Source organism: Bradyrhizobium ingae (assembly GCF_055791185.1).
Genome location: NZ_JBVUBB010000020.1, coordinates 54827 through 109688, shown reverse-complemented (window position 1 = coordinate 109688; position 54862 = coordinate 54827). Strand labels below are relative to the sequence as shown.

55 protein-coding genes (2 of these 55 cut by a window edge) are annotated in these 54862 nt (G+C 64.1%); 29 read left to right on the top strand and 26 right to left on the bottom strand.

Annotation, left to right across the window (positions count from 1 at the left end):
* A protein-coding gene (locus ACV1FX_RS25850) for a GMC family oxidoreductase (RefSeq protein ID WP_473120390.1) crosses the window boundary here: on the top strand, positions 1-1189 show its 3' portion. It extends 479 nt beyond the left edge of the window; the window shows 1189 of its 1668 coding nt (coding positions 480-1668); its start codon lies beyond the left edge, outside the window; it ends in the stop codon at positions 1187-1189.
* A gap of 12 nt (positions 1190-1201) precedes the next feature.
* Here ACV1FX_RS25850 and ACV1FX_RS25845 read toward each other — a convergent pair whose 3' ends face one another.
* From ACV1FX_RS25845 to ACV1FX_RS25820, 6 genes are all read right to left on the bottom strand, one after another.
* Complete coding sequence (locus ACV1FX_RS25845) at positions 1202-2431, bottom strand: hydantoinase/carbamoylase family amidase (RefSeq protein ID WP_473120389.1); 1230 nt, start codon at positions 2429-2431, stop codon at positions 1202-1204.
* Complete coding sequence (locus tag ACV1FX_RS25840) at positions 2424-3209, bottom strand: ABC transporter ATP-binding protein (RefSeq protein WP_473120388.1); 786 nt, start codon at positions 3207-3209, stop codon at positions 2424-2426. Before ACV1FX_RS25840 ends, ACV1FX_RS25845 begins: the two co-directional genes overlap by 8 nt.
* On the bottom strand, positions 3206-3979 hold the full coding sequence (locus ACV1FX_RS25835; RefSeq protein ID WP_027525944.1) for an ABC transporter permease: 774 nt from the start codon (positions 3977-3979) through the stop codon (positions 3206-3208). Before ACV1FX_RS25835 ends, ACV1FX_RS25840 begins: the two co-directional genes overlap by 4 nt.
* Positions 3980-4061: 82 nt before the next feature.
* Positions 4062-5006 carry an ABC transporter substrate-binding protein gene (locus ACV1FX_RS25830; protein WP_473120387.1) on the bottom strand — a complete coding sequence of 315 codons (945 nt, stop codon included), beginning with the start codon at positions 5004-5006 and terminating at the stop codon, positions 4062-4064.
* Positions 5007-5091: 85 nt separating this feature from the next.
* Complete coding sequence (hutC, locus tag ACV1FX_RS25825; protein WP_473120386.1) at positions 5092-5823, bottom strand: histidine utilization repressor; 732 nt, start codon at positions 5821-5823, stop codon at positions 5092-5094.
* Positions 5820-7178, bottom strand: coding sequence for a formimidoylglutamate deiminase (locus ACV1FX_RS25820; RefSeq protein WP_473120385.1), 1359 nt, complete (start codon positions 7176-7178; stop codon positions 5820-5822). The genes hutC and ACV1FX_RS25820 overlap by 4 nt, the downstream gene beginning before the upstream one ends.
* Before the next feature lie 84 nt (positions 7179-7262).
* Here ACV1FX_RS25820 and hutI point away from each other — a divergent pair, with 84 nt between their 5' ends.
* The 5 genes from hutI to ACV1FX_RS25795 all read left to right on the top strand — a co-directional run bounded on the left by hutI (position 7263) and on the right by ACV1FX_RS25795 (position 12746).
* Complete coding sequence (hutI, locus tag ACV1FX_RS25815; RefSeq protein WP_473120384.1) at positions 7263-8477, top strand: imidazolonepropionase; 1215 nt, start codon at positions 7263-7265, stop codon at positions 8475-8477.
* Positions 8474-10048, top strand: coding sequence for a histidine ammonia-lyase (gene hutH / locus ACV1FX_RS25810; protein ID WP_473120383.1), 1575 nt, complete (start codon positions 8474-8476; stop codon positions 10046-10048). The genes hutI and hutH overlap by 4 nt, the downstream gene beginning before the upstream one ends.
* Positions 10045-11712 (top strand): urocanate hydratase, encoded by a 1668-nt coding sequence (gene hutU, locus ACV1FX_RS25805; RefSeq protein ID WP_473120382.1) that lies wholly within the window; start codon positions 10045-10047, stop codon positions 11710-11712. The genes hutH and hutU overlap by 4 nt, the downstream gene beginning before the upstream one ends.
* A gap of 252 nt (positions 11713-11964) precedes the next feature.
* Entirely contained in the window at positions 11965-12312 is a 348-nt protein-coding gene (locus ACV1FX_RS25800; protein ID WP_473120381.1) for a hypothetical protein, read from the top strand.
* 80 nt (positions 12313-12392) lie between these two features.
* Positions 12393-12746 carry a hypothetical protein gene (locus ACV1FX_RS25795; protein ID WP_473120380.1) on the top strand — a complete coding sequence of 118 codons (354 nt, stop codon included), beginning with the start codon at positions 12393-12395 and terminating at the stop codon, positions 12744-12746.
* A gap of 24 nt (positions 12747-12770) precedes the next feature.
* Here the strand turns inward: ACV1FX_RS25795 and ACV1FX_RS25790 are convergent, their stop codons facing one another.
* The 4 genes from ACV1FX_RS25790 to ACV1FX_RS25775 all read right to left on the bottom strand — a co-directional run bounded on the left by ACV1FX_RS25790 (position 12771) and on the right by ACV1FX_RS25775 (position 14431).
* Positions 12771-12986: a hypothetical protein gene (locus ACV1FX_RS25790; RefSeq protein WP_473120379.1), complete on the bottom strand. Its 216-nt coding sequence runs from the start codon at positions 12984-12986 to the stop codon at positions 12771-12773.
* Positions 12987-13208: 222 nt separating this feature from the next.
* A complete protein-coding gene (locus ACV1FX_RS25785; RefSeq protein WP_284262685.1) occupies positions 13209-13382 on the bottom strand; it encodes a hypothetical protein in 174 nt (57 codons plus the stop codon).
* A gap of 118 nt (positions 13383-13500) precedes the next feature.
* Complete coding sequence (locus ACV1FX_RS25780; RefSeq protein WP_473120378.1) at positions 13501-13761, bottom strand: hypothetical protein; 261 nt, start codon at positions 13759-13761, stop codon at positions 13501-13503.
* A 406-nt stretch (positions 13762-14167) separates the two neighbouring features.
* Positions 14168-14431, bottom strand: a complete 264-nt coding sequence (locus ACV1FX_RS25775; RefSeq protein ID WP_473120377.1) for a hypothetical protein — start codon at positions 14429-14431, stop codon at positions 14168-14170.
* A gap of 288 nt (positions 14432-14719) precedes the next feature.
* Between ACV1FX_RS25775 and ACV1FX_RS25770 the strand changes: the two genes are divergently transcribed.
* On the top strand, positions 14720-15166 hold the full coding sequence (locus ACV1FX_RS25770) for a hypothetical protein (RefSeq protein ID WP_473120376.1): 447 nt from the start codon (positions 14720-14722) through the stop codon (positions 15164-15166).
* 107 nt (positions 15167-15273) lie between these two features.
* The gene (locus tag ACV1FX_RS25765; RefSeq protein WP_473120375.1) at positions 15274-15579 is read left to right on the top strand and encodes a hypothetical protein; all 306 of its coding nucleotides are present in this window, start codon (positions 15274-15276) and stop codon (positions 15577-15579) included.
* A 47-nt stretch (positions 15580-15626) separates the two neighbouring features.
* Here the strand turns inward: ACV1FX_RS25765 and ACV1FX_RS25760 are convergent, their stop codons facing one another.
* The gene (locus tag ACV1FX_RS25760; RefSeq protein WP_473120411.1) at positions 15627-17021 is read right to left on the bottom strand and encodes a cryptochrome/photolyase family protein; all 1395 of its coding nucleotides are present in this window, start codon (positions 17019-17021) and stop codon (positions 15627-15629) included.
* Positions 17022-17172: 151 nt separating this feature from the next.
* On the opposite strand from ACV1FX_RS25760, the gene ACV1FX_RS25755 reads away from it, so the two are divergent.
* A complete protein-coding gene (locus tag ACV1FX_RS25755; RefSeq protein WP_473120374.1) occupies positions 17173-18909 on the top strand; it encodes a methyl-accepting chemotaxis protein in 1737 nt (578 codons plus the stop codon).
* 158 nt (positions 18910-19067) lie between these two features.
* On the opposite strand, the gene ACV1FX_RS25750 is transcribed toward ACV1FX_RS25755, so the two are convergent.
* Entirely contained in the window at positions 19068-19727 is a 660-nt protein-coding gene (locus ACV1FX_RS25750) for a peroxiredoxin (protein WP_473120373.1), read from the bottom strand.
* Positions 19728-20109: 382 nt separating this feature from the next.
* Here ACV1FX_RS25750 and ACV1FX_RS25745 point away from each other — a divergent pair, with 382 nt between their 5' ends.
* Positions 20110-20679, top strand: coding sequence for a hypothetical protein (locus tag ACV1FX_RS25745; RefSeq protein ID WP_473120372.1), 570 nt, complete (start codon positions 20110-20112; stop codon positions 20677-20679).
* A 52-nt stretch (positions 20680-20731) separates the two neighbouring features.
* Here the strand turns inward: ACV1FX_RS25745 and ACV1FX_RS25740 are convergent, their stop codons facing one another.
* Positions 20732-22585 carry an alkaline phosphatase family protein gene (locus tag ACV1FX_RS25740; protein ID WP_473120371.1) on the bottom strand — a complete coding sequence of 618 codons (1854 nt, stop codon included), beginning with the start codon at positions 22583-22585 and terminating at the stop codon, positions 20732-20734.
* A 694-nt stretch (positions 22586-23279) separates the two neighbouring features.
* Here ACV1FX_RS25740 and ACV1FX_RS25735 point away from each other — a divergent pair.
* The 3 genes from ACV1FX_RS25735 (at position 23280) to ACV1FX_RS25725 (ending at position 24490) form a co-directional block, all read left to right on the top strand.
* The gene (locus tag ACV1FX_RS25735) at positions 23280-23741 is read left to right on the top strand and encodes a phasin family protein (protein ID WP_473120370.1); all 462 of its coding nucleotides are present in this window, start codon (positions 23280-23282) and stop codon (positions 23739-23741) included.
* A gap of 194 nt (positions 23742-23935) precedes the next feature.
* Positions 23936-24148: a hypothetical protein gene (locus ACV1FX_RS25730; RefSeq protein ID WP_473120369.1), complete on the top strand. Its 213-nt coding sequence runs from the start codon at positions 23936-23938 to the stop codon at positions 24146-24148.
* A 36-nt stretch (positions 24149-24184) separates the two neighbouring features.
* A complete protein-coding gene (locus ACV1FX_RS25725) occupies positions 24185-24490 on the top strand; it encodes a hypothetical protein (protein WP_473120368.1) in 306 nt (101 codons plus the stop codon).
* 58 nt (positions 24491-24548) lie between these two features.
* On the opposite strand, the gene ACV1FX_RS25720 is transcribed toward ACV1FX_RS25725, so the two are convergent.
* On the bottom strand, positions 24549-25298 hold the full coding sequence (locus ACV1FX_RS25720; RefSeq protein WP_473120410.1) for a Crp/Fnr family transcriptional regulator: 750 nt from the start codon (positions 25296-25298) through the stop codon (positions 24549-24551).
* A gap of 645 nt (positions 25299-25943) precedes the next feature.
* Here ACV1FX_RS25720 and ACV1FX_RS25715 point away from each other — a divergent pair.
* The gene (locus ACV1FX_RS25715; protein WP_473120367.1) at positions 25944-26381 is read left to right on the top strand and encodes a hypothetical protein; all 438 of its coding nucleotides are present in this window, start codon (positions 25944-25946) and stop codon (positions 26379-26381) included.
* 35 nt (positions 26382-26416) lie between these two features.
* On the opposite strand, the gene ACV1FX_RS25710 is transcribed toward ACV1FX_RS25715, so the two are convergent.
* Entirely contained in the window at positions 26417-27256 is an 840-nt protein-coding gene (locus ACV1FX_RS25710) for a GNAT family N-acetyltransferase (protein WP_473120366.1), read from the bottom strand.
* A 98-nt stretch (positions 27257-27354) separates the two neighbouring features.
* Between ACV1FX_RS25710 and ACV1FX_RS25705 the strand changes: the two genes are divergently transcribed.
* Together ACV1FX_RS25705 and ACV1FX_RS25700 are read left to right on the top strand one after the other, a co-directional pair.
* Positions 27355-28059: an SDR family oxidoreductase gene (locus ACV1FX_RS25705; protein WP_473120365.1), complete on the top strand. Its 705-nt coding sequence runs from the start codon at positions 27355-27357 to the stop codon at positions 28057-28059.
* Between the two features lie 266 nt (positions 28060-28325).
* Entirely contained in the window at positions 28326-29138 is an 813-nt protein-coding gene (locus tag ACV1FX_RS25700; protein WP_473120364.1) for an outer membrane protein, read from the top strand.
* A gap of 68 nt (positions 29139-29206) precedes the next feature.
* Here the strand turns inward: ACV1FX_RS25700 and ACV1FX_RS25695 are convergent, their stop codons facing one another.
* Positions 29207-30262, bottom strand: coding sequence for a serine hydrolase (locus ACV1FX_RS25695; protein WP_473120363.1), 1056 nt, complete (start codon positions 30260-30262; stop codon positions 29207-29209).
* A 286-nt stretch (positions 30263-30548) separates the two neighbouring features.
* Between ACV1FX_RS25695 and ACV1FX_RS25690 the strand changes: the two genes are divergently transcribed.
* From ACV1FX_RS25690 to ACV1FX_RS25680, 3 genes are all read left to right on the top strand, one after another.
* Entirely contained in the window at positions 30549-30938 is a 390-nt protein-coding gene (locus ACV1FX_RS25690; RefSeq protein WP_473120362.1) for an ArsR/SmtB family transcription factor, read from the top strand.
* Positions 30938-31426, top strand: a complete 489-nt coding sequence (locus ACV1FX_RS25685) for an SRPBCC family protein (protein ID WP_473120361.1) — start codon at positions 30938-30940, stop codon at positions 31424-31426. Before ACV1FX_RS25690 ends, ACV1FX_RS25685 begins: the two co-directional genes overlap by 1 nt.
* A 182-nt stretch (positions 31427-31608) precedes the next feature.
* Entirely contained in the window at positions 31609-32451 is an 843-nt protein-coding gene (locus ACV1FX_RS25680; RefSeq protein ID WP_473120360.1) for a hypothetical protein, read from the top strand.
* A gap of 11 nt (positions 32452-32462) precedes the next feature.
* Here the strand turns inward: ACV1FX_RS25680 and ACV1FX_RS25675 are convergent, their stop codons facing one another.
* Both ACV1FX_RS25675 and ACV1FX_RS25670 read right to left on the bottom strand, forming a co-directional pair.
* Complete coding sequence (locus ACV1FX_RS25675) at positions 32463-33125, bottom strand: response regulator (protein WP_449378074.1); 663 nt, start codon at positions 33123-33125, stop codon at positions 32463-32465.
* Positions 33122-34513: a sensor histidine kinase gene (locus ACV1FX_RS25670; protein WP_473120359.1), complete on the bottom strand. Its 1392-nt coding sequence runs from the start codon at positions 34511-34513 to the stop codon at positions 33122-33124. Before ACV1FX_RS25670 ends, ACV1FX_RS25675 begins: the two co-directional genes overlap by 4 nt.
* A 193-nt stretch (positions 34514-34706) precedes the next feature.
* Here ACV1FX_RS25670 and ACV1FX_RS25665 point away from each other — a divergent pair, with 193 nt between their 5' ends.
* A complete protein-coding gene (locus ACV1FX_RS25665; protein WP_473120358.1) occupies positions 34707-35597 on the top strand; it encodes a DUF3280 domain-containing protein in 891 nt (296 codons plus the stop codon).
* A gap of 3 nt (positions 35598-35600) precedes the next feature.
* Here the strand turns inward: ACV1FX_RS25665 and ACV1FX_RS25660 are convergent, their stop codons facing one another.
* Genes ACV1FX_RS25660 through ACV1FX_RS25650 form a run of 3 tightly spaced genes read right to left on the bottom strand, consistent with a single transcriptional unit; the run spans position 35601 to position 38649 of the window.
* Positions 35601-36632, bottom strand: coding sequence for an L-idonate 5-dehydrogenase (locus ACV1FX_RS25660; RefSeq protein WP_473120357.1), 1032 nt, complete (start codon positions 36630-36632; stop codon positions 35601-35603).
* A gap of 39 nt (positions 36633-36671) precedes the next feature.
* Positions 36672-37439 carry an SDR family oxidoreductase gene (locus ACV1FX_RS25655; RefSeq protein WP_473120356.1) on the bottom strand — a complete coding sequence of 256 codons (768 nt, stop codon included), beginning with the start codon at positions 37437-37439 and terminating at the stop codon, positions 36672-36674.
* 10 nt (positions 37440-37449) lie between these two features.
* On the bottom strand, positions 37450-38649 hold the full coding sequence (locus ACV1FX_RS25650) for a mandelate racemase/muconate lactonizing enzyme family protein (RefSeq protein ID WP_473120355.1): 1200 nt from the start codon (positions 38647-38649) through the stop codon (positions 37450-37452).
* Positions 38650-38844: 195 nt separating this feature from the next.
* Here ACV1FX_RS25650 and ACV1FX_RS25645 point away from each other — a divergent pair, with 195 nt between their 5' ends.
* Both ACV1FX_RS25645 and ACV1FX_RS25640 read left to right on the top strand, forming a co-directional pair.
* Positions 38845-39606, top strand: coding sequence for a GntR family transcriptional regulator (locus tag ACV1FX_RS25645; protein ID WP_473120354.1), 762 nt, complete (start codon positions 38845-38847; stop codon positions 39604-39606).
* A gap of 24 nt (positions 39607-39630) precedes the next feature.
* A complete protein-coding gene (locus ACV1FX_RS25640) occupies positions 39631-40995 on the top strand; it encodes an MFS transporter (RefSeq protein WP_473120353.1) in 1365 nt (454 codons plus the stop codon).
* Positions 40996-41017: 22 nt separating this feature from the next.
* Here ACV1FX_RS25640 and ACV1FX_RS25635 read toward each other — a convergent pair whose 3' ends face one another.
* From ACV1FX_RS25635 to ACV1FX_RS25620, 4 genes are all read right to left on the bottom strand, one after another.
* On the bottom strand, positions 41018-42271 hold the full coding sequence (locus ACV1FX_RS25635; protein ID WP_473120409.1) for an arsenic transporter: 1254 nt from the start codon (positions 42269-42271) through the stop codon (positions 41018-41020).
* 25 nt (positions 42272-42296) lie between these two features.
* Positions 42297-43571, bottom strand: a complete 1275-nt coding sequence (locus ACV1FX_RS25630) for an MFS transporter (protein WP_473120352.1) — start codon at positions 43569-43571, stop codon at positions 42297-42299.
* Positions 43572-43658: 87 nt separating this feature from the next.
* Positions 43659-44099 carry an EamA family transporter gene (locus tag ACV1FX_RS25625; RefSeq protein ID WP_473120351.1) on the bottom strand — a complete coding sequence of 147 codons (441 nt, stop codon included), beginning with the start codon at positions 44097-44099 and terminating at the stop codon, positions 43659-43661.
* Between the two features lie 253 nt (positions 44100-44352).
* Complete coding sequence (locus tag ACV1FX_RS25620; protein ID WP_473120350.1) at positions 44353-46800, bottom strand: PAS domain S-box protein; 2448 nt, start codon at positions 46798-46800, stop codon at positions 44353-44355.
* 238 nt (positions 46801-47038) lie between these two features.
* Between ACV1FX_RS25620 and ACV1FX_RS25615 the strand changes: the two genes are divergently transcribed.
* The 4 genes from ACV1FX_RS25615 (at position 47039) to ACV1FX_RS25600 (ending at position 51655) form a co-directional block, all read left to right on the top strand.
* On the top strand, positions 47039-48121 hold the full coding sequence (locus tag ACV1FX_RS25615; protein WP_473120349.1) for a zinc-binding metallopeptidase family protein: 1083 nt from the start codon (positions 47039-47041) through the stop codon (positions 48119-48121).
* 190 nt (positions 48122-48311) lie between these two features.
* Complete coding sequence (locus ACV1FX_RS25610) at positions 48312-50327, top strand: acetyl-CoA carboxylase biotin carboxylase subunit (RefSeq protein WP_473120348.1); 2016 nt, start codon at positions 48312-48314, stop codon at positions 50325-50327.
* Between the two features lie 165 nt (positions 50328-50492).
* Positions 50493-51359, top strand: coding sequence for an isocitrate lyase/PEP mutase family protein (locus tag ACV1FX_RS25605; protein WP_473120347.1), 867 nt, complete (start codon positions 50493-50495; stop codon positions 51357-51359).
* Positions 51356-51655 carry an acylphosphatase gene (locus ACV1FX_RS25600; RefSeq protein WP_473120346.1) on the top strand — a complete coding sequence of 100 codons (300 nt, stop codon included), beginning with the start codon at positions 51356-51358 and terminating at the stop codon, positions 51653-51655. Before ACV1FX_RS25605 ends, ACV1FX_RS25600 begins: the two co-directional genes overlap by 4 nt.
* 2 nt (positions 51656-51657) lie before the next feature.
* Here the strand turns inward: ACV1FX_RS25600 and ACV1FX_RS25595 are convergent, their stop codons facing one another.
* On the bottom strand, positions 51658-53175 hold the full coding sequence (locus ACV1FX_RS25595; RefSeq protein WP_473120345.1) for an ATP-binding protein: 1518 nt from the start codon (positions 53173-53175) through the stop codon (positions 51658-51660).
* Between the two features lie 148 nt (positions 53176-53323).
* Between ACV1FX_RS25595 and ACV1FX_RS25590 the strand changes: the two genes are divergently transcribed.
* The 3 genes in view from ACV1FX_RS25590 to ACV1FX_RS25580 are tightly spaced (at most 17 nt apart) and all read left to right on the top strand, a layout consistent with a single transcriptional unit that may run on beyond the window.
* Complete coding sequence (locus ACV1FX_RS25590; protein WP_473120344.1) at positions 53324-53881, top strand: GbsR/MarR family transcriptional regulator; 558 nt, start codon at positions 53324-53326, stop codon at positions 53879-53881.
* 17 nt (positions 53882-53898) lie between these two features.
* Entirely contained in the window at positions 53899-54564 is a 666-nt protein-coding gene (locus ACV1FX_RS25585; protein WP_473120343.1) for a DUF4166 domain-containing protein, read from the top strand.
* Positions 54561-54862: the 5' end (the start) of a TIGR01777 family oxidoreductase gene (locus ACV1FX_RS25580; RefSeq protein ID WP_473120342.1), read on the top strand. It continues 1135 nt past the right edge of the window; the window shows 302 of its 1437 coding nt (coding positions 1-302); it begins with the start codon at positions 54561-54563; the stop codon falls past the right edge of the window. Before ACV1FX_RS25585 ends, ACV1FX_RS25580 begins: the two co-directional genes overlap by 4 nt.

Genomic DNA, 54862 nt, shown 5'->3' with positions numbered 1-54862 from the left:
CGGGCAGGAATACGGACTTCCCTACAATCCCGATTTCAACGGTGCGCGGCAGGAGGGCGTCGGTCACTATCAGGTGACGGTGCGAGATGCGCGGCGCTGCTCGACCGCCACCGGCTATCTGAAGCCGGTCCGTGGCCGACCGAATCTCACCGTCCTGACCGGCGCCTACAGCACGCGGATCGTGATCGAGAACGGGCGTGCAGTGGGCGTCGAGTCGGTGCGCGGAGAACTGCGGGAGATCGTTCGTGCCGAGCGCGAGATCATCCTTGCGTCCGGCGCCATCGGATCGCCTCGTCTTCTGCTGCTATCGGGCATCGGTCCGGCCGACCACCTGAATTCAGTTGGTGTCAAGCCGGTCCATGATTTGCCAGGCGTTGGCGAAAATCTTCAGGACCACCTCGACCTCTATGCGATTGCGGAGTGCAGGGGCGACTTCACCTACGACGGCTATGTGAAGCTACACCGCACGATCTGGGCGGGACTGGAATATCTGCTGTTCAAGCGCGGACCGGTCGCGTCGACCCTGTTTGAGACCGGGGGCTTCTGGTACGCCGACCCGGCGGCGAGGGCGCAGGAATGGCCGGACGTGCAATTCCATCTCGGGCTCGGCTCGGGAATCGAGGCGGGCGTGGAGAAGCTTGAGCATGCTGGCGTCACGCTCAATTCGGCGTTCTTGCGGCCCCACTCGCGCGGCACCGTGCGGCTCGCAAGCGGCGATACTTCCGCGACGCCCTTGATTGATCCGAACTACTGGTCTGATGAGCGTGATCGCCGGGCGGCGATCGAGGGCCTGAAGATGGCCCGCGAGATTCTCCGCCAACCCGCGCTCGAGCCGTTCGTCATGGTCGAGCGGATGCCCGGTGCGGGGGCCGCAAGCGAAGCGACTCTCGCCGACTATGCGTATCGGACCTGCAAGACTGACCACCATCCGGTGGGCACCTGCCGGATGGGGGCCGACCATCTCGCGGTGGTCGATCCGTCGCTGAAACTCCGCGGGCTCGATGGCTTGCGGATTTGCGACGCATCCGTGATGCCGCGCATCACGTCATCCAACACGAACGCGCCCACCATCATGATAGCGGAAAAGGCGGCAGATCTGATTCTCGGGAAGACGGCGCTCTCTGCGCCGCACGCCGCGAACCCGGAACGAAGCGCGGTGAAGGGGCCGCTCAGTTGCTCTGCGAAATGAGAAGGACCGCGCTCATCCTGCGAGAATGCGCCGGCAGGCGTCCACGAACACCTGGGCGCCGGTGACGATATCAGCATCAGCCGTGTTCTCGGTCCAGTGATGGCTGATGCCGCCGATCGAGGGCACGAACAGCATCGCGGCGGGCATGATCGTGGCGAGAACCTGGGCGTCGTGGCCGGCGCCGCTGGGAATGCGGACGGAGCGTCCGTTCGCAAACGTCTTGCTCGCAGCTTCAATAGCCTCCTGGAACGGCGGATGCATTTTGGCAGGCACGCCGGTGCGCAGCCGCTCCAGCGTCGCGTGACAGGGGCCGTTCGCGTTGGCCTCATCGACCAGCGACCGTAGCAACGCCTCGAGCCGCGCGATCACGGCCGGATCGTCGTCGCGGATCTGGAACAGCATTTCGGCTCCACCGGGAATGATGCTCGGCGCACCCGGATCGAGCGTGATGCGGCCAGTCGTCCAGACGGTGCGAGGCCCGGCCTCAGCCGGAAAACGTGCGTCGATCGCCACGCAGAATCTGGCCAGCGCCAGGCCCGCGTCCTTGCGCGCAGCCATGCGGGTCGTGCCCGCGTGGTTCTGCTCGCCGACGAAGTTGATGCGGTACTGCCAGATGCCGACGATGGAGGTGACCACGCCGATCGCCAGGCCGTTCGTTTCGAGTGTGTCACCTTGCTCGATATGAGCCTCCAGATATCCGATGTGGCGTCCCGGTTCAGCCGTGATACGAGGGCGGCCGGCAAGGCCCGCATCGGATAGCGCTTCGCGCATGCTCTGCCCTGTGGTGCGGTCGCGCGCGGTGTCGATATCGGCTTCGCTGACGCCCCCGACATAGGAACGTGAGCCGAGGAAGTGACCGAAATGCCCTTCCTCGTCGCACCAGGCCGCGACCTCGACGGCGCCGGGCAGCGACGGATCGGAATTGATGACCCGGGCGGCCTCCAGCGCATAGACGACACCAAGCGGACCATCGAGCCAGCCGGCATAGTTCTGGCTTTCGAGATGAGAGCCGGCGAGCAGTTTCGGTCCTGGGCGCGTACTCGTGCCGAGAATGTTGCCGATGCCGTCGATCGTACCGGTGAGCCCCGCCTCGGGAAGCTTTTCGACAAGCCATGCGAGCGAGCGGCGATGCGGCTCGGATAGGGTCGGCTTGTGCACGCCGGTCTTGTAGGTGCCGATTGCGCGGAGCGCATTGAGGTCGGCGAGCACGCGCTCGCCGTTAGCAGTGGGATGGTCAGGCATGTTCGGCAACCTTCAACGCCTCGGTGCGGATCTCCTCGACGAGACGCTCCTTGAGACGGACGAACTCCGGCGTGGTCTTGATCTTGTAGGAGCGCGGATGCGGCAGATCGACGCCAATCTCGGCCTTGATGCGGCCGGGCCGTGCGCTCATGACGATGACGCGGTTGCCGAGGAAGATCGCTTCCTCGATGTCGTGTGTCACGAACAGCACAGTCTTCTGGTCGCGCTCCCAGATCCCGAGCAGCATCTCCTGCATCAGCGCGCGGGTCTGGTTGTCGAGCGCGCCGAAGGGCTCGTCGAGCAGCAGGATCTTTGGATCATTGGCGAGCGCGCGCGCGATCGCGGTGCGCTGCTGCATGCCGCCCGACAATTGCTTCGGCCAATGGTTTTCAAAGCCGGACAGCCCCACCTGGCGAATGAAGTCATCGGCGATCTTGCTGCGTTCGCTTTGTGAAATGCCACGCTCGCGCAGGCCGAAGGCGATGTTCTCCCGCACAGTCAGCCAGGGGAATAGCGTGTAGGACTGAAACACCATGCCGCGATCCGCGCCGGGACCGCTCACCTCGCGCCCGTCGAGCAGGACGCGGCCGCTGGTCGGCCGGTCGAGACCGGCGACGATGCGGAGCAGGGTGGATTTGCCGCAGCCGGACGGACCGAGAATGGTGACGAAGTCGTTGTCGCCGACGTCCAGGCTGGTCGGCTCGAGCGCCTTGGTCGGGGCGTGGCCGGCGCGTGCAGGAAAGGTTCGTGAAACCTGATCGATCCTGAGCTTGGTCATGCGAGCTTCCACGGAAACAGCCACGCATTGAACGCCTTGAACAGGAAGTCGGAGACGAGGCCGATCAAGCCGATGACGATGATGCCGAAGATGATCTGCCCGGTGTTGAGCAGCGCCTGGCTGTCGGTGATCATATGGCCGATGCCTGAGGATGAGCCGATCAGTTCGGCGACGATGACATAGGTCCACGCCCAACCCAGCACCAGCCGCAGGATTTCAGCGATCTCGGGCGCGGAGGAGGGCAGCAGCACGCGGCGGATGATGCCGCGGTCACTGGCGCCCAGCGTATAGGCGGCCTCGACCAGATCGCGCCGCGTGGCGCCGACGGTCACGGCCACCATAAGGATGACCTGAAACACCGAGCCGATGAAGATCACGAGCAGCTTTTGCAGTTCGCCGATTCCGGCCCACAGGATCAGGAGCGGGATGAAGGCAGAGGCGGGTAGATATCGCGCAAAGGACACGAACGGCTCAAGGAAAGCTTCGATCGGCTTGTAGGCGCCCATGAGCACGCCGAGCGGTACGGCAATGACGGCGGCAAGCGCAAAGCCGCCGACCACGCGCCAGACCGTCATGCCAATGTCGAACAGGAAGCCGTGCCGGGTCAGGAGCTCAAAGCCTTCCTGCACCATGGTCAGCGGGTTCGCGAGGAAGGTCTTCGACACATGGCCGCCGAAGGTCGCCCAGGACCACAAGGCAACGAACAGCACGAAGAACGCGAGGCCGTAAGCCGTACGTTGCTTGGCGGTCACGGGATCGAGGGGACGCATCACGGGCGAGGTTTCCAGACCGGGCGAGATCATGCGCCGGTTCGCTTCGCGTGAAGCGAACCGGCTTGGCGGATAGCGCTGACTACTTGATGAAGCTCGCGTCGAAGAGATCCTCGACCTTCGGCGCGGCCTTGATGATGCCGATCTCGAGCAGCAAGTCCGCGGCGTCCTTGTTGAAGGCCAGGAACTCGCCGCCGAAGAACTTCTGGTTCGCGGCCTTGTCCTGCCAGCGCAGGTATTTTGCCGAGTTGCCGAACTGCTCGCCGGTCTGCTTCACGTCTGCACCCATGATCTCATAGGCCTTGGCCTGATCTTTCGCGATCATGTCGAGCGCCTCGAAATAGCTGTCGGCCAGCGCCTGGGCCGCCTTGGGATTCTCGCTCAGGAATTTCGGCGTGCAACCGAACGTGTCCATCACCATCGGATAGTCGAGCGTGGTGGCGATGATCTTGCCCTTGTCGGGTGCGGCGCGCACCGTCGAAAGGTAGGGCTCATAGGTCATCGCGGCATCGTTCTGGCCGGAGACGAAGGCCTGCGCGGCCGCGGCCGGCTCCAGGTTCACGACCGTGACGTCCTTTACCGACAGGCCGTTCTTCTTGAGCATCCATGCGAGTGCGAAGTAGGGCGAGGTGCCCGGCGCGGAAGCCGCGACCGTCTTGCCCTTCAGATCCTTGATGGTGGCGAGATCGTTGCGGACGGCCATGCCGTCGGCACCATAGCTCTTGTCGAGCTGGAAGATCTGCTTGGTCGCAACGCCATTGGCGTTCCAGGAGATCCAGGTCTCGACCGTCGTCGCGGCGCACTGGACGTCGCCCGATGCGATGGCGAGGTGGCGATCCTTCTGCGGAATTTTCTTGATCGTCACATCGAGGCCGTTCTTCTTGAAAATGCCGGCCTCCTTGGCGAGCGTCAGGGGAGCAAAGCCGGTCCATCCGGAAATGCCGACGCCGATCTTGACGTCATCGGCGAGCGCCGGCGTCGCTACTGCGAGAGCAATGATGGCTGCGAATGCTTTTGTACTACGCATGATTGTTGTCCTCTTGCCGATCGATGTACTGAACCAAGGTGATCTCATCACGGTGCATGAATTGTGCCGCTTGCGACATTGTTGCTCAACCTCCCTTGAAGCGGGCGACGAGACGGTGGGACTCACCGGGATAGAGCAGCCGCACCGCAGTCAGCGTCCGCGCGCTGCGCCAGGTGTAGCGGTCGATCACGAGACATGGCGCGCCGACGGCGATGCCGAGCGCGTCTGCGGTGCGATCATCCGCAACGACCGCGCTGATCGTGTGCTCGGCTTCCGTCCATGGGACATGATGAAGCAGCCACGAGCCGGGCGGCTCGGCCGCAAAGTCGGCGTGTGCCGCCTCCGGCACGGCCTCGAGATCGATCAGCCTGTCCTCGAGTGCAAACGGCACGCTGTCGGCGCTGTGGCGGCAGGTGATCGCGATCACCTTTCCCGTCTTCCGCACCCCGAGGCGAGCACGATCTGCGGCGCTTGCAGCGCGACGCGTGCATTGGACGAGCTGGTAGCCATAGTCGCGGCCGAGCGCGGTGATCTCCGCGCGAATGTCGGCGATCTTGAGCACCGCGGACAGATGCTGGGGACGGCGAACGAACGTGCCGGCGCGCCGGCGCCGCTCGATCAGGTCGGCCTGCGCGAGCTCCGACAGCGCCTTGTTCACAGTCATGCGCGAACAGCCATAGCGCGCCATCAATTGATGCTCGAACGGGATGCGATGACCTGGTGGCCACTCGCCGGTCAAAATCCTGCTCTCGATGTCGCGCCTGATCTGCTTGTAGAGCGTCGGCTTGTCGTCGAGCTTGTCGGTGGCAAGGCTCATGCGATGAGCCTCCGCACCGCCGTGTTGAAGCGTTCCCGCGCCGTACGCCGGAGCGCATGCTGTCCGCCCTCGACGACCTTCCTGCCGCCGGCCCAGACGCAATCGATCGCACCTTGGCCCGCCGCAAAGATCCAACCATCGAGGATGGCGTCACCACGGCGTCCGGCGAGCGATGGATGCGTGGCGTCGAGGGTGACGATGTCGGCGCGCGCGCCGGCTTTGAGACCCACCACTGCTTGCGCGAGCGCCCGGCCGCCCCCGGCCAATGCACCGTCGAGCAAGGCGCGTCCGGTCGAGACGCCGGGTCCGTTCGACAGCACGTTGCGCTCACGGTGCTTGAGCCGCTGGCCATATTCGAGCTGACGCAATTCGTCGGCAATGCCGACCAGCACATTGGAATCTGTGCCAATGCCGAACCGGCCTTGCGCATCGAGGAATTCGCGTGCCGGAAAGATGCCGTCGCCGAGGCTTGCTTCGGTGACGGGGCAGAGACCCGCGACTGCACCGGTCCTGGCAAGCGAGGCGACTTCCGCCGGCGTCGCGTGGGTCGCGTGAATGAGGCACCAGCGCTGATCGACCGGCGCATGTTCGAGCAGCCATTCCACGGGGCGTTTGCCGGACCAGGCAAGGCAATCCTCGACTTCCCTGGTTTGCTCCGCGGCGTGGATATGCACCGGACCGCCGTCGGCAAGCGGAATGATCGCGGCCAGCTCGTCCGGCGTCACAGCGCGCAGGCTGTGCGGCGCGATGCCGAGATTGGCGCCGGGCAGCTTGCTGACGGCCTCGCGCGAAGCGGCAAGCAATTTCGCAAACTGATCGACCGAGCAAATGAAACGGCGCTGGCCGGCATGTGGCGCGGCTCCGCCGAACGTGCCGTGGGCATAAAAGCTCGGCAGCAAGGTGAGTCCGATGCCAGCAGTCTCGGACGCCTGTGCGATGCGCGTCGCCATCTCCGCAAGATTGGAGTAGGGCGCCCCGTCATGATCATGGTGCAGATAGTGGAATTCGCCGACGCGCGTAAAACCCTGCTCGAGCATCTCGACATTGAGCAGCGTGGCGACGCTCTCGACGTCGTCGGGCGTCATCGTGAGCGCGAAGCGATACATCGTCTCGCGCCAGGTCCAGAACGTATCTGAAGTGTTGCCGCGCTTCTCGGCGAGCCCCGCCATGCCGCGCTGGAAGGCGTGGCTGTGCAGGCTCGCCAGCCCGGGAATGGCGAGTTGATGGCGTTCGTCGCCGGCTGCCGGTGCGACGCCGGCTGTGACTTCGGCGATCGTGCCGTCGGTGACGACGATTTGCACGTCGTCGGCCCAGCCCGACGGCAGCAGCGCGGATGCGAAATGCAGTCGTGTCATGTTTCCTGCCGGCTGGACAGAACCGCGCCACGATTATATGTCTAGACATATAAGTCAAGCGTCCGGCAGCGAAGGAACACCTGCATGGCAGAGCGCTTCGATCGGATCTGGCACAATGCCAGCCTCGCCACGATGCGGGACGATCTGCCCGATCTCGGCGAGATCACGCACGGCCTGGTCGCGGCGCGCGATGGCCGCATCGTCTTTGCAGGCGCCCACTCCGACTTTCCTGCGGATGCCGACGCGGTGGAGCGGATCGATTGCGCGGGGCGGTGGATCACGCCTGGCCTCGTCGACTGCCACACGCATCTGGTCTATGGCGGCAACCGCGCGCAGGAATTCGAGCTGCGGCTCAAGGGTGCCAGCTACGAGGAGATCGCGCGCGCCGGCGGCGGCATCGTATCGACGGTTGCGGCGACACGAGCTGCGAGCGAGGCGGAGCTCGTTGCGAGTGCGCTCCCGAGGTTAGATGCGCTGATCGGCGAGGGCGTGACCACGCTCGAGATCAAGTCCGGCTATGGCCTCGATACGGACACCGAGCTGCGGCAGCTCAGTGCTGCGCGTGCGCTCGCGCGCGTCCGGCCGGTTGCGATCCGCACCAGTTTCCTCGGCGCGCATGCGCTTCCCGTTGAAGCCGGCGGCGACAAGGATCGCTACATCGATCTGGTGTGCCACGAGATGCTGCCCGCGGTAGTCAAGGCCGGGCTTGCCGACGCCGTCGATGCGTTCATGGAAGGCATCGCGTTTTCGGCAGAGCAGACCGCGCGCGTGTTCACGATGGCGAGGGAACTCGGCCTGCCGGTGAAGCTGCACGCGGATCAGCTCTCCAATCTCGGCGGTGCGGCGCTGGCCGCGAAGTTCTCTGCGCTGTCCGCGGATCATCTCGAGCACACCGATGAGCGAGGTGCGACAGCGATGGCGCAAGCCGGGACGGTGGCGGTCCTGCTGCCCGGCGCCTACTACTTCATCCGCGAAACACAGAAGCCGCCCCTTGAGCTATTCCGGAGGCATAGCGTCAGGATCGCGCTCGCGACCGACTGCAATCCCGGCAGCTCGCCGCTGACCTCGCTGCTGCTCACCATGAACATGGGCGCGACATTGTTCCGGATGACGGTCGTCGAATGCCTCGCTGGCGTGACGCGCGAGGGGGCGCGAGCATTGGGCATGCTTTCGGAAGTCGGCACGTTGGAGGCCGGCAAGTGGTGCGACCTTGCGATCTGGGATGTCGAGCGGCCGGCCGAGCTCGTCTACCGGATCGGCTTCAATCCATTGCATCGCCGCATCTGGAGGGGCCAGTGAACGGCGCGGCGACACCGATTGTGGTCACGCCCGGCCGCGTCAGCCTCGACGATCTCACGCAGGTGCTGTCGGGCGCGAGCGTGGTGCTCGATCCTTCGTTCTGGCCGGCAGTCGAGGCGGCCTCGGCGATCGTGAGCGCTGCCGCGCAGGCGCCTGCACCGGCCTACGGCATCAATACCGGGTTTGGAAAGCTCGCCTCGAAGCGCATCTCGCCCGACCAGACTGCAACCCTTCAGCACAATCTGATCGTGTCGCATTGCTGTGGCGTGGGCCCGCCGACACCGGAGCCGGTAGTGCGGCTGATGATGGCGCTGAAGATCATCTCGCTGGGGCGTGGTGCGTCCGGCATGCGGCGCGAGGTCATCGCGCAGCTCGAAGCGATGCTGGCCGGTGGCATTTGCCCGCTGGTGCCGCAGCAGGGCTCGGTCGGCGCCTCCGGCGATCTGGCGCCGCTCGCGCACATGGCCGCGGTCATGATCGGCGAAGGGCAGGCGCTGGTTGGCGGGACGATCTTGCCGGGCCGAGAGGCCCTGGCCCGCGCTGGTCTCGCGCCGTTGACGCTTGGTCCCAAGGAAGGTCTCGCACTTATCAACGGCACGCAGTTCTCCACGGCCTATGCGATCTCCGGCCTGTTGCGCGCGCATGCGCTGGCCTGCGCGTCGCTGGTGACGGGTGCGCTGTCCGTCGATGCGGCGATGGCCTCGACGGTGCCGTTTCGCCCCGAGATCCACGCGCTACGCGGCCATTCTGGACAGATCGCCGCCGGCGCGACGCTAATGGCCTTGCTCGACGCCAGCGATATCCGTCAGTCGCATTTGGAAGGCGACGAGCGGGTGCAGGATCCTTATTGCCTGCGCTGCCAGCCGCAAGTCGCCGGCGCCGCGCTCGACGTGCTGGCGCAGGCGGCACGCACCTTGATGATCGAGGCCAATTCCGTCACGGACAATCCGCTGGTGCTGGTCGAGACCGGCGAGATCGTGTCGGGCGGCAATTTTCACGCCGAGCCGGTCGCCTTTGCCGCCGACGGAATCGCGCTCGCGCTATCTGAAATCGGCGCCATCAGCGAACGTCGTATCGCAACGCTGGTCGATCCCGCGCTGAATTTCGGCTTGCCGCCGTTTCTCACGCCTGATCCCGGCCTGAACTCCGGCTTCATGATCGCCGAGGTCACGGCGGCGGCGCTGTATGCCGAGAACAAGCAGCGCGCCGCGCCGTGCTCGATCGACTCGACGCCGACCAGCGCCAACCAGGAAGATCACGTCTCGATGGCCGCGCACGCCGCACGGCGGCTCTCCGACATGGCGGATAATCTCGCCTCCATCCTCGGCATCGAGCTTCTGGTCGCGGCGCAAGGCATTACGCTGCGCCTGCCGCATTTGACCAGCCCCGCGCTCGCGGCCGTCATTGCCGCCTTGCGCGAGCAGGTGCCGGCGCTCGGGCCCGACCGCTACATGGCGGATGACCTCGCCAGGGCCAAGGCGATGGTCGAGGCCGGCGCGCTGCCGCGCATTGCGAGCGCGGTGCTCGCGAAAGATCCGTTTCCATTGCTTGCCTCAGAGGTTGCTTCATGAACCGCCGACTGGACAATGAACGCACGATCCGCGCGCCCCACGGTTCCGACATCAGCGCCAAAAGCTGGCTGACGGAAGCGCCACTGCGCATGCTCATGAACAATCTCGATCCGGATGTGGCCGAGCGGCCGGGCGAGCTCGTCGTCTATGGCGGCATCGGCCGCGCGGCGCGCGACTGGGAGAGTTTTGACCGCATCGTCGCCTCGCTGCGCAAGCTCGAAGGCGACCAGACGTTGCTCGTGCAGTCCGGCAAGCCGGTCGGCATCTTCCGCACCCATGCCGATGCGCCGCGGGTGCTGATTGCGAACTCCAATCTCGTACCGCACTGGGCGACGCTCGATCACTTCAATGCGCTCGACAAGGCCGGCTTGATGATGTTCGGCCAGATGACGGCCGGCTCCTGGATCTATATCGGCAGCCAGGGCATCGTGCAGGGGACCTACGAGACCTTCGTCGAGGTCGGGCGGCGCCATTACGGCGGCAGCCTTGCAGGCAAATGGATTTTGACCGCGGGCCTCGGCGGCATGGGCGGCGCGCAGCCGCTGGCGGCGACGATGGCTGGTGCTTCGCTGCTCGCGATCGAGTGCCAGCCGAGCCGCATCGAGATGCGCCTGCGCACTGGCTACCTCGATCGTCAGGCGAGCTCGCTGGATGAAGCGCTCGCGATCATGGCGGACACCGTGCAAACCAAGAAGCCGGTGTCTGTCGGCCTGCTCGGTAACGCCGCCGACATCTTTCCCGAGCTCGTCCGCCGCGGCGTCAAGCCCGACATCGTCACCGACCAGACGAGCGCCCACGATCCGATCAACGGGTACCTGCCGAAGGGATGGACTCTCGCGGAGTGGGAGGCGAGGCGCAAGGACGATCCCAAGGCGGTCGAGCTCGCGGCGAAGTCCTCCATGGTCGATCACGTCAAAGCGATGCTGGATTTCCACGCGCAGGGCATTCCGACTCTCGACTATGGCAACAACATTCGCCAGATGGCGAAGGACATGGGGCTGAACAACGCGTTCGATTTCCCGGGCTTCGTGCCGGCCTATATCCGTCCGCTGTTCTGCCGCGGCGTCGGGCCGTTCCGCTGGGCGGCGTTGTCTGGCGACCCAGAGGACATCTTCCGCACCGACGCGCGGGTGAAGGAGCTGATGCCGCACGACAAGCACCTGCACAACTGGCTCGACATGGCAAAGGCGCGCATCAAGTTCCAGGGACTGCCGGCGCGGATCTGCTGGGTCGGTCTTGGCGACCGCCATCGGCTTGGGCTCGCCTTCAACGAGATGGTGGCGCGCGGCGAAGTGAAGGCGCCGATCGTGATCGGCCGCGACCATCTCGACAGCGGCTCGGTGGCAAGCCCGAACCGCGAGACCGAGGCGATGCGCGACGGTTCGGACGCGGTGTCGGACTGGCCGCTGCTCAATGCGCTCCTCAATTGCGCCAGCGGAGCCACCTGGGTGTCGCTGCATCACGGCGGCGGCGTCGGCATCGGCTATTCGCAGCATGCCGGGATGGTGATCGTCGCCGATGGCACGGCGGAGGCCGCCCGCCGCCTGGAGCGCGTGCTGTGGAACGATCCGGCGAGCGGCGTCATGCGTCACGCAGATGCAGGCTATGAGAGCGCGATCGACTGCGCCCGCGCGAACGGTCTCGATCTGCCGAGCCTGGGCTAGGCCGTGTACCCCCACGGTGTGCTGGATATTCCTGTGGCCGAGATAGCCTCGCAAGACCGTGGGGTTGGGTACCAGCGCAAGGGCTGCTGCGCTGCAGAACACCCGCTTGTTTCCTTGCGGAACCAAACGACGCCTGCTGAGTTGTCGCGCATCACCGGCCAAGGCTCTGTCCGTAGGCGTCGGTGGCTGAGAGACCAATCGCGCTCCCGCCTGCAACAGGTTGGAGAAGCGCGATGCCCCCCGGGCCAGAACATGCGTCGAGTAGCTGACGCATACCGCGAACTTGCCGCCAAATTGGCACCCAGCCGCGAGCGCGACGAACTGTTTCAGAAAGCTCGCGAGGCCGAAGTCGTTTCTGAGGAAAGCGACAAACCGAGCCCGGCCGATGAACTGCTCCGACGTGCAGACCGCGCAATCGGTCAAGCCCGTCGCCTGATGGCCGTAAATCAGAATTGGCAAGACGAGATTTGTCGCCAGATTCGGCGGATGCAGTTTCGAGCGGCCTTTTTGCCGCACAGCTCGAAGTTCTACTCACCTCTCGACTTTCCTGAGCGTCGTCTTGCGCATGCGCCGTTTCCGGCTGAAGATCGCGAGGACTAACTCTTTCTGCTCGGACGAGAAGGGCCTTGGCGGTTCAAGGTGGGGTGCGCGGGTTACAGTAGTTCTTAGGAGAGCGAGGCGTGTTTCATAGTCCGCAACACTGGCACGAGAGAGCGGAAGAGGCCCGCACTAAAGCGGACGGCTTTCGGTCGGACGAACGAGAAAGACAGAACTTACTGCGCGATGCGCATGAATACGACCGGCGGGCCACGAGAGCCGAACAGGTGTTGCGGCATCTGGCTCAAGCAGAGCGCCACGTTGAGCAAGGCGCTGCACATCTTGCACGCCAACAAATGCTGGTGTCTGAACTCGTAAAGGACGGCCACGACACAGCGGAAGCGGAGAAGTTGCTGGCAAACTTTGAGGTACTTCTAGCCATGCACCGGGCTGACCGGGATCGCCTACTGACGGAATTGCAGCTTTTCACCAGATAGAGCAGCTTTTGCGCGTGAGCGGCCTTACTGCTCAAGCTCTTTGCGGATGGTGTCGCGGTGGTTGAGGTATGTGGCGTGGACGGCGAGATAGGTGGCCAGCACCTCTAGAGCCAGAGTGGTTGGGTGGCCGTCGCGCTCCAGCTGATCGACGATCTCGATTTGCCGCGCAATGTGCCGATCACTCAGCGCAAGGTGACGCTCTGCCTCAGCTAGGTGTTCCCGAACGATGCGTAGGTCCATAAATCAAGTTTGCCATGATCATTGGACTTCATATTGACCTAAATCATAGGACGGCAAGCGAACAGGTTTTGCTGGATGCGCTACGACAGGCTGGCCGCGAACCATCTTGCCTTCGCTCAACTTGCGTCGATTAAGCTGTGGCTGCGCGTTAAATGAGTCCACCATCCTAAATGGCGGCCTTTGGGATGTACGTTGAGTGCGGGACGTCGAGCGCGGAGCTGCTCAGCGATTCCGGCTCATCGGCTGTCCGGATACCAGATCGATGAAATGGACGCGCGCGCAGGCGGGGCAGGTGAAGGCCTCAAAACTCCGCCCCTCGGCACCCTGCTGCTTTTCCAAATGAGTTTGCACATTCATGCCCGTCTGAGGGCAACGAAACACGATCAAATCGGCCATCGTCGCATCTTGGCGGCGTGACCTCTCTCGTCCTTGATCTGGATCAGTTTTGGAATCGTCTTGGCTCGCGTCGCGTCATCTCGCATATGCGAAGGGGGCCCCGAAGGGCCCCCGAATTTCACCAACGGCGGTAGCCATAACGATAGCGTGGCCCATAGACGCGTGGGCCGTAATATCTCGGGCCGTAATAGGGCGCATAGCCGTAGCCATAATAGTTCGGTTGCACCCAGCAGCGTCCCCAGGCGTTACAGACCAAGCGAACCTGCTCAGCATTCGACGTCACCTGTGGGGTAGGTGCGACAGGCATGGCCGAAGCGGCCGGCGATGCTGCGACAGCAGCGAACAACGACGCGGCAACGAGGCCAATTCCAAGCTTCATGATGTATTCCTCCGATTACGGGAGCCAAGATATCGAACAGGTTCTGATGAAATTGTGGCAGAGCCGAAATGTAATGCTGATGAATAGATCTTCAGCCGGGCGTTTACAGCCCAATTCCATTCGGCTCACGACACGCCGTCGAGCCGAGATCACGGCATTTGTCATGCGCTGCTTTGATGCTTGAACTTGCGCAGTTCATGCGCGCTCGGCGCTGCGGGGTGTGAGCGGCGATGCGCCGGTCCCTCGAAAGGGTGGGACCGGCTGCATCCGTCACCTCAATGTCGACGAACAAATTGATCTTATGCGCTGACATTGCTCAGCACGCTGCCGATCCATGAGATCGAGAAGCAGTCTTTGGCGTCCTGCGCGCCACGATAGGCTTGCGCCGACAGCGCGCCAGCGTCCCTCAGTAGCAGGGGTGCCGGCGCCTATCCTGGCCGATATAGGCGGCCGCACTCTGGTAGCAGCTATTGGTCGACGGTCCGTCGTAATAGGCGAAGCTGCCTGGCGTGACCCCCGGACCGTAATTGTGGATGTAGCTGATCGGGTAAGGTAGCGGATTGGTGTAGTAGTGGTGGTACCGGTGATGGACCCGCGCCTCGGACAGGCTCGGGGCGAGCGTCACCACCGACAGGGCGGCGACCGCCGCAAGGCACTTCAACTTGCTCATCTTGATTCTCCGGAACCCGACCTAACGGACAACGACGTTATATCGATTTATGGCACGCAGGGCACCCGCTTTGGGGCCGCAAACCAGGTGAAATTCCACAGATTCACGCCTTGGTGCGGCCGCCGGACCGCGGGAGAGTCCCAAGCCTGCCCATTTTTGGCCTTTTCCGGATGCTTAACGAATTCCCAACACACTTTGGCCAAGAGTTCGTTCGCATCCGGTGACCGGCCCCTTGGGGGTCTCTTCGAGGTCGGCTCACTTCAAACAAGGCTTCAGCCGTTACCCTGCATGCGCATCACGCCCATCAGCCTGCTGTTGCTGTCCTGCATCGCCGCGGCGCCTGCGCGGGCGGATTTGCACATCACGCGCGACCACGGCGGTTACGTCGAGGAATACAAGGCCAAGTACAAGCGTGTCCGCGACAAGGGCGAGCGGGTCATCATCGACGGCATTTGCAATTCGGCCTGCACCCTGGTCCTGGGCATCGTGCCCATGAACAAGATCTGCGTGACGCCGCGCGCCAGCCTCGGCTTCCATCAGGCCTATTACGACAAGGCGTTCACCTTCGGCATCAAGGTGACCAGCGCCGAGGGCACGTCCGACCTGATGTCCTATTACCCCGGCACGGTGAAGGACTGGATCCAGCGCAATGGTGGGCTCACCACCGAGATGAAGAAGATCAAGAACGGCGTCGATCTCTGGAAGATCGTCGATCCCTGTCCCGACGAATGGTGAGCGGCCGAGCCGGCTGACGTCGTCCCCGATGCAGGCGGGCGAGAAGCATACGCAGGCCGCCGGACGCTGAACGCCCGGAGGCCTGGTTCTGGGGCCGCGATCAGCGCTTGGCTTTCTTCTTTTTCTTTGCGGCCTTCTTCACGGCCTTCTTGGGAGCCTTCTTCGCGGCTTTCTTCCTGGAGGCCTGTTTCTTGGAAGCCTTCTTCTTAGAGGCCTTCTTCTTGGAAGCCTTCTTGGTTTTCTTCGCCGCCTTCTTCTTCGAAGCTACTTTCTTTGCGATCTTCTTGGCGGCTTTTCGGGCCTTCTTCGGCGCGGGCTTTGCAGCTTCTTTCGGCGGCTCGGCAACGGGCGTCGCTTCGATCGCGGGCTGGATGACGGGTGTGTCGTCGTTCATATCGTCCCCCGAGGTTTGAACGGAGCGAAGACGATAGCTGGATTCGACAACCTGTCAAAGCGATGCTCAACCTCTGCGGATCTTTGCGTAAGCTGCGAGCGCGCGCTCGCGCCCCCTGGCATGATCGACGAACGGATGCGGATAGTTGTGGCCGAGTTCGACGCCAGCGCTCGCAAGCTCGATCGGCGTCGCCTTCCAGGGTTGATGGATCAACTTCGCCGGCAGATGCTTCAGTTCGGGCACCCAGCGCCGCACATAGGCGCCATCAGGATCGAATTTCTCGCCCTGAAGCACCGGATTGAAGACTCGGAAATAGGGCGCGGCATCGGCCCCGCAACCGGCAACCCATTGCCAGTTGGCGGGGTTGCTGCCGGCATCGGCATCGACCAGCGTGTCCCAGAACCACTTCTCGCCCGGTCGCCAGTCGATCAAGAGATGCTTGACCAGGAAGGACGCCACGACCATCCGCACCCGGTTATGCATTACGCCGGTGTGCCAAAGCTCGCGCAGGCCGGCATCGACGATCGGGTAGCCGGTCCGGCCGCGCTGCCAGGCGGCAAGCGCGGACTCATCACGCTTCCAGGGGAAGGCATCGAAGCCGGACTGCAGATTTTCCCTCGCAAGATCGGGGTGGTCGAACAGGAGATGATGGCAGAACTCCCGCCAGCCGAGTTCGCTGAGGAATTTCTCGACGCCGCCCGCAAGAGCAGGGTCTTCGGCGGCGGCGAAGCGCGCGGCATGCCAGACTTGGCGCGGGCTGATCTCGCCGAAGCGCAGATGCGGTGACAGCCGTGAGGTGGCGGGCAGGTCGGGCCGGTCGCGATCGCTGGCATAGCCGGCGGCAGTCTTGAGGAAATCGCGCAGTCGGCCACGGGCGTGGGTCTCGCCGGGCTGCCAGCTCTCGCGCAAGCCGCCGGCCCAATCGGGCCGGGTCGGTTCGAGCCCGTAACTTTCGAGGGCATCGCTCACAAGCGCCGGGCCAGCCCGCAGTGCCTTCGGTGCAGGTAGAGGCTTTGGCGGATCGCCCAGTGCCAGCACGCGCCGCCAGAATGGGGTGAACACACGCAAGCCTCGGCCGTCCTTGTTGCGGACCATGCCGGGCGAAGCCAGGAGATCGTCGGGAAAGCTTTGTGAGCCCACGCCGAGCTTTGCAAGGCTTCCCTTGAGTTTTGTCTCAAGTGCTTGATGCGGCACCTGCGCGGTCTCGTTCCAGTAGACGGCGGCCGCTTCGCTTTCGCGCGCCACCTCGGGGATCACCTTGACGGCCGGTCCACGGCGTAGCGTGAGCGCGCCGCCGGTCGCGGCAAGGCCTGCGGCAAGCGACCGCAGCGACTGCGCCAGCCACCAACGCGCCGCGGCACCGAGCGGCCGTCCCACGGTGTCGTCGAGGACATAGAGGCAGATCAGCGGTGCGCCGGCGCGTGCGGCGGCGTGGAGGGCCGGGTGGTCGGAGAGTCGCAGGTCATCGCGGAACCAGACGATGATCGGCGGTGAGCTGGGCCTGGTCAGGACTGTCCTCGTTTACGATTTCGAAAGTACGCCGCGGTGTGAACCATCGTTAATGCGATCGTAAGCGGCTCTCAAATATACGGTACTTTTTTCGGGGAGTTTCATGTCCGATCCTTCGACTGGGAAGTTCCTGCCGCAATTCCGGTTCAAGCTCGGCACCAAGGCGGTGCTGTGCGCGGTGCTCCTGATTGCGGTGAATACGGCACTCGTGGTCGGTGCGGGCTATTGGTCTCTCACGTCCGAGTTCAACGATCGCGCGCTGCGCGACATCGAGGTCAATCTGCGTACGCTGGCGCTCGCCTTCGCCGAGATCGTCCCCGACGCCAGGATCACGATGAAGGACGGCATGGTCGTCCGCGCCGAGATCCCGAAAATGCCCGACTTCAAGGACCACGCGATTGTCGATCGCGCCGTGTCCTATGTCGGCGGCAATGCCACGCTGTTCGTGTTCGACGAGGCCAGCGGGCAGTTCGTCCGCCGCTCGACCAACGTGAAGAAGGAGAATGGCGACCGCGCCGTCGGCACCCAGCTTGCCGCCGATCACCCCGGCCAGGGCGCCCTGCGCAAGGGCGAGGCCTACAAGGGCCCGGCCACGCTGTTCGGCAAGTCCTTCATGACCGCCTATTTCCCGGTCTCGGATACGGCCGGCAAGGTCGTCGGCATCCTCTATGTCGGCATTCCGATGGCGCAGTTCGAGAGCATGATGGCGGAGGCGATCCGCAACATGGCAATTGCCGCCGGCATCGCAGCGCTGCTGGTGCTTGCTCTGACCATGCTGGTCGTGCGCCGTGTGACCGGGCCGCTGAGCTCGGTGACGAATTCGCTGACGGCGCTGGCCAATGGCCAGAACGATATCACCATCGAATGCGAGGACCGGGCGGACGAGATCGGTGAGATCGCGCGCACGGTCGCGGTGTTCAAGAGCAATTCGCTGGAGCGGGCACGCCTGCGCAGCGAGCAGGCCGCGACCACGGCGGCGGCTGCCGAGCAGCGCAAATCCGAGCTGCGCAACTTCGTCGACGAGTTCCGCGGCAGCGTCGGCGGGATCCTCAACAACGTGCTGGACTCCTCGAGCGAGTTCGAGCGCGTGGCGCGGCAACTGACCGATGCCGCGCGTTCGACCGCCGAACTGTCGGCACAGTCCGCCGGCGCTTCCGAGACGGCCTCCGATCACGTGAAGTCGGCGGCTGCGGCCTCCGACGAGCTCTCCAAGTCGATCACCGAGATCACCCGCAGGGTGCAGGAATCGAACGAGATATCAGCCGAAGCGGTGCGGCAGGCGGAGGCCACCGACCAGCGCATCGCGCAGCTTTCGGATGCCGGCGCCCGCATCGGCGACGTCGTCAAGCTGATCACCTCGATCGCCGAGCAGACCAATCTGCTGGCGCTCAACGCCACCATCGAGGCCGCGCGCGCAGGCGATGCGGGACGCGGCTTTGCGGTGGTGGCGCAGGAGGTCAAGACGCTCGCCGGCCAGACCGCCAAGGCGACCGATGAGATCTCGAGCCAGATCGCCAGCATGCAGCTCGCGACCGAAGAATCGGTCGCCGCCATCAAGGCGATCGGTCAGACCATTGAGCGGATCAGCGGCATCGCCACGTCGATCTCGGCGGCGGTCGAACAGCAGAGGAGCGCCACCCACAACATCGCCGGTAGCGTTCGGGCCGCAGCAAGCGGCACGGCGGATGTCGCCGCCAATGTCCGTCATGCAGCCAAGGGCGCGAATGAGACCGGCGAGACTTCGAGCCGGATGTTCGCCTCGGCTCAGGCGCTGTCCGGCGAGAGCCTCAATCTGAAGGCAGAGGTCGAGAAATTCCTCGACCGTGTGCGGGCGGCTTGATCGCCGCGGCGGACCGGATGGGCCGCCTAACTCCACTGGTCATTCCGGGGCGGTGCTCAGCACCGACCCCCAATGCGCAACTGCGCATTGGGCAATCTCGAGATCCCCGAAGCCCAATTGCGCTCGGAGGTCTGGCGCAGACGCGCAACCGCTAACCGTCACTTCGGCTGCGGCACGATCCGGATGTAGGGCTTCGGCTCCTTCCAGCCCTGCGGATAGATCGTCTTGGCCTCGTCGTTGGAAACCGAGCCTGCGATGATGACGTCCTCGCCCTGCTTCCAGTCGGCAGGCGTCGCGACGCGATGCTTGGCGGTCATCTGGAGCGAGTCGATGGCGCGCAGGATTTCCTGGAAGTTGCGGCCGGTGGTCATCGGATAGACCAGCACCAGCTTGATCTTCTTGTCCGGGCCGATGACGAAGACGTTGCGGACGGTCTGGTTGTCGGCCGGGGTCCGGGTGAGGGGATCGCCCGAGGTCGAGGCCGGCAGCATCTCGTAGAGTTTCGAGACGTTGAAGTCGGTGTCGCCGATCAGCGGATAGTTCGGGGCGGCACCCTGCGTTTCCTTGATGTCCTCGGCCCATTTGGAATGGCGGTCGACCGGATCGACCGAAAGGCCGATCAGCTTGACGCCGCGCTTGTCGAATTCGGGCTTCAGCTTGGCGAGCGCGCCGAGCTCGGTGGTGCAGACCGGGGTAAAATCCTTGGGATGCGAGAACAGGAGGGCCCAGCTATTGCCGATCCAGTCGTGGAATTTAATTTTCCCCTCGGTGGTTTCGGCTTCGAAGTCCGGGGCGGTGGCGCCGATCGGGAGTGGCATGGTTATACCTCATCTTATTGAAGTTGCTGATGAATTAAGTCTGGCGGCGTTCCATGGAGTATAAGGCGGCGAAGGCCTGAAGTGAACCCGTTCAAGTAAAATGTGAAATAATTCTCTCAAGACGCCGATCTTCTAGCACCTTCTTGCCGCATGCGCCGCTGCGGCGAAATATACCCATCGGCGGGAAGGGGCTGGATTGCCCCGATAATGCCCTTTATGACCCGCACCACGTCGCCCGACGTTGGATAGAACCGAAATGGTCCTGACAGCGACCAATCGGCAACCATGTAGAAAAGTCGCATCCCCCCTATCGAATCGTTAACCACTCGTTCAGGCCGAGCATGGAAATGCTGGTCGATCAGAAGAAATCTGGAAGTGAACTATGTCTGCCGCTGCCAAGTCCCTTAAGTCGCCGTCTCTCGAACCGTCCTGCCGCGATACCGCGGCCCATGCACTCACCATCGTGCGCGACGGCGTGATCACCGGCGAGGGGCCAACCACCAAGGGCCGGGTGCATTTCTCCCGCGCGCTGGATGCCGATGACGCCGCCTGGTGCACGCGTATCCTGACGGCGGTCGCCGTCAACGACCAGCCCGTCAGCCGCTCCGAGGCCGAGGCGCTGTTCGAGATCAACGAAGCCGCGACCGAGCGCACTGATGGTGGCCGGTTCGACGACCTCCTGGCTAAGGCCGTCGCACACCACGCCGCAAGTGCCTCGGGTCTGCCGGTGCCGCCGCGCAACGTCGCGCTGTCGCCCGAAACCGAGATCGAGAGCTGGGCGCCCGGCTACGCCTCGCGCGTCAACCGCGACATGCTGGAATGGATCGCCGGCCAGATGCGCGGCAAGCGCCAGGGCAACCGTCGCCTGATGGCGATGGTGGCAACCTTCCTGGGTGCCACCGCGCTGCCGCTGGCGGGCCAATTGCCGAACGTATTCGACATCGGCATGTAACTGACATGTAGTTTCGCGCACGTCCTCACGATGCGCCAACGAACGGCGGGGGTTATTTCCCCGCCGTTTTCTGTTTGCCGCTTTCGGGCTCGAGTCCAAGCGTGCGCCCCGGGAAGCCGGCCGCGTCGAAATAGCGCTGGCTCTCGACGCGCTGGAAGTTGAGCACCGTGCGCAGGCCGCTCTCCGCGGGCTTGGACTTGACGTTGCCGACATAGCCCTTCGGCACATTGCCGTTCGGCAAGGCTTCCGACATCACACGGCCGACGAGGCCACCGTTCTGTGAGGTGCGCAGCCCCATGATCTTGGCCGCCGTCACTCCGACGTCGGCATTGCTGACGGGCAGCTCGTCGACATAGCCCGCCTTGAAGTCAGGACCGATCGCCGCCATGAAGTTCATGGTGTCGCCGCGGCTGAAGCTGCCATGCATGCCCTGGCCCTGGCGCAGCACGGTGTCTGCGACCTGCACCGAGCAGTTGGTCGGCGCCTCACCGCACTCGCTGGCATAGGAGCGGAAATTGACCACGATCGCCGGTGTCGGCGTTGCGGCCTTGCCGCGCAGGTTGATCAGTGACAGCGGCAATGTGCCGGGGAAGCGGCCGAGGGAGTCGTCGACGAACAGGCCGGAGACGTAGTCCTGATCGAGCAGCGCCTTGATCGTCTTGGCCGCCAGCTTCTTGTCCTTGTTCGGCAGATAGATCAGGTCTGATCCGCCGTTGGTCGCGACGACGAGATCGGGCTTGGCGGGGTCCTTGCCGAGCACGCCATTGCCGGCCTTCGGATGCGCGTTGCCGGTGATTGCGGCGTTCTTGTCATTCGGGTCGAACAGCGGCAGGTCCAGCGCCTTGGCGAGGTCGAGCGCCAGAAAGCCCATCGGCAGGAAGTCCTTCGGGGTGTCGTCGTAGCTGACCTTGGCCGAGGGGCTTGTCTTGCTCTCCTTGGAGATGGTCGAGAAGCCGTGGTCGGCCTGAATCATGATGTTGGTCGAGGCCGCCAGCCCAAGCTCGTCGAGAGCCTTGCGGAGTTGGGCGAGATTGTCGTCGGCGTTCTTGATGCTCGCCATCGTGCTCGGGCCGTTGATGCCGGGCAGGATCTGATTGAGGCTGTCGCCCTGGTTATGCTGGGTGCCGTCCGGGTCGCGCGACCAGAACACCAGCACGAACGGCTTGTTGCGAGCCTTGAACATCGGCAGCACGACCTTGCTGGCGACGTCTGCGAAATAGGCCTGCTGCGCGACGTTGGCGACGGTGGTGCCGGGAGTCTTGGCATCGCCTGCCTTGGCGTTGTCGCCGCGCGAGGGGGCGGTGAGGGGCAGGCCGGCCTTGGTCAGCGCATCCTTCATCTCGTCTGAGAGTGCCACGCCGGCCTTGCCGCCGGTAGCATCGTCGATCACGATCGAATGCTGGCCCGACTTCTCGGGATGATCGGTGTGGTCGAACTGGTAGGTCGGCCCGAGCTTGCCGATCGCGGCCGTCGAGAGACCCTTGTCGCGGGCCATCTTCAAAATGGTCTCCTCGTTGAGATAGTCGCCTTTGAAATGCTCGTCGATGTCGCCGAGCACGGCATCGTTCTCGATGAAGGGGACCACGGTGTCGCCGGCGGGGGCGGAGGTGTAGCCGGTCCAGATCGTGTTGGAGAACACGCCGGTGTCGCCGAGATAGTGTCCGGTCGACATCGCCGAGCCATTCGCCATGGTGAAGGTCGGAAACAGCGAATGCGAATTCTTGAAGTTGACGCCCTTGTCGCGGACCGCCGCCATGGCCGGCGCGGTCTCGGGGGTGACCTTCAGCGCGCGCAGACCATCCGGGATGAACAGGATCAGGTTACGGGGCGTGTTGTTCTGCGCAGACGCAAGTCCGGTGGACAGTATCGTCAGTCCGGCGGACAGCAACAACAGTGAAGGGCGCATCAAATCTCTCCCAGCGGTGAGGCGGCTTGCGGCCGATCGCGGCCGCCGCCTTCGTTTAGTTTTGCTGTGTGACGGTTTTGTTACAAGGGGCGTGTTTGTGCAGGGAATGATGGGGCTGTTGTCTTCCGCCAAGGAAATGTTGGGGAGAGTCATCCGTGCTGTCTCAATGCCGTCATTGCCGACAGCCCCTGCGACGAAGCAATGACGAGTTTGACGTGCGATAATTTAGAAGTTTAGAAAAACGCGAAGTGCTCCGCCTCTGCGGTCATTAGTTTCGTCAGGCCGCGCCAGGGAGACTGCTTCGCCCCGTTAATCGGGCGCAGCACCTGCTACTGCGATACCATGCCGCTGCGAACTTTGCGGACGGCGCCCGTTTCGCTGTGGTGGGGCCATTGTGGGAATTCAGCCGGCCGTCACGCAGATATCCCCAGTTTGCACTGCGTCGTCTCTCCGACATACTAGAGTTTGTATTGACATTCGCGAAAAAAATCCAAGCTGAGAGTCGCAAATCGAACGGACGGCCCCGCCTTCGTCAGGCATAGTTATCGCGCGGGCTGGGTTTGAAGCTCATCAAGATGGCTGATCGATAGGGAACGGGCGAAGGCTCGGTCCCGTGAGCTCTTGTGGTGCAATTCATGCGTCGCGGGAAATGATTTCGCTTGAGTAGAGGGTAGGTGCCGTGAGTGAAAGTGAAATGAAAGCCGAAGTGAAAGCAGCAAACGGTTCAAACGGTTTCGGACTGTCCGCGTTCGGGCTTCCGAACGTCGGTTGGCAGCCTTTGTTCGAGCAGCTTGCCGAGCAGCGAGCCGCTAGCACGCAGGAGGGTTGCGAGAAGATCAAGACAGTTTCGCAGGAAGTGACCGAAGCGCTTCGCGAAACCTATTCGAACAGCGCCAGGACTGCGACCGACTACGGTCTCAAGGTCATCGAGATTTCGAACGCGAACACCAGCTCCGCAATCGATTTCTTGGCTCGTATCGCGAGCAGCAAGTCGATGACCGACGTGTTCGCCGCGTCGGCGGCGGAAGCGCGCAGGGCTTTTGATGCTGCCTCGACCCAGAACAGGCAATTGTGGGAGCTTGCGCAGCGGCTTGCAACGCAATCGGGCGAGCCAATCAGACAGCACGTCGCCAAAGTTTTCCAAAAGGCCGGTTGAACGTTCGCGGTTCGCAGAGGAGGGCAATTCGGCCGGTTGGAACAAGCCCCGCCACTCGCATGGCCCACTCCATGCGCGATCAGACGATGGCCAGGTGCGCGATGCCCCCCAACTCAACGCACCGACAAAGAGGCGCAATCCAACCGGCCGGTTCCTGCTCCGATAATAATCAGGTCGATTCCGAGGAGGAAGAGATGGGTATGCTCATGGTCAAATGCCCGCAAACCGGGCGCGCGATTCCGACCGGCATCGCGACGGATCGCGAGCGCTTTCGGTGCAGCGCGGTGTTTTTCGGACGCACGCGCTGTCCGATCTGCTCGGTTGATCATCCCTGGTTCGCACAGGAAGCCTGGGTCGACGAACCGACCCTTCGTGTGCAGCGTGGCGGCACGAGCCTTTTGGCCTGATCACGCTGTCATCGATGATTTCGATAGGGGGCTACGATGGCGAACATGAAGACTTCGGATGAAGTGTCCACGTTCTTGCTGCAGGCAAAGGATTTTCTCGTCGAGGCGCGACGGCTGAAGCCGGGCCCCGCTCGCAACGAATTGCGAGAGGTGGCGAAAGTGCTGCACGAGCTTGGCAAGCTCGAGACGCAGACCAAATTGCGCATCACCGGACGGACACAAGATCACCGGCGCCGGGAAACCCAGATCGCGATACTGAAGCATGATCCGGAACAGTGTGAAGCGGCTTTCCCTCGCGAGGAGCGCGGAACGCGGGGAGATCATGGTCATACGACAACCTAAGGCGCGATGACGATTCATCCTGATCTCGTCGCGCTTTAATGCGTCGCGCGGACGACGCTCAAACCGCCTTGTCCCGGTCATCCCTCACACTGGTCGGCATGCCCCAAGTGCGGGGCCGGCCGCTCGTCGCGAAGATCTTCTCGATCTGGCGGCGCATGCTGACGTGGCATTCGCATGCGGCTGCGGCGAGCCGGGGCCTATCAACTTCGATCTTGCCCCGTCGATCGGATCGGATCGCTCCGGACTCGCGCAGGTTGCGCATCAGCAGAGTGACCGTGGTTCGTCGCACTCCGAGCATCTGCGACAGCGATTCCTGAGTGAGCGGAAGGACGTCGCTATCGGTGCAGTCGCGCAGTTGAAGCAGCCAGCGAGCCATACGCGCTCCGACCGGATGCAGCGCGTTGCAGGCCACGCCAAGTTGAAATTGCGTCAGCAATGACGTGATGTGGACCTGAACCGCCTGCCGTATCGCGGGGCTCCTGCTGAAGGCCGCATGAAATCGCGCGGCCGGAATCCGCGAGGCGGTTCCCGCCACACGAACGCTGGCGGTTATGACGGAAGGCGTCGGCCCGAACACGGACAGTATGCCGATTGCGCCTTCGTGCCCGACCGATGCGGTGGCAACCGCCTGTCCGTTCGCCATTTCGATCATCAGCGAGATCGCGCCGCTGTGAGGGAAAAAGACATGCTCGACGCGCTCGCCCGCTCGCGAGAGGACGACATCTTGATTGAGCGCGACCTTGTCGAGCTCAGGCGCGAGCAGATCGAAGTCGGCTCGTGGCAATATTCCCAGAAGGCGATTGCCCATTCCACCGGGGATTGTCACTGCATATGACTCGCCGTGAGCCGCCAGCCGCGTCTCCGAACGGTGTCGAACGGCGGCTCTGGCACATGTTCGTATCGGCACTCTCGACGGACGTTGGCTTCCAATTCACATACAAACGCCTTCATCCAAACGCCTTCATCGCAAAAATACCAAAGGCTCAGCTGTGCTCAGGCGAGTTCGATTTTCTGCTCGGAGCACTTTCGCAATCAACGTATAAATACGTTGAAGCAGATAAGTCGTCAGAAACAAATTGCAAAACGGGAATGGGTATCACCGTAGGGAACGCGCGTTACGCGGCCAGGTTCCGCATGTTGATAACAAATGGCAGGCGCCATCTTAAATTCGAAAAATCGGAAATATCGTTCCGATCAAGTTGCAGCCGTAAGGGAACTCGCGGGTCGAACATTAGGCCTTGCCGATCGCAGTCGCTGTAAGTCTCTGCGGCCGATGATGGGGACGCCTGCGATTGGTCATGGTCAGGATCGCTGACTTGGGATGAGCGCGGAACCATCCCGTTAATTCCGTGCCTTAACCAACAATTAATTATACGTTTGCGGGGGGCCGGCGGCCGGGCCTAGCGTGCCGGTGGGGAGCTGCATCGCAGGCCAAACCAGTTTGGTGCGTACCATGACATATAGATCATATGGGGCGTTGCTCGCCTCGCTGAGCGCAGCCGCGCTGCTGCTGCTTGCCACTAGCAATAGTTTTGCACGATCGGGCGGCCTCGCGGCCCGTGGCGTGGTCGGTGCGCCCGCAGCGGTCCACCCGTCGATCGCGCCGGCGGCGCGGTTCCATCGTCGGAATTCGTTTGTTTTCTGGCCGGGCGGCGGCGGCTTCCTCTACGGGCCTCCCACGAACGACTCCTATGCTGCCGATATGGCCCAGCCGCTCTCGAACGACGTCCGTTACACCTACACCTATGATGTGCCCTGGGATTGGGTGCACCGCTATCCGCCGAACGTCGTTCCGTCGGATCGGCCCTATGTGCCGAGCTGCCCGTCGGAAACCGTGACGGTGCCCGGCCGCGGCGGCGATCAGACCGTCAACATCATGCGCTGCTACTGAGCGCGTCCTCTTTGACGCAGTGCGCGGGGTAGCCGCTAGCCAAGTTCGAAACTGGTCACGCCGAAGATCCGGTCGAGCCGCAGCGGCGGGATCGGACCGGTGTACATGCGCGCCGTCTCGAAGGTCGGCGCAAGGCCAAAACCTTCCGCCAGCGCGATCGCCTCGCGATTGATGCCGGGGACGTCGAGAAAAACCTCGCCGCCACCTGTGCCGGCGAGCAGCGCCTGCATGATGATATCCGCGCCTGCGCGGTCGTCGGCGACCAGCGGACCGATCTTGTGGCCGTGACGGCAGGGGCGGATCACCCCCCAGCCGGCGAGCTTGCCCTCGCGCATCAACGCGCACCCGCTATGGCCGGGTGCACTGACCCAGGCGCGCAGGAAGGCGCTGCGCGCTGCAGGGAAAACGGTGGCGTCATCCGACTCGATCAGTGCCGGCGGAATCGTCTTGAGCGCGACGACGTCGGTGGGCCGCGCCGGCGCCGCGATGTGCCCGCCGTAGCGGATATTGGCGTAGGCGAGTGTAAAGCCGGACTTTCTGTAATTGTCCTGCTGTGCGACGACGCCGTCGAGCCCGATCACGCGCGCGCCTGCATGCGCGATCGCCGCGTTCCAGATCCGCAAGCCGTAGCCGCGGCCGCGCAGCTCCTTGCGCACGATGTAGAAGCCGAGGAAGGCGAAGCGATCGTCGTAGTTGACGCAGGAGATGGTCGCGACCGGTCTGCGGTCGATCTCGCCGATGAGAAAGCCCGAGGGGTCGACGACGGCGAAACAGCCGGCATCCGAAAAGCCCGGATTCCAGCCTTCGGCCGCTGCCCAGTCGGCGGCGAGCGCGATGTCGTCGGCGCGCATGGCGCGGATTTGCAGGTCACCCATGGTCAATCATCGTGTGCAGAGCCTCGTGATCAGACTATACGTCCGGACGGGCGGCGCATAAACCTGCCGCCACATCATGACAACAGCCGGGGATCAACATGGCAGCAGAGAAAGTCGCACTCGTCACCGCGGGCGGCAGCGGCATGGGGGCGGGCGCCGCGCGGCGGCTTGCTGCCGACGGGTTTCGCGTCGCCATCCTGTCCTCCTCCGGCAAGGGCGAGGCGCTTGCGAACGAGCTCGGCGGGCTCGGCATCACCGGCTCGAACAAGTCCAACGACGATCTCAAACGCCTGGTCGACGGCGCCATGGCGAAGTGGGGTCGCATCGACGTGCTCATCAACAGCGCCGGCCACGGGCCGCGCGCGCCGATCGTCGAGATCACGGACGAGCAGTGGCACACGGGGATGGACACTTACCTCCTGAACGTGATCCGCCCGACGCGGCTGGTCACGCCGATCATGCAAACGCAGAAGCAGGGCGCGATCATCAACATCTCGACTGCCTGGGCGTTCGAGCCGAGCGCGATGTTTCCGACCTCGGCGGTGTTCCGCGCGGGTCTTGCGGCCTTCACGAAGATCTTCACTGACACCTATGCCGCCGACAACATCCGCATGAACAACGTGCTACCGGGCTGGATCGACAGCCTGCCGGCGACGGACGCGCGCCGCGACAGCGTGCCGATGAAGCGCTATGGCAAGGTCGAGGAGATTGCCGCAACGATCTCCTTCCTCGCCTCCGATGGCGCCGCCTACATCGCCGGGCAGAACATCCGCGTCGATGGCGGGCTGACGCGGTCGGTGTGAAGCGGAGGGCGCCTCGAGTTGGTTCGAACTTGCCGGCCACGTCCGGCTTTGCGCGCGGGATTGTCGCTGCAGGCGTGCCGCGATTGGTGTGGGCGGCACTGAAATGTGCCTGATAGGCAACAACTGTCGCGCAATAGTGCCATGAGCTCGCCGCAGTCCAAGCGAAGGACGTCCTAGAACAAGACGGTAAGAGGCGCGGGGATTATTTCCGATCTTGCGCTGGACGGTCGCCGCGGTGCGCATCGTTCGCGTGAAGGAGGATTGGAATGAAGAGAATAGCTCTGGCGAGTTCGCTGGTTCTTCTGGGCACGATTGCTGCGTCCGCAGCGGATCTGGCGCCAACCTACACCAAGGCGGCGCCCGTCGTGGCGCCGTTCAACTGGAGTGGTTTCTACATCGGCGGATTCGTTGGTGGGGCGTTTGCGGACCGCAACGCCTTTTCGACAGAACCGGCGGACGCGGGGGGCTTCACGTGGAACGGTCCGCTGAACAACAGCTACGGCCTGTCCAACAGTGTGATCGCGGGCGGCACGATCGGATGGAACTATCAGCCTGTTGCCTCCAACTGGTTGATCGGTATCGAAGGCGAGGTCGGCTATATCCATCTTGGCCGTACCATTCAGGACATCAATGCGGTCAATGTCGGTTTTGCCTATCCGGACAGTCTGGACACCACGCGCATTGGCGATTGGTATGGTGTGATCGCAGGCCGCCTCGGCTTCACCGCGGACCGCGTCTTGTTCTACGGCAAGGGCGGCGTTGCGTTCGTCAACAAGAGCTACAGCTTTGCGGACAATTGCGCGAACATTGCTGCCGGGTGCGGCGGCGGCCTCCTGAATCTCGGACACGATGCCACGCAGGTGACTTGGGCCGCAGGTGCCGGCATCGAGTATGCGTTCACCAGCAACTGGAGCATCAAGGGCGAGTACCTTTATCTGGCGACGCACGAAACCTACACGTCGTCCGGCGTGAATGTTTTCGGTACCACTTACACCAACTCGCACACGGATCCGGGTGTTCACACGGCGAAGTTGGGCATCAACTATCGGTTCGGCGGACCGGTCGTCGCCAGGTACTAAGTCCTTCCTGGACAGCCCTGAGAAAAGCCCCGGCCGAGCCGGGGCTTTTTTCGTTTCTGTGCGGCGCCTCACCGCGATGCGACCAGCCGCGCCAGTGTGGGGAGGATCTTGTAGCGCGCGATCTCGTGGGGATAGTCGCCGCGATTGGCCAGCAGGACGATGCCGAGCCTGCGTGCGGGTACGAGACCGATATAGCCCGACGCATTGTTGAGGCCACCCGGCTTGTCCACGACCGTCACCCCGTCGAGATGCACGGTTTCCCAGGCCATGGCCTGGCCGAATTTGTCGTCGGCGCGGAAGCTCTCGTGCTGCGTCATCCGGATCGCCTCGCGCAGCTCGGGCTCGATCGACCTGCCGTCCGCGCAGCCCGCGACGAACGTCGCAAGGTCGCGCGCTGAGGAAAACATCTGGCCGGTACCCGGAAAGTCGAAATAGCTCTGCTGACTGCCGGGCGGCCCGATCGGCATGCCTTGATCGGAATAGCCCTGCACGGCACGTGCCATCTGTGCATCGCTCAGCATCGCGCGGTTGTCGGGCGCGCGCTCCGGCACGAATGTCGAGGTCATGCCGAGCGGCTTCAGCATGCGGTTTGTGATCAGCTCGCGGATCGGCGTGCGATAGCGGCGCTCGAGCACGAGCTGGAGCAGTACGTAGCCGGCGTGGGTATAGATGCGCTGCTTGCCGGGCTCGATGCCCGGCGGCGGCGTCCATGCGTTGAGCATGTCGAGGAACTGGCCGAGGCCGAAGGACTCGTTCGGCCATGGCGGATGATCTGTCGGCAGCAGCAGCCCGGACGTATGCGTGACGAGCTCGCCGACCGTGACGCGGCGGATGTAGTCGCCGTTCAGCTCGGGCAGGAGCGCTGCCACGCGCTCGTCGAGCCGCAATTCGCCGCGGCGCACCCCGAGCGCGACCAGCGTCGCCTCGAAAGTCTTTCGCAGGGAGGCGAGGTTGAACAGCGTGTCCGACGTGACCGGACGCCTGGCCCCGTCATCGGCAAAGCCGTAGTTGAAGAAGTCGACGTGGCGGCCCGCATAGAGCGCGGCGGCAAGACCACCGGAATGATCGGGAGTCGCCGTTGGCGCGAGCTCAGTCGCCACGATGTCCCGCAACATCGGAATCATGTCGGAATCCGCATGGGCAGGGCGGGTGAAACCGAACGCGAGCGGCAGCAGCGTGGCCTTGGCAAGGGACCGCCGGCTGATGGCAGGGCGCGGTGAGGGAGCAAGAGGGTGCACGCGGTCTGATGATCAAGTTCGAAGCGCCCCCGTTTCACCTCTTATCGGCAAATGGCGCGCAGCCCAATTCACGATCGCGCGGGTAGGGGTTCATCCTTGCCGGGGTAAAAAAAGTAAGTCAGTTGGCTAACAATGATTGACGCCGCTGGGCGCTCCAGCTATAGTTAGCTACATGGCTAACCAATTATCCCGACTCGACCAGGTCTTCGGTGCGCTGTCCGATCCGACGCGCAGGGCGATCGTGATCCGGCTGTGTGCCGGGGAGGCGTCGGTCGGCGAGCTCGCCGATCCCTTCGCAATGGCGCTGCCGAGCTTCATGAAGCACATCCGCGTGCTCGAGGAGAGCGGCCTCGTCGAGTCCGAAAAGTCCGGGCGGGTGCGCACCTGCCGGCTGCGGCCGGAGGCAATGGCGGGCGCGGAGGATTGGCTCCAGCAGCAGCGCGCGATCTGGGAAGCGCGCCTCGACCGGTTCGAGGCTTACGTGATGAAGCTGAAGAAAGAGAAGGAGAGGGAGGTTGCCAAGCGGCCGTCCCGAACAACCAAACGGAAAGGTGCCGAGTGATGACGAGTTCTGCCAACGCTGCCCTGTCGCAATGGTCGCTCGATCGTGAGATCGTGCTGTCGCGCGTGATCGACGCGCCGCGCGAGCTGGTGTTCGAGGCGTGGTCCGATCCAAAACACATGCCGCAATGGTTCGGGCCGGCGGCCTTCAGGACTGAGACCAAGGAAATCGACGTCCGCGTCGGCGGGGTCTGGCGTTTCGACATGATCGGGCCTGACGGCACGATCTATCCGAACCGCATGCGCTTCCTGCGCATCGACAAGCCGCGGCTGATCGAAGTCGATCACGGCACGGACAAGGACGAGGATACCGGCATGTTCCGCATGACGGTCACCTTCGACGCCCATGGCGACAAGACCGTGCTGACGCTACGGCAACTGCATCCGACGGCCGCGCAGCGCGAGATCGTGATCGGCTTCGGCGCCGTCGAGCTCGGCTACCAGACGCTGGACAAGCTTGCAGCGTATGTGGCCAGCCTGAAGGGCTGAGCGCTGTCAGTCGGGGGGCTTCGAAAGAGGTGCCCCCGGCGAGAGCGCGTCGCTCTCGTGAATTGTGACAGCGCACAGCGCAATTATGACAGTGCCGTCACGCAGATTTTTGTCGCCTCACGTTATCGCTTTATGACAGAATTGCTACCGCTAGATGTCAAATCGACTTATGTGGAGCGATTATGTTGCAGTGGCAGGCGCGGTCGAATCCTCTGGCGTGGTGGTGGGGGGGCCTGACGCTTGTCAGCAGCGTCAACATTTTCGTCTGGTTCATGCTGTACCGCGAGTTCTATCCGACTCCGACCGACAGCGTCGGCGGCGGCTCCAACATCGGGTTGATGTTCTTGCTCTGCGCCGGCTATGTGTTCGGCTGCGCGTTCCGCTCGTTCCTGCCGCGCGCCGACGTGCAGCGCATCTGCCTGTTCGACACCTGGCTTTCGAGCGTGTTTGTCGGCCGTTCGGTCGCGACCGTGGCCGAAGTCTGCTTCGCCGCACAATGGGCCATTATCCTGCATCAGCTCGGCGGCATGGCGGGGGCGGAGACCGCGGTGAACATCGCGTGGATCATCGTGCCCGTGATCATCATCGCCGAGTGCTTCTCCTGGTACGCAGTCGTAACCACCAACTATCTCTACAACGCTATCGAGAACTCGCTGTGGGCGGTGACGTTCTTCCTGGCGGGCATCGCGCTGTGCCGGCTGATGCCGGAATTCCAGGGATCGGTGCGCTGGGCGCTGCTCGCGGGCATCATCGGCATCGCCTGCTTCCTCGCCTTCCTCGTCACCGTCGACGTGCCGATGTATCTGAGCCGCTGGCGGGCAGGGCATCCCGAAGGCGGCAGGCTGCTCGGCCTGCTCGAAGGCCTGCATGACGTCGCGACCCGCTGGGTCGTGACGCATGACGTCGCGCATTGGAAGGGCGAGCTTGCCTGGATGGCGCTCTATTTCAGCGCCGCGGTGTGGTCGAGCCTTGCGCTGTGCGCGCTCTATGCGATGGAAGGCTATCTGACGCGCTACCTCGTTTGAGCCGCGACGGTTCAGACCTCGCCGAGATCGATCTGGGTCAAAATGCCCTGGCGCAGCGCCAGCCTGACGAGCTCGATATCGGACTCGACGCCGAGCTTGCCCTTGATCAGGGAGTGCAGGTTCGCGACCGTCTTGGGACTGACGTGCAGCGTCTCGGCGATCTCCTCGGTGGATCGTTCGGCGAGCAGAAGCCTTAGCACCTCGAATTCGCGCGCCGTCAGGACATCGGTCGCCGAGCTCTCGCCGGCGAGCCGGCTCAGCGCCAGCTCGTGGTCGATATCGGGGCTGATGGCGACCCGCCCGGCAAGCACGTCCATCACCGCGCGCACCAGAGTCTCCGGCGGGCTGGTCTTGGTGACGTAGCCCCTCGCGCCGGCGCGGATCGCCTGCACGGCGAAGCCTGCGTTCTGATGCATGGTGAAGACGAGGATCTTTGCGGCCTTGTCCCACTGCCTGATCCGCCTGATGGCCTCCAGGCCGCCGATCCCCGGCATGCTCAGATCCATGATGATCAGATCAGGCGGGCTCTCCTTGAACAGCCGATAGGCTTCCGCGCCGTCGGAGGCCTCGGCGACGACGCGCAGTCCGGGCTGCTTCTGCAGGACGGAGCGATAGCCCTCGCGGACAACGGCGTGGTCGTCGACCAACATGATGGCCCAGTCGGCCTCGCTCATGCCGCATCCTCCAGAGCTTCGAGCTGCCCGTCGGCAGGGCTGACCGGGATCGCAACGCGCAAGGTTGAGCCGCCGTCCGGTCCGGCCGTGAAGCTGAGCTGGCCGCGCATCGCCGCGACGCGCTCGCGCATGCCGAGCAGGCCCATGCCGGATTTGACGGCGGCATCGTTCGGCCGGCCGTCGTCGTCGATGGCGAGCGCGATCTCGTTTGCGGCCATCGCCAGATGAAGGCTGACCTTCGTGGCGCCGGCGTGCTTGGCGGCGTTGGTGAGCGCCTCCTGCACGATGCGGTAGAGATTGGCGCTGATGGACGCAGGTAGGTTCTCGAAGGCGCCTTCGAAGCGGATATCGAAGCGCGGCTGACCGCGGCTGCGACCGTTCCACCCGGACACCAGGCCTTCGAGGCTGGCGACGAGGCCGAGTTCCTCGACATCGGGCGGCCGCAGGCGGAACAGTGCGCCGCGCAGCGTCTCCATCATGCTGGTCGTGGTTCGGGCAATGCTGTCGCACTCTCCGAGCAGTGCAGGACAATCCTCCGCCGCGGTCTGGCGGGCGGATGCGGCGAGCGCGCGGATCGCCGCGAGCGACTGGCCGAACTCGTCGTGCAGCTCGCGCGCCAGATGGCGGCGCTCCTCGTCCTGGAGCGCGATCAGCCGGCGCGTCAGTTCGCTGCGCTCGGACAGCGCTGTGGCAAGACTGGCCGCAAGATGATTGAAGACGTCGCGGATGGCGGAGAGCTCCGCAAGGTCGAAAGGCGGCAGTCGCGCCTCGAGATCGTTGGCGGCAATGCGTTCGAGGCCGGCGCGGACGACCTGCGTCGGACGCAGTGCGCGCGCCAGCGCCGCGTAGACCAGGGCGCACAAGAGCGGCAGCGTGATCGCTAGCACCGTGATCAGGCGGCCGGCCTCGTGCCAGGCCTCCGCGGTCTGCACCGCCGGATCGAACCAGACCACGGCGTCGCCGAGCTTCGCTCCGCGTGCGATCACGGGCCGTGCCGCTTCGCGGCCGGGGTCGAACAGGCCGCGATAGAAGGCTGCGAACGCCTGCGGCGGCGTGCTCTCCGGGGTCGGCGCGCCGCTACAGAATCGCTGGAGCATCTCGCCGCTGGCGCCACGGAAGCCGAGACACAGGCCGGGGGTCATCACGAACGCCGCGACGGGGTCAAGGTTCGGAAAGTCCGAGCGCGGGCCGTTCATCCACTGGACCTTGCCCTGCTGCAGCTCCAGCGTCTTGGCCACGATGGCGGCGATACCGTCGATGCGCGCATGCACCGCGCGGTCGGCCGTGATGAGGAAATAGGCGGAGATCGCGGCGAAGCAGGCGGCCAAGACGGCGGCCACGCGCAACGTCAGACGGACCTTGAGATCGAATCTCGGGCGGTTCCACATCGGCGGGCACCTGGCGTGGACGGTATTGTCACGCTCGCATTAAACGGCAGAACGCCAGCGGCGGAAAGCACCCGCTGCGGTCCCGGAGCACAGTCGTGAAATTTTCCCGGCGGTCGACGGGACCGGAGCGGGTGCGCGGTCCGAGGCGTCAGGCCTAAATTTTCGGGTCCGCTCGATCACGCGAGGCCCGCACATGCTCCTCTCCCGGTTGATCCTCTCTGTTTTTCTTCTCGCTGTTTTGCTGGATGTCCGTCCGGCAAGTGCGGGCACCGAGGCTGCTGCGGCAGCACCGATCGGTGTCGCCATCGAGGATTTCGGCTACCTCGACACGTCCGGCGAGCCGGTCGACCAGACCGCCGCCCACGAGAAGCGGCTCAAGGCGTTCATGGTCGCGTTGCGGCGGGACGTCGAGGCGGACAAGCGCTATCGGCTCGCGCCCGCGGGGCAGGCCGATGCCAAATTCAAGGTCGTCGGCGGCGTCCAGAAGACGAGCACGCTGGTGCAGTGGGCGAGGGTGGCGGTGATCGATGTCGACGCCAAAAAGGTCGTGTTCGAGAAGCTCTACACTTTCCGCGGCGACAATGACGAGGCCTGGGATCGCGCCGAGGCGTTCGTCTCCCGTGAGGTGATCGAAGCACTTGCGCGCCCATCGACAGTCGCGCTTGCGGTGTTCGCTTTCGAGCTCGAGGACACCACGGCCGCACCCATGGCGGGCCTGAGCGAGGCGGATGCCGCACATCTGGCCGAGGTCACGAACGGCGTGCGCGATCGCCTCGCGCAATCCGGCCGCTACCGTCTGATCGACGTCAGCGGCGCGAGCGGGGAGGCCGTGACGCGTCATGCGCTGCGCGACTGCGGCGGCTGCGAGGCAGACATCGCCGGAAAGCTCGGGGCGGACCAATCACTGATAGGTGTGGTACGGCGGGTCAGCCGCACCGAATATACGATCGGATTCCAGGTCCGCGACATCAGGACCGGCCAGGTTGTCGCGCGCGGCGACAGCGGCCTGCGCATGGGCGCCGACTATTCCTGGAATCGCGGCGCCGTGCGGCTGGTCAGCGACCGCCTGATCGAGGGCCAGTAGGCGTCAGAACGTGAGCTGCACCTTCATCGACTGAGAGCGGTCGCTGGCGAGCTCGAAGGCTGTGACCGCGTTCTCGAACGGCAGCGATGCCGAGATCAGCGGCTTCACATCGATCAGGCCTTCGCCCATCAGCCGCACCGCCAGCTCGAACTCCGGATCGAAGCGGAAGGTGCCGCGGAGCTGCAGCTCCTTGGCGACGATGGAGTTGATCGGCAGCGTCATCTCGCCGCCGAGACCGAGCTGCACGATGGTCGCGCCGGGGCGAAGCAAGTCGAGCGCGGTGCGTAGCGCCGCCTGGTTGCCGGACGCCTCGAACAGCGTGTCGAACACGCCCTTGCCGGCGCGCCAGGGATCGAGCGCCGCGGCATTGTTCGCAACGTTGATGGCATGCGTCGCGCCGAGCTTCCTGGCGATCGCCAGCGGCGCGTCGGCCACGTCGGTGACCACGATCTCGGCGGCGCCGCCGAAGCGCGACACCAGGATCATCAGCGCGCCGATCGGGCCGCAGCCGGTGATCAGCACGCGCTTGCCGAGGAGGGGACCGGCCTGCTTGCCGGCATGCAGGCACACTGCGAGCGGCTCCGCCATCGCGGCTTCCGCCAGCGACAGTTTTTCGGCGATCGGCACGGCTTGTGCGGCGTCGACCGTGACGTATTCACGAAAGCCGCCCTGGACGTGGGGATTGCGCATCGCGCTGCCCATGAAGCGCATGTCCAGGCACTGGTTGCGCATGCCTTCCTGGCAATGCAGGCACTGCCCGCACGGCTTGCTCGGATTGACCGCGACACGCGTGCCAGGCTTTACATGCGTGACGCCATCACCGACCGCCGCAACGACGCCGGCAATCTCGTGGCCCAGCGCCATCGGCTGCTGAATCCGCACGGTGCCGAAGCCGCCATGGTGATAATAGTGCAGGTCGGAGCCGCAGATGCCGCCGTTGGCGATTTTGACGCGGACCTCGCCGGATGCGGGCGCCGTATCCGGATAGCTGTCGATCCGCAGGTCTTTCGGTGCGTGGATGACGACGGCACGCATAGGCGTTACTCCTTCAGCTCTTTCAGTGATGGGGCGCGATCACATCGCGGCAATCATGCCGCCATCGACATAGATGATCTGTCCGTTGACATAGGTCGAGGCGTCGGAGGCGAGGAAGACCGCGGCGCCCACCAGCTCGTCGGGCTTGCCCCAGCGCTTGGAGGGGATACGCCCCATCAGCCAATTGTTGAAATCGGCGTTGTTGACCAGTGCCTCGTTCATGTCGGTCAGCATATAGCCCGGGCCGATCGCGTTGGCCTGGATGCCATGCTGGGCCCATTCCACCGCCATCGAGCGGGTGAGATTCTTGATGCCGCCCTTGGCTGCGGTGTAGGGCGCGATCGTCGGCCGCGCCAGCTCGCTGCCGAGCGATCCGATGTTGATGATCTTGCCGTGCTTGCGCGGGATCATCCGCTTGGCGGCCTCGCGGCCTATCACGAAGGCGCTGGTCAGATCCGTCTCGATCACCTTGCGCCATTCGTCGGTGGTGAACTCGACCAGCGGCTTGCGGTGCTGGATGCCGGCATTGTTGACGAGGATGTCGACCGCGAGCCCCTCGCGATCGAAGCGCTCGAAGCTGGCGACGATCGCGGGCTCATCGGTGACGTTGAAGGCGGCGCCTTCGGCCTTGTGCCCGGCGGCGCGGAATTCGGCGACTGCCTGCTCGACCCGCTTGGGATCGACGCCGTTGATGATCAGCTTGGCGCCGGCCTTCGCCAGGCCTTCCGCAATCGCGCGCCCGAGCCCGCGGGAGGAGCCGGTGACGAGCGCGGTGCGGCCGGTGAGATCGAACAAGGTGGTGCTCATCTAGGAATCCTCAAACGTTGGAGCGGCGCACGGTGAGATCGGACCGGTCGAATACCGCAGGCAGGAGATCGACGCCAAGACCGGGACCTTCCATCGGAAAGACGTAGCCGTCCTTGATCACGGGCATCGTGGTGACGAGTTCATTGTACCAGCCTTTGTAGAAGGCGCGCACTGATTCCTGGATCAGCGTGTTGGGCTGGCTGAACGACATATGGATCGCGGCAATGAAGCCGACCGGGCCGATGCAATCATGCGGTGCAAAGGGGCGGTGATAGGTCTCCGCCATCGCCGCGATCTTTCGGCCCTCGGTGAGGCCGCCGGTCCAGCACAAATCAGCCATCACGACATGCATGGCGTCGCGGTCGAGCATGTCCTTGTAGGGGAAGCGCGAGCCGAGCGTCTCGCTGGCGCAGACCCAGACGTCGGTCGAGCGCGCATATTCGGCAAGCGCCTGCGGCGAGTTCATCCGGATCGGGTCCTCGTACCAGGTCGGCTTGTAGGGCTCGAGCGCCCGCGCGATCTGTTTTGCGGTGGGCAGATTCCAGAGCGAATGGAGCTCGACCATGATCTCCATCTTGTCGCCGACGGCTTTGCGGATCTTCTCGAAGGGCTCGATCGCCTGCTTCATCTGGGCCGCGGTGATGAAGAGGCCGTTGTTCTCCTGCGCGGCCGGGTCGAACGGCCAGATCTTCATCGCCGAGATACCGCTCTCCAGAAGGCTTTCGGCCAGCGCGTCGGCGCGGTTCATGAAGGCGTCGAGGTCCTCATAGGGACTTTGCACCTCTCCGAGATTCCAGTTCGAGACCGGGCGGATGTTGGTGGAGCGGACATATTTGGTGCCGGCGCAGGTGTTGTAGATGCGCTGCTTGTCGCGGCAGAGGCCGCCGAGCATCTGGTGCACGGGCTGGCCGCAGACCTTCCCGAACAGGTCCCACAGCGCAATGTCGATTGCGGACGCCGCGCGATATTCGACCCCGGTCGAGGACTGCGCCATCGGCAGATTGAGCATGTCGCGATGGATCGCCTCGATGTGGAGGGGATTGCGTCCGAGGAGTCGGCCGGCAAAAGTGTCGTGGATCTGAGCTTCGACGGCGCCCGCGCCATAGAAGGTCTCGCCCAGGCCGATGACCCCGGCATCGGTGTGCACACGCACCCAGATCACATTGGCGAATTCCTCGGTGCGCAACGTCTCGATCGACGTGATTTTCACGGCAACGTCCTCCCGTCGAGGGGCGCGGCGAGCGCCCGTCTTGTTGTTTTTGCTTTGACTGTACCTTGGGCCGCCGATGCCCCGGCTCGGAACGCAGTTTTACGCCCGCTTGTAATATATCACAACATGTTTATGCTCGTCACAAACAAGATGCGATCCGGCCCGGGGACGAGGCGGGGTCGATGGGAGGACAACATGGTGCGGCGCAAGCGCGCGCTCGAACTGGTCAATCCAGAGAGACAAGGCGCAATCGGCCGGCGCAATCGCGTCAATTTCGTCGAACTGGCCTATCAGAAGATCGAGGATCTGCTCGTCAATTGCGAGCTGCGGCCGGGACAGTTCCTGACCATGCTCGAATTGCAGCACATCACGGGCTTTGGCCGCACACCGGTGCACCACGCCGTCAACACGCTTGCCGCCGACACATTCATCATCATCCGCCCCCGTCATGGCCTTCAGGTCGCACCGATCGATCTGGCACGCGAGCGCATGCTGCTGGGGCTGCGCCGCGACATGGAACGCTTCGTGATCCGCCTTGCGGCCGATCGCGCCAGCCTCTCTCATCGCAATCAAGCCCTTCATATCGAGCGCGCGCTGCGCGAGCGTCGGGACAGGCTGTCGCTCGACGACTTCAACAGCCTCGATCGCCGCATCGACGCACTGATCCTGGAGGCCGCGGGCGAACCGTTCCTGGCGCACACGATGCGACCGCTGCACACGCTTTACCGTCGCATCGGCTTCATCCATCACCGCCACATGCCGGGGCAGGCCGACATGACCGGCACCATCGATCGCCATCTCGATATCTTGAGCGCCATTGCCAATCGCCGCGTTGAAGCGGCGGTGGAAGCAAGCGACGCGCTGATCGACTTCATGGACGCGATGTTCGTTGGGATGGAGGCGGGGATCGATCCGCGGCTGCTCGATTGCAGCATCGAGCCGCTGCTCGGCACATAAGAAAATCTCAGGGAGAACAAGAACATGTCAACAATGGCCATGCCACAACCGACTGCGAGCGAGGCCGCGGTCCGCTACCTCATCACCAACTATAGTCCCAAGGGCAACAAGGTCGGCTGGCTGATGATGGCCTCGATCCTGGTCGAGGCCTGGGATCTCTATTCGATCGCCTTCGTGCTGATCTTCATCCGTGAGCAATACAATCCCGATCCCTTGATGCTCGGTCTCGCCGCGGCCGGCACGCAAGGCGGCGCCCTGATCGGCGCGTTGCTCGGCGGCTGGCTCTCCGACAAGATCGGCCGTCGTGTGATGTTCCTGGTCACGATGGTGATGTTCATCATATTGGCGCTGGCTCAGGCCTTCGTGCCCAGCGTCGGCTGGCTCGTCGTGATCCGCTTCCTGCTCGGTGTTCCCCTCGGCTCGGACATCTCGACCGGCTACACTTACATCATGGAATCCATGGCCAAGGGCGAGCGCGAGGTCATGGGCAACCGCTGGCAGTTCATGTTCGCGGTGGGCGAAGTCCTCACCATCGGCGTCATCGTCATCTTCCTCCTGATCGACATGCAGCACGAGACGCTGTGGCGCGTGACGCTCGGGCTCGGTGCGGTGCCCGCGCTGATCATCCTGATCATGCGCCACGACGTGCCGGAGACGGCGGTGTGGCTGGTGCAGAAGGGACGCTACCGCGAAGCCAAGCAGGTCGCCCGCGAGATGTTCAATGACGATCTCGCGATACTGCCGGACCAGGACGTGGAGGTGCCGAAGGTCAGCACCCGCGCGTTCCTCGCCGATCTCAGGAAGGATCCGATCCGCTGGCGCGCCACGATCTACGGCTGGATCGCCTGCTTCGCGCAAGGCAGCGAGTTCTCGACCTTCGCGTTCTACCTGCCTGTCCTGTTCGTGATGGTCGGCGTGTCCAGCGTCCTCGGCAACAATCTGGTGACGATGGCGCTATTCTGCTTCGCCGGGCTCTCGGGCTGGGTCGGACCGCTGCTGACGCCGAAACTCGGCCATCGCGGCATTGCAATCGCGGGTTTTTCGATCGTGCTGGTGTCGCTGCTGGTCGCGGCCTTCGCGCTCTATACCGACAACAAGATCCTGCTGCCCTTTGCGGCGGCCGGCATGCTGTGGGGGCACTACTGGGACGCCTCGAACTGCATGACCATCCCGACCATGGTCGCCAGGCCGAAGTATCGCGGCACTGCGAGCGGCTTCGCCTACATGTTCGTGAAGCTGCCGTCGTTCCTGGCGATCTTCCTGTTCCCGGCGCTGTTCTCGGCGATCGGGCAGGCGAACGCCACGCTGTTCGTCGCGATCTTCCCGCTGATCGGATTGCTTGCCGCGATCTTCATCCTGCCGGAGGTCTATGGCTACGAGAACGACTGACGGACCACGCCAAGTGCCGTGCTCACCTGATCGCGGCCGCAAGTGCCGCGATCAGGGCCGGCGGCGTCACGAGCAGGCCCAGTTTGAGGAACGGCCAGGCGCCGACCTCGATCTTCTCGCGACGCAGAGCCACCAGCCACAGGATGGTGGCGAGCGAGCCGGTGATCGAGAAATTCGGCCCCAGGTCAACGCCGATCAGGATGGCGCTGACGACCGATGTGGGCAGGTGGTCGCTGGCCACGATCGATCCGGCGACGAGCCCCACCGGCAGATTGTTGGCGATGTTGTCGGCAGTTGCAGTCGCAATCCCGACGCTCCAGGCGGCCTTGGGCACGGACTGCGCGACAGCCTCGTGCAGCAGCGCGCTGAGATGGCCGATCACACCGGTCTTGATCAGCGCCTCCACCATCACGAAGAGGCCGCCGACGAGCGGCAGTACGCTCCATGACACGTGCTTGAGCACCGGTACGGGCGACTGACGGCTGAGCAGCAGGACGAGGCCGGTCGTGACGGCGCCGCAGATGAAGGTCGGCAGACCCAGTTGCTTGTCGAGCGCCGACGCGGTGATCAGCACGAGGCCGATTGCGACAATGCCGATGGCGGTCAGCTTGCCGCCAGGGCTGAGCCTCTTGTGCGCGACCTTGTGCTCGAGGGTGTCCTCCTTCAGTGCGCGATGCTGGGTGAGGCGGAGAACGACGTAGGTGAGCACGATCGAGGCGAGTGAGGGCAGCGCGAACAGGCGGAGCCATTCGGCCAGATGCGGCATGTGCGCGCCGAACACGACGAGGTTGGCGGGGTTCGAAATCGGCAGCACGAAGCTCGCGGCGTTGGCAATGAAGGCGCAGACGAAGAGATAGGGCAGCGGCTGCGCGCCGGCGGCACGGGTCGCCGCGTAGACCGCCGGCGTCAGCACGATCGCGGTGGCATCGTTCGACAGGAACACGGTGACCAGCGTGCCGACGAGATAGATCAGCAGAAACAGGCGCCGCGGCGAGCCGCGGGCATATTCGACGGCGAGCGCCGCGAGATAGTCGAACAGGCCTTCGAGTCGGGCGAGCTCGGCGATCAGCATCATGCCGATCAGGAACAGATAGACGTCGATGCCCTTTTCGACGCCGGTCAGCGCGTCATGCCAGCTCAGGAAGCCGAACAGCACCAGCGCGACGGCGCCTGCCGCGGCCCAGATTGCCTCGGGCAGGCGAAAGGGGCGGATGATGACGCCTGCGGTCGCAAGCACGATGATGCTCCAGGCCCAATAGGCAGCATGCGGCGCGATCGGCAATGTGGTCCTCTCTCGATGGTTATTGTGCAGCGATAGCCGAAGCCGGCCGTGCTGTCTTCCCCTGCGGTTGTGACTGTGGACACCGCGTCTCGGGGAAGGCGACGATGCAGACGACGGCACCGACTGCGGCGATGGCGCCGAGGGTGAGAAAAGCCGCGCTATAGCCCGCACCGACCACGACCAGGCCGGCCAAGGTCGTCGACAGGGCCGCGCCGATGCTTTGCGCGGTGATGATCGCGCCCTGCGCGACGTTGAAGCGGCCAGTGTTGCGCATGATATCTGCGACGATGACAGGGAAAATCGCGCCAAAGATGCCTGCGCCGACACCGTCGAGCAGTTGCACGCCGACTAGCCAGAACGGGTTGTCAGAAAGGGTATAGAGCGCGCCCCGAATGGGCAGGATCAGCAGTGCGCCAAGGAAGAAAGGCTTATGACCCCAGCGGTCGGCCCGCGCGCCGACCAGCATCGCGAACGGCACCATCACGATCTGCGCGGCCACGATGCAGGCCGACATCAGACTGGTGCCGAGATGTTTGTCCCCGAGGGCAAGCTTCTGGCCGACCAGCGGCAGCATCGCCGCATTGGAGAGGTGGAACAGCACGACGCAGATCGCGAAGACGAGCAGGGGCCGGCTGGTGAGCAGGACGCTGAAGCCCGAGGGCTGATCGCGGGCTTCTTTTGCCTCGCTATTGTGCAGGCCGCGGGCGAGATCGTGGTCGATGGCGCGTTCCGGGATGCAGAGAATGCTGACGAGGCTTGCGAGCGCCATGGCGGCGATGAGATAGAACACGACGCTCGGTCCGAACCAGTAGGCCGCGATGCCGGCGATAGCGGCGGCGACAGCATTGCCGGCGTGATTGAAGGTCTCGTTGCGCCCGATCCGCGCCGTGAAGGCGCGGTGGCCGAAGATGCCGAGCGAGACAGCCGCGATCGCGGGCGGAAACACGACCGCCGATGTGTGTGCCAGCCCTTGTGAGACCGCGACTGGCAAGAAGCCTGGCCACACCGGAAGCAAGAGCGAGCATGCCGTCACCACAATCGCGGCAACGACCATCACCAGCCGTTTGGCCCTGGTCGCATCGACCAGCGCGCCGGCAGGCGTCTGCGCGACAATGCCGGCAATCGTCGCGATCGACATCACGATGCCGATACGCGCCTCATCCCATTGCTGCTCGGTGAGGAGATAGACCGCGAGATACGGCCCAAGCCCGTCGCGGACGTCGGCAAGAAAGAAGTTCGCCGCATCCAGCGCGCGGCCGGCTTGAACCTGTTGGTCGGGACTGCGCTTCGACATAGGTCTCTCGATCGAGGCGCAGAATTCGCCCTGCGAGAAACCGATGTCGGAGCAGATTGGTTCGGTCACATCAGCGCGAGCGCATTGTTACAATTTGATCGCCAGCAGCACCGCTCCGGCGCCGATCATGGCGATGCCAAGCCAGCCCTGCGTGGTCGGACGCTCACCGAGAAAGGCGAAGGCGAACAGCGCCACCAGCACCACGCTGAGCTTGTCGATCGGCGCGACCAGCGTCGCCGGCCCAAGTTTCAGCGCGCGGAAATAGCATAGCCAGGATGCACCGGTGGCAAGGCCCGACAGGATCAGGAACAGCCAGGTCTTCGATGAGATTGCCGATGGCACCGCGAACTGCCCGGTGAGGAACAGCAGCAGGGAGAAAGCCAGCAGCACCACGATGGTGCGGATGAAGGTTGCAAGATCCGGGTTGATGTTCTCGACGCCGACCTTGGCAAAGATCGCGGTCAGCGCGGCGAAGCAGGCGGAGAGCAACGCCCAAATCTGCCAGGCGGAGAGGAGGGTGGATTTCATGGGGGACCTGACTGAACTTATCGGAAGTTAGGGACGGAATCGACGCGCCAACTGCTCCGTCGTCGTCTCGGACAAGCGAAGCGCAGATCGGGGACCCATACCGCGGAATCCATCTTGAGGTACACTGGTCGTCGTTCTTCGCCAAACACAACCCTGTGGTTATCGCGACGAGCGCGAGCGCTCGCGCGGGGATCCCGGATCTGCGCTCCGCTTCGCTGCGCTTGTCCGGGATGACGACTGTGTGTGACGGCCTCTACCTTGCCACCGGCAGCTTTTCCGCCATCGCCTTGCGCAGGATGCGTGACAGCGACTCGACCGAATACGGCTTCTGGATCAGCTCGAAACCGCGGTGGGCGCTTTCGGCGAGCACGTTGCTGTAGCCGGAGGTCAGCACCACCGGCAAACCCGGATAGCGCTCGCGGATCACGCCGGCGAGCTCGACGCCGTTCATGCCGGGCATGATAACGTCGGAGAACACGAGATCGACGGCGAATTCGTTCTCGCCGAGGATGGCCAGCGCCGCGTTGGCGTTGGCGGCACGGCGCACGACATAGCCGAGGTCTTCGAGCAGTTCGGTGGAGAAGCGGCCGACGTCGTCATTGTCTTCCACCACGAGCACGCGATAACCGCGTCCCGTGGCGGCGGGCTCGCTCATCAACGATGCTGCCTCCGTGGACAGGGTCGGGCTCGGCGCCTGGGGCAGGTAGATCGTGAAGGTTGCGCCACGTCCGACGCTGCTCTCGACAGCGATATCGCCTTCGGACTGCTTTGCGAAGCCGAAGGCCTGGCTGAGGCCGAGCCCGGTGCCTTTGCCGACCTCCTTGGTGGTAAAGAACGGCTCGAAGATCGCCTCGAGATTTTCCGGCGCGATCCCCGAGCCGTTGTCGTGGACCGAGATGGCGACGAAGTCGCCGCCTCGCGCGGATTGTGTGCGCAACGCCGGGATGCCCTTGAGCTTGCGGACCGCGATGGTCAGAAGCCCCCCGTCCTTCATCGCATCGCGTGCGTTGACGGCGAGGTTGATCAGCGCGGTCTCGAACTGCGCGATGTCGGCGATGGTGAAGCAGTCGGGATCGTGCACCTCGACCACGATCTCGATCCGGCCGCCGACCAGTGGCCGCACCAACTGCGCCACGCTTTCCACCTGCGTGCCGACGTTGAAGACCTGCGGTTTCAAGGGCTGGCGCCGCGCAAAGGCAAGCAGCTGTGCCGTCAGGTTCGAGGCGCGTTCGACCGTCTCGGAGATGGCATCGACGTAACGCCGTCGACGTTCTTCCGGCAGCTCGCGCCGGCGCAGGAAGTCCGTGGCCGAGCGGATGATGGTGAGGAGGTTGTTGAAATCATGCGCGACACCGCCCGTGAGCTGGCCGATGGCCTCCATCTTCTGCGACTGGCGCAACGCCTCCTCGCCGCGGCGGCGCTCGGTGATGTCGACGGCTTCGGGCACGGCGCCGGAGATCTTGCCGTACTGGTCGAGCAAGGGACGGATGCTGAAATCGAACCAGCGTTCGCCGATGGGAAGGCGGAGCAGCATCTCTATTCGCACCGCTTCGCCGGTCAAAACCGTATCGAAGGCATTGCGGACCATCGTCGACATGCCTTCTGTCGCGGTGAACCACGGTGTGTCCCAGAACGACTTTCCGATGACGTCGCGTGGTGCGGCCCGGATGCCGGCGAGCGCCGTCGCGTTGGCGTAAAGCACGTCGCCTTTGAGGTTGAGCAGGCCCTGGTACTGGTTGCTGGTTTCCAGGATCGCACGCAGCCGAGCCTCGTTGGCTTCGAGCTGCGCGGTGCGCTCGATGATGCGCTCCTCCAGCGTTTCGTTGAGCTGCCGGAGCTCGATCTCGGCCTGCTTGGCGGCGGTGATGTCGTGGGCGACGCCGATAAAGCCGATATGCTTGCCGTTGGGGTCCCAGCGCGGCTGCGATTCCGAGCGCAGCCAGCGCCACTGGCCGTCGGCACGCTTGTAGCGTGCTTCCAGCACGAAGGGCTTTAGCGAGGCTTCGCCCTGCACGGATTGCTGGAGGACCTGGGGGAGGTCGTCCGGGTGCAGCACCTTGCGCCAGTCGAAATCGATCGCCTCCTCGAAGGGGAGGCCGAGGAAATCGACATAGGCCTGGTTGGCGAAGGAGCGCTTGCGGTCGAGCTTGGTGACCCAGATCGGTACCGGCGCGCTGTCGGCGATCAGGCGGAAGCGCTCCTCGCTCTCCCGCAGCGTCGCCTGCGCCAGCATCTGGTCGGTGACGTCGAGGTCTGCGCCGAGCAGCCGCACCGCGCGGCCGCCCGCATCGCGCTCGATCTTGCCGACGACACGGATCCAGCGCACCTCGCCGTCGCTGGGGCGATTGATACGGTAGGTGTCGGAATAATCTTCGCTCTCGCTCTTGAGAATGGCGAAGAGATGCTGGACCCTCCGCTCGCGGTCCTCAAAATGGATGCGACCGGCCCAGTCTTCGTAGGTCTCGCTGGCCGCCTCCGGCGGTAAGCCGTGGATCAGGAGATATTCGGGGGTACGGCGGTTCCTGACGCCGTCACGGAAATCGATCTCAAGGCCGCCGACACCAGCGATGCGCTGGATGCGCGCAAGTTCAGCCTCGCGCTCCTGCAACGCGCGATAAGCGTTGTCGCGCTCGCGGGCGATCTCCTCCAGATGCTGGCGCAGCCTTTCGGCGGCGATGGTCTCGGGCAAAGGATCGTTCAAGGGTCGGCCGCTGTGATGCACGTGCCTGCGCAATATTCACACAGACCGGGCGCGATGGCTACCCATTGCAATGGCCTGAAGGGCGAGAATGGTGTCGGAGAAGTGTGGACGACAGATCAACGTCGCGCCCGAGGAATTTGTTCCGCCCGCAGGAACGATTAACGTCGCGAAGCGTCGTCGCCGGGCCCAAGATGGGTTCGAGATAGGCTCAAGAAATGCCTGCGAGGGGATATAAACCTTGAAGTTGTTTGTCTGCCAGGCCTGCAGCAACGTTCTCTATTTCGAGAACCGCGCCTGCGAACGCTGCGGCCACCGGGTTGCCTTCCTCCCTGAGAAGGAGATGCTTTCCGCGATCGAGCCCGAGGGGACGGCCTGGACGACGCTGGCCGACAAGGGCAAGGGCCGCATGTTGTGCGCCAATGCCGAATTCGACGCCTGCAACTGGCTGACCGAGCCCGGCAGCAGCGATCTCTACTGCCGCGCCTGCCGGCACAACGGCACGGTGCCCGACCTTTCCGATCCGGCACAGCTTGCCGGCTGGCGCGAGCTGGAGGTGGCCAAGCACCGGCTGTTCTATTCGATTTTGCGGTGGAAGCTGCCGCTGACGACGCGGGCAGAGGATCCCGCGCATGGGCTGATCTTCAACTTCCTTGCCGATGATCCCTTCAGCGGTCAGCGGATCGTGACCGGCCACGACAACGGCCTGATCACGATCGCGCTTACCGAAGCCGACGACATCGAACGTGAGCGGCGCAGGCTCGAGATGGGCGAGCCATACCGGACGCTGCTCGGGCATTTCCGCCACGAGGTCGGACATTATTTCTGGGACGTGCTGGTGCGGGACGGTGGCAAGCTCGACGAATTCCGCGCGGTGTTCGGTGACGAACAGGTCGACTATGGACAGGCGCTCCAGCGCCACTATGCGGAGGGGCCGCCGGCAGACTGGCAGCAGAACTATGTCTCGGCCTATGCGACCATGCATCCCTGGGAGGACTTCGCCGAGACCTGGGCGCACTACCTCCACATCGTCGACACCCTGGAGATGGCCTCCGAATTCGGCATGGAGGTGCGCCCCAGGGTCGACCCCGACGGCGAACTGACGGCGCGGATCCGCTTCAATCCCTACGTGGCGGCCGATGTCGAGAAGCTCGTCACGGCATGGCTGCCCTTCACCTTTGCCATCAATAGCGTCAACCGGGCGATGGGCGCCCGCGACCTCTATCCCTTCATCCTGTCACCGGCGGTAATCGGGAAGCTCGGCTTTGTCCACGAACTGGTGCGCAGCGCGGTGAGGTCCGGCAAATCGATAGAGGATCGATAAGCCCGGCTTTCAGGAGGCGATAAGGCCGGCGGGGGATTGCCTGGCAGTGTCTGGTACGCCAGAGCGGGCTGCGGATTTAGGCCGTTGCCTCCGGCCCATTTTGCTGTACCACGGACACATCACGGCTCGTCCCATCAGCCCGAACGGTTGAGGGAGGGGTCCCGCCCAGGGTCGAAGAACCAAGAAAAGCATGTTCAAGCGCATTCTGATCGCCAATCGCGGCGAAATCGCCTGCCGGGTCATCAAGACTGCCCGCCGGATGGGAATTGAGACGGTTGCCGTCTATTCCGAGGCCGACCGCGATGCCCTGCATGTCGAGATGGCCGATGAGGCGGTCCTGATCGGGCCACCGGCCGCGGCCGAGAGCTACCTCGTGATCGAGAAGATCGTCGAGGCCTGCCGCAAGACGGGCGCCGAGGCCGTGCATCCCGGTTACGGCTTCCTGTCCGAGCGCGAGGCGTTTCCGCGCGCGCTGGAAGCGGCCGGCATCGTCTTCATCGGCCCGAACCCGGGCGCGATCGCTGCGATGGGCGATAAGATCGAATCCAAGAAGGCCGCCGCCAAGGCCAAGGTCTCGACCGTGCCCGGCCATCTCGGCGTCATCGAAGACGACAAGCACGCGGTGCGCATCGCCGACGAGATCGGCTATCCCGTGATGATCAAGGCCTCCGCGGGCGGCGGCGGCAAGGGCATGCGCATCGCGCATTCCAAGAGCGAGGTCGCCGAAGGCTTCAATCTGGCCAAAGCCGAAGCCAAGGCCTCGTTCGGCGACGACCGCGTCTTCGTCGAGAAGTTCATCGTCGATCCCCGCCACATCGAGATCCAGGTGCTTGGCGACAAGCATGGCAACGTGATCTATCTCGGCGAGCGCGAATGCTCGATCCAGCGCCGCAACCAGAAGGTCATCGAGGAGGCGCCGTCGCCGCTGCTCGACGAGACCACGCGCCGCAAGATGGGCGAGCAGGCGGTCGCGCTGGCGAAGGCCGTCAATTACGATTCCGCCGGCACTGTCGAATTCGTCGCCGGACAAGACAAGAGCTTCTACTTCCTGGAGATGAACACCCGCCTCCAGGTCGAGCATCCCGTCACCGAGCTTGTCACCGGTATCGACCTCGTCGAGCAGATGATCCGAGTTGCCGCCGGCGAGAAGCTCGCCATCTCGCAGAAGGACGTGACGCTGACGGGCTGGGCGGTGGAATCGCGCCTTTACGCCGAAGACCCGTTCCGCAACTTCCTGCCGTCGATCGGGCGCCTCGTGAAGTACCGCCCGCCGGCGGAGCTGAGCAAGGACGGCATCACCGTGCGCAACGACACCGGCGTGCAGGAGGGCGGCGAGATCTCGATCCACTACGATCCGATGATCGCCAAGCTCGTCACTCATGCGCCGTCGCGCGCTGCGGCCATCGAGGCCCAGGCGACCGCGCTCGATGCATTCTATGTCGACGGCATCCGTCACAACATTCCGTTCCTCTCCGCGCTGATGAACCATCCGCGCTGGCGCGAGGGACGGCTCTCGACCGGCTTTATCGCCGAGGAGTTTCCGAAGGGCTTTTCGGCGCGCGTGCCCGAGGGCGAGGTCGCGCGACGGATCGCCGCTGTCGGTGCCGCCATCGATCACGTGTTGGGAGAGCGCAAGCGACAGATTTCCGGCCAGCTCGGCGGCCGCATCGTGCAGCGCGAGCGTCGCCGCGCCGTGTGGCTCGACCGCGAGGAGATCGCGCTCGAGATCGCACGCGAAGGCGAGGCGATCGCGGTGCGCTTCCTCGATGCCGACGGCAAGACCGGCAACGCACATCTCCTGGAATCGCCCTGGAAGCCTGGCGATCCGGTCTGGCAGGGCACGATCGACGGCCACTTCATCGCCGTGCAGACGAGGCCGATCCCGAACGGCATGCGGCTCGCCCATCAGGGCGTCGAGGTGCCGGTCTACGTTTGGACCGAAACGGAAGCCGCCTCTGCACGCCTCATGCCGGTGACCGCGGCCTCCGACACCGGCAAGAAGCTGCTGTGCCCGATGCCCGGCCTCGTGGTTTCGATCGCGGTGACGGAGGGGCAGGAGATCAAGGCCGGCGAGACGCTTGCTGTCGTCGAAGCCATGAAGATGCAGAACGTGCTGCGCGCGGAGCGCGATGGCACGGTGAAGAAGATTCACGCCAGCGCCGGTGCCACGCTGGCGGTAGACGCGTTGATCCTCGAGTTTGCGTAAGGTTGTAAGTTGGGTCTCCGCAGGACCCGCAGACACCCGTCATTGCGACGAGCGAAGCGACGAAGCAATCCAGACTGCCTTTTGCGGAGAGATTCTGGATTGCTTCGCTGCGCTCGCAATGACTGAGAATGTTGAGGCTGCGTCGCAACAGTTGAGACAAGCACCATGGCCTTCCGGCAACGCCGCGAAAAACTGCGATCGATTCTTTCCGGGCATGGCTGCATCCGTCCCGGCTCGGTCTATGATGCGATCTCGATCCGGATCGCCGAGGATATCGGCTTCGAAATGGGTATGTTCGGCGGCTCGGTGGCCTCGCTCGCCGTGCTCGGCGATCCCGACATCGCGCTGATCACGCTCACGGAGCTTGCCGAGCAGATGCGGCGGATGTCGCGTGCCGCCGCATTGCCGGTGCTGGTCGATGCCGATCATGGCTATGGCAACGCGCTCAACGTCCGTCGTACGGTGCAGGAGCTGGAGGCCACGGGCTGCGCCGGCCTCACCATCGAGGACACGCTGCTGCCGCAGGCCTTTGGCGCAGCGAAGACGGAGCTCATCTCGCTGGAGGAAGGCGTCGGCAAGATGAAAGCGGCGCTCGATGGCCGCAGCGATCCTTCGCTGGTGATCATGGGGCGTACCGGCGCTGCCGGGGTCACCTCGCTCGAGGACACCATCAGGCGCGCGCAGGCCTATGAGGCCACCGGCGTCGACGCCTTGTTTTTCACCGGTATCAAGGCGCGCGCCGATCTCGAGGCGATCGCAGCGGCCACGCGGTTGCCGATCGTGCTGGGCGGGGCGCCGGACGAGTTGAACGCGCTCGACTATCTCGCCGCCCAGCGTGTGCGTATCGCGCTGCAAGGCCACGCACCGATCGCCGCGGCAACGCAGGCCGTCTACGACACGCTGAAGGCGCTGCGCGAAGGGATGCCGCCAAAAGACCTCAGAGGTCTCGCATCGTCGGAGCTGAACGGCCGGATCATGCGCGAGGCCGACGTGAAGGCACGCAGTGCCGATTTCCTCGGGTTGAAGCGATGAGCCGGGCCATCCTCCAGGTCATGATCAGCGGCCGCGTCCAGGGTGTCGGCTATCGCGCGTGGGTCGAATATCAGGCGAGCGCCAGCGGACTGGAAGGCTGGGTGCGCAATCGCCGCGACGGCAGCGTGGAGGCGCTGTTTGCGGGGCCGCCGACCCGCGTCGCCGAAATGGTCGCCTTGTGCCGGCATGGTCCGCCGTCTTCGCGTGTCGACAACGTCACCAGCGAAACCGCGAGCGAGGGCGATTTGAACCTCCGGCGGGCAGGAGAGGCGTTCTCGGTCTTGCCGACGGTGTAGTTTCACCGCGGCAGCTTGGCGATGGCGTCGCTGAGCTCGTGGATCTCGTAAGGCTTGCGCAGGATCGGAAAATCGCCGCGCACGTCGGCTGCGGCGTCGCTGTAGCCGGTCGCGAGCAAGATCGGCAGGCCGGGACGGATCTGGCGCAGGCGATGGGCGAGGGTGAGGCCGTCCATCTTGCCGGGCATGACGATGTCGGAGAATACGAAGTCGACGCCGTCATGCTCGATCTCGCGCAATGCCTCCTCGGCGTCCGCCACACGGCGCACCTGATAGCCAAGCTGCTCCAGGAGCCCGATGCTGACCTGCGCGACGTCCGGATTGTCCTCGACCAGCAGCACGGTACCGCTACCGCGCGAGGGGGCGGCGGCCGTTTCGCGCTGTGGTTCGCTCGCCTCGCGCGGCAGGAGAATGGTGAATGTCGTGCCCTTGCCGAGCTCGCTATCCACCTTGACGGTGCCGCCGGCCTGATGGGCAAAGCCGTGCACCTGGGACAGGCCGAGCCCGGTGCCCTTGCCGACCGGCTTGGTCGTGAAGAACGGCTCGAAGATCTTATCAAGTACGTCGGAGGGGATGCCGAGCCCGGTGTCGGCAACGCTGATGGCCACGAACTCGCCGGAGTGAAGCTGTTCGGATACCACCACGTTGCGGGCACCGATCGTCACGGTGCCGCCGTCGGGCATCGCGTCGCGCGCGTTGATCATGAGGTTGAGCAGCGCCGTCTCAAGCTCGGACGCGTCGGCCCTGATCGGCCAGACATCGCGGTCGATGTCGAAAGCGAGCCGCACAGGGCTGCCGACGCCGGCATAGAGGACCTCGCGGATCGCCGTGATCCGCTCGCCGAAATGGATCGCTTGGGGATTGACGCTCTGACGCCGGGCAAAAGTCAGGAGCTGGGCCGTTAGCGCGGCGCCGCGCTTCGTTGCCGTATCGATCGCGGAGATTGCGCGCTCCAGCTTGGCGTCCTGCTCGGAGCTCCGCTTGAGAACATGAAGGCTGCCGCTGATGATCATCAACAGGTTGTTGAAGTCGTGCGCGACGCCGCCAGTGAGCTGGCCGAGCGCATCGAACTTCTGGGACTCGGCGAGCTGCTTCTGCATCGTCTCGAGCTTGATCGCGGCGTTACGGCGTTCGGTGATGTCACGGGTGATCTTGGCAAAGCCGACGAAATCGCCGTCCTCGTAGATCGGATCGATCACGACGCTCGCCCAGAAAAAGGTGCCGTCCTTGCGGACGCGCCACCCTTCCTCCTCGTAACGGCCCTGTTCCCGCGCGATCTTGAGCGCGCGCGCGGGCTTCCCATTGGCGCGATCGATTTCGGTATAGAATCGCGAGAAATGCTGGCCGACGATCTCCTCGGGCGCGTAACCCTTGATGCGTTGACCGCCGACGTTCCAGCTGGTGATGACGCCGGTGGGATCGAGCATATAGAGGGCGTAGTCCGCAACTCCCTCAACCAACAGCCTGAAACTGCGCTCGCTATCGAACAAGTCTCTCTGTTGCCTGAACTTTTGCGCCATTCTGGACCCCGCCTCGACGGGGACAAACGTCCCGGCACGATCTTTGTTCCGCGGCCCTGAACTCTTTTTAGGCAAATGCCGGGAACAGTATGCAAGGCAGCGCCGGAAAGCCCTTGACAGACGACCTCGACAATCAGATATTTCTGTCATGACAGAAATAACCGGTAAGAAGAAATTGCCCGCCGCCGTCGAGCGCTTCATCCTCCACTGGGGCGACATGGGGGACGGGTGGGGCGTCAACCGCTCGGTCAGTCAGATCCATGGGCTGCTTTATCTCGCGGAAGCGCCGATGACGGCTGAGGATATCGCCGAGACCCTCGGCATGGCGCGGTCAAACGTCTCCAATTCGATCAAGGAGCTTCTGGCCTGGAATTTGATCCGGCGCGTGCCGATCCTCGGTGATCGCCGCGATCATTTCGAGGCGGAGACCGACATCTGGGAAGTGGCGGCGCGGATCGCTGCACGGCGCAAGGAGCGGGAGATCGATCCTGCGGTCGCGGCCCTGCGGGCCTGTGTCTCCGATGCCACCGACGATCCGACGATCAGCCCGGTCGCAGCCAAGCGGCTGAAGGAGATGCTCGCCTTCACCGAGCTCGCCGACCACTGGTTCATGCAGATGCTGAAGGTGCCGCGGCCGAGGCTGATCGCGCTGATGAAGCTTGGCGAGAAGATCGCCAATCTGCTGCCGCTGGGTAAGGCCAAATAGCGTAGAAGAGGATTGCGATGACGTCGGCAAGATTACCAGGCTCTCACGCATTCTCTCCCGCTCACACCAAATTCCTCGATGATCATCGCTTCCGCGCGCTGTTGTCGGATGAGGATTGGGGGCGACTGCCGCTTGCGACCTGGCGGCGGTTTTCCAAGCGCGTGGGCGACGGCGACAGTGTCGTCTATGTCGGCGTCATCGACGAGGTCAGCTTCAGCGATGTCGGCTGGTGGTTTGCGCAGGCAGCGCGCCTGATCGGCGGGCCGTTACCGACCGGTCGCGACATCGGCGTGCCCATGATCGTTACGGTCACGGAGGACGCGAGGAGCGGCGGCCAGACCTGGACGCGCATCTGCGCGCGCCGGAACGGCTTTCCGCAGGTCATCCACTCCGCCAAGCGCTTTGAGGGGCCGACCGGCATCGAGGAATATGTCGGCTTCGGCGTCTCGATGGCGCTGCGCATCGCGGTCGTGGACGAGGTGCTTGAGTTTCGCAGTGCCGGCTACGGGCTGCAGATCGGACGGTTCTGGCTGCCGCTGCCGAAATGGCTGACGCCCGGCGATCTCACGGTGACGCACCGCGATCTCGGTGAAGGCGCCTTCAGATTTACTCTCGACGTCATCCATCCGCGTTACGGCGCGCTGATCCACCAGTCCGCCGTGTTCAGGGAGGCTGTGTCATGACACCGCTGTTGTGGACCCTCATCGCCATCCAGATCGTGATGGGGGTATTCGACACCTTCTATCACCACGAGTTCACCGAGCGCCTGGCCTGGCGGCCGTCGCAGCGTTTCGAGCTGACACTCCATGCCGTGCGCAACATGCTCTATGCGCTCCTGTTCCTCGTGCTCGGCTGGCTCGAGGTGCACGGGCTCCTGGCCGTTGTCATCGTTGTGGTGCTGGTCGCCGAGATCGTCATCACGCTGATGGATTTCGTCGAGGAGGATCTGAGCCGCAAGCTGCCGCCGAGCGAGCGCATCAA

Excerpts from the sequence above, each read along its gene's own strand:
- ACV1FX_RS25845 (WP_473120389.1), bottom strand. The coding sequence starts at position 2,431 with ATGCCTGACCATCCCACTGCTAACGGCGAGCGCGTGCTCGCCGACCTC.
- ACV1FX_RS25830 (WP_473120387.1), bottom strand. The coding sequence starts at position 5,006 with ATGCGTAGTACAAAAGCATTCGCAGCCATCATTGCTCTCGCAGTAGCG.
- ACV1FX_RS25690 (WP_473120362.1), top strand. The coding sequence starts at position 30,549 with ATGGCTAACCAATTATCCCGACTCGACCAGGTCTTCGGTGCGCTGTCC.
- ACV1FX_RS25655 (WP_473120356.1), bottom strand. The coding sequence starts at position 37,439 with ATGAGCACCACCTTGTTCGATCTCACCGGCCGCACCGCGCTCGTCACC.
- ACV1FX_RS25680 (WP_473120360.1), top strand. The coding sequence starts at position 31,609 with ATGTTGCAGTGGCAGGCGCGGTCGAATCCTCTGGCGTGGTGGTGGGGG.
- hutC (WP_473120386.1), bottom strand. The coding sequence starts at position 5,823 with ATGAGCCTTGCCACCGACAAGCTCGACGACAAGCCGACGCTCTACAAG.
- ACV1FX_RS25740 (WP_473120371.1), bottom strand. The coding sequence starts at position 22,585 with ATGCGCCCTTCACTGTTGTTGCTGTCCGCCGGACTGACGATACTGTCC.
- ACV1FX_RS25725 (WP_473120368.1), top strand. The coding sequence starts at position 24,185 with ATGGCGAACATGAAGACTTCGGATGAAGTGTCCACGTTCTTGCTGCAG.
- ACV1FX_RS25700 (WP_473120364.1), top strand. The coding sequence starts at position 28,326 with ATGAAGAGAATAGCTCTGGCGAGTTCGCTGGTTCTTCTGGGCACGATT.
- ACV1FX_RS25675 (WP_449378074.1), bottom strand. The coding sequence starts at position 33,125 with ATGAGCGAGGCCGACTGGGCCATCATGTTGGTCGACGACCACGCCGTT.
- ACV1FX_RS25590 (WP_473120344.1), top strand. The coding sequence starts at position 53,324 with ATGACAGAAATAACCGGTAAGAAGAAATTGCCCGCCGCCGTCGAGCGC.
- ACV1FX_RS25720 (WP_473120410.1), bottom strand. The coding sequence starts at position 25,298 with ATGGGCAATCGCCTTCTGGGAATATTGCCACGAGCCGACTTCGATCTG.
- ACV1FX_RS25840 (WP_473120388.1), bottom strand. The coding sequence starts at position 3,209 with ATGACCAAGCTCAGGATCGATCAGGTTTCACGAACCTTTCCTGCACGC.
- ACV1FX_RS25735 (WP_473120370.1), top strand. The coding sequence starts at position 23,280 with ATGAAAGCCGAAGTGAAAGCAGCAAACGGTTCAAACGGTTTCGGACTG.
- ACV1FX_RS25640 (WP_473120353.1), top strand. The coding sequence starts at position 39,631 with ATGTCAACAATGGCCATGCCACAACCGACTGCGAGCGAGGCCGCGGTC.
- ACV1FX_RS25820 (WP_473120385.1), bottom strand. The coding sequence starts at position 7,178 with ATGACACGACTGCATTTCGCATCCGCGCTGCTGCCGTCGGGCTGGGCC.
- ACV1FX_RS25630 (WP_473120352.1), bottom strand. The coding sequence starts at position 43,571 with ATGTCGAAGCGCAGTCCCGACCAACAGGTTCAAGCCGGCCGCGCGCTG.
- ACV1FX_RS25790 (WP_473120379.1), bottom strand. The coding sequence starts at position 12,986 with ATGGACCTACGCATCGTTCGGGAACACCTAGCTGAGGCAGAGCGTCAC.
- ACV1FX_RS25750 (WP_473120373.1), bottom strand. The coding sequence starts at position 19,727 with ATGCCACTCCCGATCGGCGCCACCGCCCCGGACTTCGAAGCCGAAACC.
- ACV1FX_RS25610 (WP_473120348.1), top strand. The coding sequence starts at position 48,312 with ATGTTCAAGCGCATTCTGATCGCCAATCGCGGCGAAATCGCCTGCCGG.
- ACV1FX_RS25660 (WP_473120357.1), bottom strand. The coding sequence starts at position 36,632 with ATGCGTGCCGTCGTCATCCACGCACCGAAAGACCTGCGGATCGACAGC.
- ACV1FX_RS25730 (WP_473120369.1), top strand. The coding sequence starts at position 23,936 with ATGGGTATGCTCATGGTCAAATGCCCGCAAACCGGGCGCGCGATTCCG.
- ACV1FX_RS25595 (WP_473120345.1), bottom strand. The coding sequence starts at position 53,175 with ATGGCGCAAAAGTTCAGGCAACAGAGAGACTTGTTCGATAGCGAGCGC.
- ACV1FX_RS25710 (WP_473120366.1), bottom strand. The coding sequence starts at position 27,256 with ATGGGTGACCTGCAAATCCGCGCCATGCGCGCCGACGACATCGCGCTC.
- ACV1FX_RS25585 (WP_473120343.1), top strand. The coding sequence starts at position 53,899 with ATGACGTCGGCAAGATTACCAGGCTCTCACGCATTCTCTCCCGCTCAC.
- ACV1FX_RS25780 (WP_473120378.1), bottom strand. The coding sequence starts at position 13,761 with ATGAAGCTTGGAATTGGCCTCGTTGCCGCGTCGTTGTTCGCTGCTGTC.
- ACV1FX_RS25605 (WP_473120347.1), top strand. The coding sequence starts at position 50,493 with ATGGCCTTCCGGCAACGCCGCGAAAAACTGCGATCGATTCTTTCCGGG.
- ACV1FX_RS25695 (WP_473120363.1), bottom strand. The coding sequence starts at position 30,262 with ATGATTCCGATGTTGCGGGACATCGTGGCGACTGAGCTCGCGCCAACG.
- ACV1FX_RS25600 (WP_473120346.1), top strand. The coding sequence starts at position 51,356 with ATGAGCCGGGCCATCCTCCAGGTCATGATCAGCGGCCGCGTCCAGGGT.
- ACV1FX_RS25645 (WP_473120354.1), top strand. The coding sequence starts at position 38,845 with ATGGTGCGGCGCAAGCGCGCGCTCGAACTGGTCAATCCAGAGAGACAA.
- hutI (WP_473120384.1), top strand. The coding sequence starts at position 7,263 with ATGGCAGAGCGCTTCGATCGGATCTGGCACAATGCCAGCCTCGCCACG.
- ACV1FX_RS25705 (WP_473120365.1), top strand. The coding sequence starts at position 27,355 with ATGGCAGCAGAGAAAGTCGCACTCGTCACCGCGGGCGGCAGCGGCATG.
- ACV1FX_RS25775 (WP_473120377.1), bottom strand. The coding sequence starts at position 14,431 with ATGAGCAAGTTGAAGTGCCTTGCGGCGGTCGCCGCCCTGTCGGTGGTG.
- hutU (WP_473120382.1), top strand. The coding sequence starts at position 10,045 with ATGAACCGCCGACTGGACAATGAACGCACGATCCGCGCGCCCCACGGT.
- ACV1FX_RS25770 (WP_473120376.1), top strand. The coding sequence starts at position 14,720 with ATGCGCATCACGCCCATCAGCCTGCTGTTGCTGTCCTGCATCGCCGCG.
- ACV1FX_RS25665 (WP_473120358.1), top strand. The coding sequence starts at position 34,707 with ATGCTCCTCTCCCGGTTGATCCTCTCTGTTTTTCTTCTCGCTGTTTTG.
- ACV1FX_RS25745 (WP_473120372.1), top strand. The coding sequence starts at position 20,110 with ATGTCTGCCGCTGCCAAGTCCCTTAAGTCGCCGTCTCTCGAACCGTCC.
- ACV1FX_RS25685 (WP_473120361.1), top strand. The coding sequence starts at position 30,938 with ATGACGAGTTCTGCCAACGCTGCCCTGTCGCAATGGTCGCTCGATCGT.
- ACV1FX_RS25835 (WP_027525944.1), bottom strand. The coding sequence starts at position 3,979 with ATGCGTCCCCTCGATCCCGTGACCGCCAAGCAACGTACGGCTTACGGC.
- ACV1FX_RS25715 (WP_473120367.1), top strand. The coding sequence starts at position 25,944 with ATGACATATAGATCATATGGGGCGTTGCTCGCCTCGCTGAGCGCAGCC.
- ACV1FX_RS25670 (WP_473120359.1), bottom strand. The coding sequence starts at position 34,513 with ATGTGGAACCGCCCGAGATTCGATCTCAAGGTCCGTCTGACGTTGCGC.
- ACV1FX_RS25785 (WP_284262685.1), bottom strand. The coding sequence starts at position 13,382 with ATGGCCGATTTGATCGTGTTTCGTTGCCCTCAGACGGGCATGAATGTG.
- ACV1FX_RS25755 (WP_473120374.1), top strand. The coding sequence starts at position 17,173 with ATGTCCGATCCTTCGACTGGGAAGTTCCTGCCGCAATTCCGGTTCAAG.
- ACV1FX_RS25625 (WP_473120351.1), bottom strand. The coding sequence starts at position 44,099 with ATGAAATCCACCCTCCTCTCCGCCTGGCAGATTTGGGCGTTGCTCTCC.
- ACV1FX_RS25800 (WP_473120381.1), top strand. The coding sequence starts at position 11,965 with ATGCGTCGAGTAGCTGACGCATACCGCGAACTTGCCGCCAAATTGGCA.